Genomic DNA, 56752 nt, shown 5'->3' with positions numbered 1-56752 from the left:
CGCCGGCCGCATCCCTCCGGCCGGCTGGTTCAGGGGGACGGCATGTTGGGAGGGCGGGAGGGAACGCTCTGCGGGAGCGCGGCGTGCCGCCCACGTGTGGTTTTCTTCGCGTACCCCGGGCCGGGCATGCGGCGGCGCGGGGCGTTGCGCTAGAATGGGGGACGGTCAAAGAGCCCGCAACGCCCGGATAAGGAGTCCCTCATGTTCGAACCGGTGAAGATCGCACCGTCCATCCTGTCGGCCGACTTCATGAACCTCGGGCGCGACATCGCCCTCATCGAGGAGGCGGGTGCGGGATACGTGCACGTCGACGTCATGGACGGGCACTTCGTGCCGAACCTCACCATGGGCGTGCCGATAGTGAGGCAGTTGAAGAAGGCCACGGCGCTGCCGCTCGACGTGCACCTCATGATAGACAACCCGCTGGAGCAGCTGCCGTGGTTCCTCGACGCGGGCGCCGACCTCGTCACCGTGCATGCCGAGGTCCTGGACGCCGACGGGCTCGCCCGCGCCGTGGCCTCCATCCATGCGGCCGGGGCCAAGGCGGCCGTCAGCCTCAAGCCGCGCACGGCGCCCGGCGTGCTGGCGCCCGTCGTCGCCGACTTGGACATGGTGCTGGTCATGAGCGTGGAGCCCGGTTTCTCCGGGCAGAGCTATATCGAGGGCAGCGAGGAGAAGGTGGCCCGCGTGGCCGCGCTCGCGCGCTCCGTGGGCGCCTCGCCGCTCATCCAGGTCGACGGCGGCATCGGCATGGCCACGGCGCCGCTCGTTGCCGCCTCCGGGGCCGACGTGCTCGTGTGCGGCAACGCCGTGTTCGCCGCCGAGGACCCGGCGCGCGCCCTCGCCGGCATCGCCGCGACGGCCGAGCAGGCACGCCTGTCCTCACTCGCTGCGCGGAAGGAGGCGTAGGCGGCATGCCCTCCTTCGACGCAAACGACTACGTCTATCTGGACTGGGCCGCCACGGCGCCGCTGTGCGAGGAGGCCGCCCAGGCCATGGCGCCCTACCAGGTGCCGGGCCGCGCCAACCTGGCCGTGGGGGGCAACGCGAACTCGCTGCACGCTCCCGGCCGCGCCGCGTTCGCCGCGCTCGAGGACGCGCGCCGCTCGCTCGCCCGCGACCTGGGCGCCTCGCGCCCCGACGAGGTCGTGTTCACCTCGGGTGCCACCGAGGCCGACGACGCGGCCGTGCTCGGCATCGCGCGCGCTGCCGCCGCCGAGCGCCGCCGCGGCGGCGCGGGCGCCTTCGTCCCGCACATCGTGACCACGGCCGTGGAGCACGACGCCGTGCTCGCGCCCGCCAAGCGCCTCGAGGCCGAGGGCTTCCGCGTGACGCGCCTGGCGCCGAACCGCCAGGGCTTCGTGGAGCCGGCCGCGCTCGAGGCCGTGCTGGACGAGGATACCGTGCTCGTGAGCGTGCAGGCCGCGAACAGCGAGGTGGGGAGCATCCAGCCCATCGCGGCGCTGGCCCGCGCCGCCCACGGGGCGGGCGCGCTCTTCCATACCGACGCCGTGCAGGCGCTCGGGAAGGCGCCCGTGGACGTGGGGGCGTGGGGCGTGGACGCCGCGTCGTTCTCGGCCCACAAGGTGGGCGGCCCCAAGGGCGTGGGCGCGCTGTACCTGAGGGCGCGTACCCCCTTCGAGGCGCAGGCGATCGGCGGCGGCCAAGAGTCGGGGCGCCGCAGCGGCACGCAGAACGTGGCCGGCGCCGCAGGCTTCGCCGCCGCGGCGCACGCGGCGTGCAGCCTGCAGGAGCGGGAGGCGGCGCGCCTGCGCGGCCTGCGCGACCGGCTCTACGCGGGCCTGTCCGCCCACGGCGCCGTGGAGGCCACGGTGGACGTGGCGCCGGGCAGCATGGAGTTCCTGCCGAACATCGTGCACGTGCTGGTGCGCGGGCTGGAGAGCGAGACGCTCATCCTGCGCTTCGACCTGCGCGGGTTCGGCGTGTCGGGCGGCTCGGCCTGCTCGTCGCACTCGCTCGCGCCCAGCCACGTGCTGCATGCGCTCGGCATCGACGACGACCGTGCGCACGGGGCGCTGCGCATCTCGATGGGACGCGGCACGACCGAGGAGGACGTCGACGCCTTCCTCGGCGCCGTCGCCGGCGTGCTGGATTGGAGCTGACATGGAGCTGGTGACCACGCACGCGCACACCTCGTTCTGCGGGCACGGCGAGGGCACGGTGGAGGAGCTCGCCGCCGCGGCCGAGGCGGCCGGCGTGACGACCCTCGCCGTGACGGAGCACTACCCGCTCTCGAAGGCGTTCGATCCGCGGGACTACCTGTCCATGCCGGCCGCGCGCGTGGGAGAGTACCTGGCAGCCATCGACGAGGCGCGCGAGCGGCACCCGGGACTCGAGATCATCGCGGGCTGCGAGCTCGACTGGCTCGGGGCCGACGACGACCGCACGATCGGGGAGGACGACCTCGCCCCGTTCCAGCTCGTGCTGGGCTCGGTTCACTTCGTGGACGCCTGGCCCTTCGACGACCCTTCGCAGCGCGGCCGCTGGGACGAGCCGGGCGCGCCGGACGCCATCTGGCGCCGCTACTTCGAGCTGTGGTGCGATGCCGTGTCCTCGGACGCCCCGTTCCACGTGATGTCGCACCCCGACCTGGCCAAGAAGTTCGCCTACTACCCGACCTACGACGTGGCCCCGCTCTACGAGCAGGCCGCCGAGGCGTGCGCGGCCGCGGGGCGCATGGTGGAGGTGAACACGTCGGGGTCGTACTACGCCTGCAAGGAGATGTTCCCCGCGCCGGCGCTCCTGCGCCGGTTCTGCCGCGCGGGCGTGCCGTGCACCGTGGGCACCGACGCGCACCATCCCGAGCACGTGGCGCGCGACGTGGAGGCGGCCTACCGCCTCATGTACGAATGCGGTTATCGAACGGTAACGGTTCCCACCGCCACGGGCGACCGGCGCGAGATCGACCTCATACTGTGAAGCAAACGGTCGGCGACGTGCGGGAAGGAAGATGATCGACATGGCTGGATCGAAGAAGGACAAGGTGCAGAGGGGCCTCGCCCAGCGGGCCTCGGGGCCGCTCTCGAAGCAGCTGCCCACCATGACCGTGGGTGCGCTCGAGCGCGCGCTGCTCAAGGAGTTCCCGGCGGCCGACGCCGAGGCGTGGGACCGCACCGGCATGACGGTGGGAGACCCGGCGCGCCTCGTGGAGGGCGTGGCCGTGGCGCTCGACCCCACGGTGGATGCCGTGGAGGAGGCCGCGTCGATGGGGGCGAACGTACTCGTGACGCACCATCCCGCCTTCCTGCAGCCGCCCGACTCGTTCTCGCCGGCCTCCTCGGTGGCGGCGAACCCCGGCGCGCTCGTGTGGGCCGCCGTGGCGCGGGGCGTGGCGCTGCTGTCGTACCACACGGCGCTCGACGTGAGCGCGCAGGCACAGCGCGTGCTGCCCGGCATGCTGAACCTGCAGTTCCGCAGCGTGGAGGTGCCGCTCGCCTCCTCGAAGCGCAAGGGCTACGGCCAGCGCTGCACCGTGAAGGCGGGCGACGGGCCGCTCACGCTCGGGCAGCTGGCCGCGCGCTGCACCTCGGTGTTCGGGCGCCAGCCGCGCGTGTGGGGCGACTTCTCCCGCGAGCTCGAGCGCGTGGTGACCACCACGGGGTCGGCGGGCGACGTGGCCGCCACGGCGCTACGCGACCAGGTGGACTGCCTGGTGTGCGGCGAGATCAAGTACCATGAGGCCCTGGCGCTCTCGCAGGCGGGGCTGACCATCGTGGAGCTGGGGCACGATACGAGCGAGCTGCCGCTGGCGGCCGTGCTGGCCGCGGCCGTGGAGGGCGCGGGGGTGCCCGGCGAGCTCATCACCATCATCGACCAGGGAGACAACTGGTCGTATCCGGAGACGACGCGCGTCTAGGCGCGTCGGGGGATTAGGCGCGCGAGCGCCGAACGATGAGAAGGAAGCACATGCAAGCAACGACCGACGACCTGACCAACTTGCTGCGGATGCAGCAGATCGACCTCGACCTGATGAAGGCGAAGAAGAAGCTCGAGGAGCTGCCCCAGCGCGCGACCATCCTCGCGGCGCGCCAGAAGAAGCGCACCATCGAGCAGAAGCGCGACCAGCTGGCCGAGATGCGCGCGCAGGCCGAGGCCAAGGCGTCCAAGCTCGAGGCCGAGGACGCCGAGCTTGCGGAGAAGCAGCGCCGCGTGCAGGAGGCCATCGACGGATCGCGCGGCGACTACCGCAACGTGGAGGCGCATTCCAAGGAGCTGGGCGGCTTCGCGAAGCGCCGCAACACGCTGGAGGGGGAGTTGACGAAGCTCGGCGAGGAGCTGGCGAAGATCGAGGGCGTGCAGGGCCAGGTGTCCCGCGCGCTCGCCGAGCTGGAAAAGCAGGAGGCGTCGGCTATCGCATCGTTCCAGCGGGAGGGCAGCGCGCTGCAGTCCGATATCGCGCGCATGAGCGCCGACCGCGAGGGCATGTCCGCCGATCTGTCCGCCGATCTGCGCGAGGCCTACCACCGCACGGCCGCCCGCACGGGAGGGGTGGCCGTGGGCCTTCTGACTGAGGGGCGCTGCGGCGTGTGCCGCACCGTCATCGACGGCGGCCGCCTCATCGACCTGAAGGCGGAGGCGCCGCTCGGCACGTGCCCGCACTGCAAGCGCCTGCTGGTGGTCATGTGATGGAGGGGTCGACGGTGGAAGGCGGAGCCAGGGAGCCCGGTCGGGATGCGGCGCAGGAAACCTGCGCCATGCAGAGGAACGCCCCTTACGACGGTCCTGGCAAGCTGTCGGGCAGCATGCATTTGCACGTGGGCGGGGGTCACTACGAGCTCACGGTGAGGGATTGTTTCGACGCGGCCCACGCGCTGCCCGGCTACGACGGCCCCTGCCAGTACCTCCATGGCCACACGTGGGAGGTGGAGGTGACCATCGCAGGGCAGCACCTCGACGATGTGGGCATGCTCTACGACTTCAAGGATGCCAAGCGCGACCTGCACGGCGTGCTGGAGAACTTCGACCACCGCTGCCTGAACGACGTGCCGCCCTTCGACGAGATCAACCCCACGGCCGAGCACCTGGCCCGCGTGGTGTTCTACGAGCTGGAGAAGACGTTCCCCGCGCACATCTCGCTTATGGAGGTGGCCGTCTGGGAAAGCCCGGCGGCGAAGGTGGTCTACCGCCCGTAAGGAGCCTTCGCAACACTTCTTCGAACTTTCCATTGCTCCAACGCAAAAAAGCCCGCGGTTGCGGGCTTTCGCTTGCAGGGCGGGAGACGAACCGGTTAGGCGCGCTCGACCTTGCCGGCCTTCATGCAGCTCGTGCACACGTTGGCCTTGCGGACGCGGCCTTCCTTGTCCTTGATGGTGATCTTCTGAATGTTCGGACGGAACACGCGGTTCGTCACGCGGTGCGAGTGGCTGACGTTGCGTCCCGCAACCGGATGCTTACCGCAAACTTCGCAAACTTTAGACATCGTTATCACTCCAGGTTCGTCTTGTTTCCGCACGGCTAAAATACCGTTGATGACAAAAAAGCCTTCATACTATAGCACATAAAACGAATGCCTTACAAGAATTTTTCGTGTAGTATGGACGGCGCCCAGAACAGGCCCGACGCACAGCGTTTCGCCCATGCGGTATACTTCGTCCATAGCCTGCGTACGTCCGCGCGGATTCGCGCCCGCGCTTCGAAAGGAAGAGCCATGAGCACTGTGATACCCGGCAACCTGCACGTTGCCAACGACGTCCTGGCCGACATGGTCGGCAATGCTGCGCTCGAATGCTACGGCGTCGTCGGCATGGCCGCCCCGTCCGCGGCCGACGGCATCGCGAAGATCCTGCCCACGTCCCGCCTGCGCCGCGGCGTCGTGGTGACCACGACCGATGCCGGCGTTCACGTGGAGCTCTACGTGGTCATCGAGTACGGCACGAACATCAACACCGTGTCGCAGAACCTCGTGGACCAGGTGACGTTCGCCCTGAAGGAGTACGCCCGCGTGCCTATCGACGGCGTCGAGGTGCACGTCCAGGGCGTCAAGGTGCGCAAGTAGCCGCGCGAAGATAAGCGTATAGAGACGAGCCCCGTGCCCAGCGGGCGGCCCGCCCCGAGGCGGCCGAGAGGGTGCGGGGCTTACCGCCGAGAGAGAGACAGACCTACCATGCCAGAATCCTATACCGCGAACGACCTGCTCAATGCCATAGCCGCTGCGAGCAAGACGCTGAGCGAGCGCAAGGACGAGATCAACCGCCTGAACGTCTTCCCCGTGCCCGACGGCGACACGGGCACGAACATGTCGCTGACGCTGGAAACCGTCGTCGAGAACCTGGCGAACCTGCCCATCGGCGCCGGCGGCGCCGAGATCCGCAAGGCCATCACCACGGGCGCCCTCATGGGCGCGCGCGGCAACTCCGGCGTCATCACGTCGCAGATCCTGCGCGGCTTGTGCGAGGGCAGCGTCGGGCATGAGGCCGTGAACGCCGAGAGCATCGACTCCGCGTTCTCCCACGCCGTCGATGTGGCGTTCCAGGCCGTGCGCAAGCCGGTGGAGGGCACCATCCTCACCGTGCTGCGCGACAGCGCGGCGGCCGCCAAGCGCGCCCGCAAGAAGAAGCTCTCCACCGACGAGGCGCTCGAGGCCGTGGTGGCCGAGGCCTACGCATCGGTGCAGCGCACGCCCGACCTGCTGCCCGTGCTCAAGGACAACGGCGTGGTCGACGCGGGCGGCTACGGACTGGCCATCTTCTTCGACGCGTTCGCCGCGGCGCTCACCGGCAAGGAGGGCCCGCTGGGCGACGAGCTGGCCTTCGCGCGCGGCGCGGCCCCGAAGGTGGAGATCGAGCAGATCAACGACTGGGAGGGCTCGGCCTACCGCTACTGCACCGAGTTCCTGGTGAGCTCCGACACGCTGGACGCGGAGGAGGGCCTGGGCTTCCTGGGCACCATGGGCGACTGCGAGCTGCTGGTGGGCCAGAACCCCAACTTCAAGGTGCACGTGCACACGAACACGCCCGACAAGGTGCTCGCCTACATGCTGGAGCGCGGCCAGATAGCCGAGGTGCACATCCATAACATGCAGCTGCAGAGCGCCGCGCGCACCGACGCGCTGGCGGCCGAGGGGGAGGCCGCGCGCAAGCCGATCGGCTTCGTGGCCGTGGCTGCGGGCGAGGGCAACGCGAAGATCCTCAAGAGCCTGGGCGTGGACGTGGTCGTCTCGGGCGGGCAGACCATGAACCCCTCCACGAAGGACCTGCTGGACGCTGCGAACGAGGTGAACGCGGACGCCGTGATCATCCTCCCGAACAACAAGAACATCATCATGGCCGCGCAGAGCGCATGCGGCCTGTCCGAGAAGCCGTGCGCCGTCGTGCCCACCACGAGCGTGCCGCAGGCGTTCTCCGCGCTGTTCGGCCTGGACGAGGACGCGAGCCTCGAGGAGAACGTGGAGGCCATGACGGAGGCGTACGCCGACGTGCGCACCGGCGAGGTGACGCGCGCCATCAAGGACGCGAAGGACGCCCACGACAACCCCATCCATGAAGGGGACGTCATCGGCATCGCCGATGGCTCCATCGAGTCCGTGGGCGCGGCCGTGGAGGACGTGGTCATGGACCTTCTGGCCCGCATGGACGCCGCCGATGCCGACACGCTCACGTTGCTGGCCGGCGAGGACCTGGATGACGCGGCCTTGGATGCCCTCGTGGCGCGCATCGAGGAGGCGTACGACGAGCTGGAGATCGACGCGCACCGCGGCGAGCAGCCGCTGTACCCGGTGGTCATGTCGGTTGAGTAGCGACGCGCCGGACAGACTCGCAGCCACCCTCGCGCTCGACGAATCCGTCGGGCGCGTCCGTTTGGTGAGCCCGGCGCGCGCCCGCGCGCTCGAGGCGCTGGGCGTGCGCACGGTGCGCGACCTGGTGACGCACTTCCCCCGGCGCTACATCGACCTCTCGCGGCGCGAGACAGTGGCGTCGGCTGCCATCGGGGAGCAGTGCACGGTGGAAGGCATAGTGCACGAGATAAAGCTCAAGCGCCCCAAGCCGAAGCTGCCGCTCGTGGAGATAACGCTCGTGGACGGCACGGGCACGCTCATGGTGACGGCGTTTCGCCAGCCGTGGCTCATGGACCAGGTGCGCGCCGGCATGCGCATCGCCGTGGCGGGCAAGCTGGAGTTCAACTACGGCTTCAAGCGCATGACGAACCCCTACCTCGAGGCGCTGGACGGCGCCGAGGGCGCGGCGGCCGGCATGGTCATACCCGTGCACCCCGCCACCGAGAAGCTGTCGGCCGCCTGGGTGCGCCGGCTCGTGGGCAACGCGCTTGCGCATGTGGCGGGGCTGCACGACCCGCTGCCGCTGGAGCTGCGGGCGAAGTACCGCCTCATGAGCCGCGGCGCGGCGCTCGCGTCCATCCACTTCCCGCGCAGCATGGACGAGGCGGCCGAGGCGCGCCGGCGCCTCGTGTACGAGGAGCTGCTGTTCCTGGAGCTCATGCTCATGGAGGAGGGCCGGGAGCGCGCCGCGGGGCGCGAGCCCGTGCGCCACGTGACGGACGGCCCGCGCCTGGCCGCGCTCGCCGCGGCGCTGCCTTGGGAGCTCACCGACGAGCAGGAGGCCGCGCGCGACGACATCCTGGCCGCGCTCGCGGCGCCCGCCACGGCGAACCACCTGCTTCTGGGCGATGTGGGAACGGGCAAGACCGTCGTGGCCGCCCATGCGCTGGCCGCCGCAGCCGACACGGGCGGCCAGGCGCTGCTCATGGCCCCCACCGAGGTGCTCGCGCGCCAGCACGGCAAGAGCCTGGGGCCCCTGTTCGGCCAGGCGGGCATCTCGTGGGGGGTGCTCACCGGCTCCACGCCCCCCGCCGAGCGCGAGGCGCTGCTCGCGCGCGTGGCGGCGGGGGAGGTGGACGTGCTCGTGGGCACGCACGCGCTTCTGGAGGACGACGTGCGCCCCAAGCGCTGCACGCTCGCGGTCATCGACGAGCAGCAGCGCTTCGGCGTGGACCAACGGGCGAAGCTGCTGGCGAAGGGCGAGGCGCCCGACGCGCTCTACCTCACGGCCACGCCCATTCCGCGCTCGCTGGCGCTGGCGCTCTTCGGCAACCTCACGCTCTCCTATATCAGGCACCGCCCGCACGACACGTCGGCGCGCACGACGAAGGTGGTTTCGAAGCAGGAGCGCGGGCGCGCCTACGACGCCGCGCTCGCCGCGCTCGCGCGCGGTGAGCAGGTGTACGTGGTGTGCCCGCTCGTGGGGGCGAGCACCGAGGAGCGCGATGCGTTGGCCGGCAAGCGCGCGGCGCGCGAGGGCGACGATGACGAGTACGCCTACGCCGCCATCAGCATCGAGGACGACGCGGACCTGGACGGCGGCAACGTGGCGGCCGCCGAGCGCGAGGCCGCCTTCCTGCAGCAGAAGACGTTCGTGGACTGGAAGGTGGAGCTTCTGCACGGACGGCTGCCCGCCGCCGAGAAGCAGGACGTCATGGCCCGCTTCCGCGCGGGCGAGACGCAGGTGCTCGTGGCCACCACCGTCATCGAGGTGGGCGTCGACGTGCCGAACGCCACGGTCATGATCGTGGAGGACGCCGACCGCTTCGGCCTGTCGCAGCTGCACCAGCTGCGCGGCCGCGTGGGGCGCGGGAGCAAGCCCGGCGAGGTGTACCTGGTGAGCGCGTCGCGCACGGACGCGGCGCTGCGCCGCCTGGCGGCGATGGAGACCACCGACGACGGCTACGAGCTGGCGGCCTACGACCTGTCGCTGCGCCGCGAGGGCGACATCCTGGGCAACCGCCAGCACGGCGCCTCCGCGCTCAAGCTGGTGAACGTGGTGCGGGACGGCAAGGTGATCGAGGCGGCGCACGCCGACGCACGGGCCCTGCTGGAGGAGGACCCGCGGCTCGAGGCGCCCGCGCACCGCGCGCTCGGCCGCGAGGCGCGGCTCGCATTCAAGCGTGCCGGAGAGGTTCAGGGGGGTTGACATGCGCATCATCGCAGGAGAGTTCAGGGGACGCACGATCAAGGCGCCGAAGGGGGACGGCACGCGCCCCACGACCGACCGCGTGCGCGAGTCGCTCATGAGCGCGGTGAACAGCGCCTGCGGGGGCTTCGAGGACGCCGTGGTGCTCGACGCGTTCGCCGGATCGGGCGCGCTCGGGCTGGAGGCGCTCTCGCGCGGCGCCTCGTGCGCGCGCTTCTTCGAGCGGGACGGCGCGGCCGAGCGCGTGCTCGAGGGCAACGTGCGCGCGCTCGGCCTGGACGCGCGCCGCGCGCGCGTGAGCCGCGGCGACGTGCTGAAGGACCCGCCCGTCCATTCCCGGCCCCCGTTCGACCTCGTGTTCCTGGACCCGCCCTACGCGCTCGCCGCGCGGGACGCGCTCGGCTTGGCGGCGGCCCTCGGACGCGGCGGCGCCCTTGCGCCGGACGTGCTCGTGGCGTACGAGCACGGGGCGGCCACCAGCGACGAGGCCGACGCGGCTGCCGCCGCCTGCGGGCTGGCGCTTGCATCGCGCAAGAAGTACGGCGATACTGTCGTGGACCTTTTCAGACCTAAGGAGCTTGACCTGCTATGAGACGAGCACTCACGCCCGGAACGTTCGATCCCATCACGAGCGGCCACCTCGACGTCATCACGCGCGCGGCCCAGCTGGTGGACGAGGTGGTGGTGGCCGTGGCCGCCTCGCCGAAGAAGCAGCCGCTGTTCTCGCTCGAGGAGCGTGCCGAGCTGGTGCGCCAGGCCACGAGCCACCTGCCCAACGTCCGCGTGGAGCCCTTCGACGAGCTGCTCGTGGACTTCGCCGCCCGCATGGAGGCCACCGTGGTGGTGAAGGGCCTGCGCGCCATCACCGACTTCGAGTACGAGTTCCAGATGACGGCGCTCAACTACCAGTTGAACCAGGAGCTGGAAACGCTGTTCATCATGTCGCCCCCGCAGTACATGTACCTGTCGTCGTCCATCGTGCGCGAGATAGCCAGTCTGCACGGCGACGTGAACGGCTTCGTGCCCCCGTGCGTGAAAGGCGCCCTTGAGGCCAAGTTCGCGGAGTAGCGGGCGGCGGCCCCGCTTTGCGCCGTGGGTTCCGGTATGGCAACGAGAATGCGACAGGGGCCCTCCGACCGGGTAAAATGTGCACGGTTTGTGCAGTGACGTTGGGTTATCCGGTCAAACCTGCTAGAATACTTTGACGCATGCGCGCAGGAAGACTCAAACCCCGTGCGCCGACGCACTTGAAACGCAGCACGCTTGGGTGGAAGGACAATCATGGACGAAACAGGAGTCTTGGGGCTGCTCGAAGAGCTCTCGATTCTTCTCGAGGACTCGAAGCCGGTCTTCGGCAAAAGCAACTTGCGCCAAGTCGACATAGCCGCGGCGTTCGAGATCATGGACGAGATCCGCGACACGTTCCCGAGCGAGTTCGCGCAGGCGCGCCAGATCGTTCGCGAGCGCCAGAGCCTGCTCGACGACGCCGAGGCCGAGGCCAACCGCATGATCGAGGACGCGCGCAGCCAGGCCATGACCATCGCCAGCGAGCAGGAGATCGTGCGCATCTCCCAGCAGCAGGCCGACCAGATCCTCGCGGACGCCCGCGAGCTGGAGCGCCAGACGCGCGCCGGCGCGGAGGACTACGCCGACGAGGTGTTCGGCCACGTGGAGCAGAGCCTCGACACGCTGCTGAACAACGTGCGCCGCTGCCGTGACCGCCTCAACGCCAACTCGCTCGCCGCGGGCCGCTGATGGAAGCGACGCGCATCCCTATACCCTCGGAGCTCTTCGCACCTGCGGAGAGCTCGCATTTTGAGGGAACGTACGCCGTGCCCGTCGTGAAGGCCGGTCCCGACCTGTACGACTTCGCCGAGCCGCTGGCCTGGCAGGTGGACGTGACGAACACGGGCGACGCGCTGCTCGTCACCGGCACCGTGGAGGGGGAGGCGAAGACGTCGTGCGCGCGCTGCGTGGACGAGTTCTCGTTCCCCGTGACGGGCGAGGTCGAGGGGTACTTCCTGATCGGCGCCGACAGGGAGGCGCCCGAGGACATGGACGACGACGAGTTCGACGTGCTGCCCGACGACAACGTCATCGACCTGGAGCCGCTGCTGCGCGCGGCGCTGCTCCTGGAGTTCCCGCTCGTGCCGCTGTGCGACGAGGAATGCAAGGGGCTCTGCCCCACGTGCGGTGCGAACCTCAACGATGGCCCGTGCGGCTGCGCGCCGGCCGAGGACGCGGGCGACGACGCGCCGCCCAACCCGTTCGCCGTGCTGAAGGACTTCCCGTTCGAGCAGAACTGACCTCCTTCCCGCCATCGCGGAGGGCCCGTCCCCGCCCTTTTCGATGCATTTGCCGCACTGTTTCGAAACGCCCGCCCTCGGCGGGCGTTTCCTTTTCCCGACAGAGCAAGAAAAGTAGAGACGCGTGCCGTGGCGTTCTGGTTCAATGGAGCATCCGGGCCGAAAGGGAGGAAGGAGGCTGGCATGGAGCTGGAGCACCTGCGCGCGGTGGAGCGGGCGGTGGCGTGCATCGAGGCGCACCGGGGCGGGCGGCTCGATCTGGACGCCATCGCGCGCGCTGCCGGCTACTCGAAGTTCCATCTGCACCGCCTGTTCGGCGAGGCGACGGGCATGACCGTGCACGCCTACGCGTCGCGCCGCCGGCTCACCGAGGCCGCCCGCGCGCTCGTGGAGACGCAGCGGCCCGTAGCCGACATCGCCCGCGAGGCCGGCTACGACAGCCAGCAAACGTTCTCGGCGGCGTTCGCCGCGCTGTACAAGGCGCCGCCGGCGCGCTTCAGGGCGGGCGGCGCGTTCTACCCGCTGCAGCTGCCGCTGGAGCTGGGCGGGCCCGCGGCCGGGCGGGACGGCTCGCCGGCGGGTGCGGCAGACGGCCGGGCCGGCTGGGAGGCCGGGACCGGTCCCTGGGAGGCCAGGGCCGCGACGCCCGCCGACGTGCCGGCGTGGATGGATCTCATGCGGCTCGCCGTGGACGGCTTCCCCTGGCTTGACGAGCGTCGGCACGGGGCCTGGCTGCGCGACGCCGTGGCCCGCGGCCGGGCGCTCGTCGCCTGCGGGGCGGGGTCGGCGGCCCTCGCGGGCGCGGCGGCCTTCGACCCTGCGCGGGCCCGCATCGACGTGCTGGCGGTGCATCCGCGGCAACGGCGGGGCGGAGGCCCGGCGCGGGCGCTCGTCGCGGCCGTGCAGGCCGCGCTGCCGGGACGCGACCTGGCTATCGCCACGTACCGCGCGGGCGACCGCGCCGACACGGGATACCGGCGAGACCTCGCGGCGCTCGGGTTCGAGGAGGCTGGGCTGGGCACGGAGCTCGGTTATCCCGTGCAATGGTTCCTGCTGCGCGCGGAGCCAAAGGATGGAAGCGGAAGCGGAAGGAGGAGCATCCTATGAGCGAAAGGGAAGGGCACGACGCCGTCAAGGCGGAGGAGGAGGCGCGGCTCGCCGAGACGCTCGGCCTCGTGCGCGCCGCCCTCGGCGAGGCCGAGGCCCTGCATGGGCGGATAGAGGACGGCTACCGCGAGGCCAAGCGCTACCAGGTGGCGTACCGCGGGGAGATCGACCCTGCGGAGGCCTTCCAGAACGAGCTGGCGCTGGCCGAGGTCGACCGGCGCGCGGCGCAGTCGCACGAGGCGGCCGCGCAGCTGCGCAAGATGCTCGACGCGCCCTACTTCGCGCGCGTGGACTTCGCGGCCGACGGGGAAGGGGGGCCGGAGGCGTTCTACCTGGGGCGCTTCTCGTTCGCGGCGGAGGGCCGCACCGTGGTGTCCGACTGGCGCTCGCCGGTGGCGGCGCTGTTCTACGAGCACGACGAGACGGGCCCGGCTGCCTACGAAGCGCCCTCGGGCCGTGTGGAAGGCTTTCTTTCGCGCAAGCGCCAGCTGGGGGTGGAGCGGGGCGAGCTCGTGTATGCGGCGGACAGCGCCTCGAGCGTGCGCGACGAGGTGCTGGCGCGCGAGCTGGGGCGCGATTCCGACCGGAAGATGCGCGTCATCGTCGCGTCCATCCAAGCCGAGCAGAACCGCATCATCCGCGACGAGGAGCCGGGCACGCTCGTCATCCAGGGTGTGGCGGGCTCGGGCAAGACCTCAATCGCGCTGCACCGCGTGGCGTACCTGCTGTACCGGCGGCGCGGCGAGCTGTCGTCGCGCCACGTGGCCCTCCTCTCGCCGAACCGCGTGTTCGCCGACTACATCGCCGGCGTGCTGCCGGAGCTCGGCGAGGAGCCCATCGAGGCGTTCGACCTGCGCGGCGTCGTGGAGCGGGCGCTCGGCGGCTCCGTGCGCGTCGCACCCGCGCGCTCGAGCGTGGACGCGGTGGACGAGGCGTGGCGCGAGCGCGCCCGCTTGAAGGGGACGGCCGCGTTCGCCGACGCGGTGCTCGCGTTCCTCGAGCAGGTTCCCGAGACCGCGTTCGCGGCGGAGGATCTGACGTTCGGACGGCGCACGCTGGATGCGGCCTGGATCGACGTGCGGTTCCGCGCGCACGGGGGCCTCGCCTTGGAGGAGCGGCTCGACCTCGTGGCCGCGAGCGTGGTCTACGAGCTGGAGTCGACGAGCGTCGGGCGCGACCGCCACGCCGTGCCGACGAAGCGGGAGGCGCGCCGGCGCCTGGCCGGCATGCTGCGCGCTAAGGACGCGCTTTCGCTCTACCGCTTCTTCATGGCCGAGCACGGATGGGACGGCGCGCTCGCAATCGGGTCCAAGCGCACGGTGGAGTGGGAGGACGCCGCGCCGCTCGCGCTCCTCCAGGGCGCGTTCTCGGGCTTCGAGCGCTACGACGGCGTCAAGCACCTCGTGGTGGACGAGATGCAGGACCTGACGCCGGTGCAGCATGTGCTCGTGGCGCGCCTGTTCCGCTGCGGCAGGACCGTGCTGGGCGACTGCTGCCAGGTGGTGGACGACGGCAACTCCGCCACGCTCGAGGACGTGGCTCGGGCCTACGGCGCGGCGCGCGTCGTGCGGCTCACGCGCAGCTACCGTTCCACGAGCGAGATCGTGGCGCTCGCGAACCGCGTGAAGCCCGCCGCCGGGCTTGAGGCCGTGGAGCGGCACGGCGAGGAGCCGCGCATCGTCGGCTGCGCGGATACGGCCGAGGTGCTCGCGCGGACGCTCGAAGCCGTCCGCGCCTTTCGCGCGAGCGGCCGCAAGACGCTCGGGATCCTGCACGCTTCCGACGAGCTGGCCGCGCGCTACGCCGAGCTGCTCTCCCGCGACGTGGACGTCCACCTGCTGACCGAGCGCACGGAGACCTTCGAGGAGGGCGTGTCGGTGGCGTCCGTCAAGATGGCGAAGGGCCTCGAGTTCGACGAGGTGGTCGTGCTCGACGCCGACGAGCGCTTCTTCTCCACCGAGCTCGAACGCACCCTCCTCTACGTCGCGGTCACCCGCGCCCTGCACCGACTGACCGTCCTGCACCGGGGAAGGCCGAGCAGGTTCCTCGCGGGGTAGGGCGCCGCGCGCTGCGGACGCTTACGCGGGCTGCCGGCTTTCTCTGCGAAGGCCGTTTTTGCTTCGCTCCATGGCCGCTGCGGTGTTTCACGTGAAACATCCGTGCTAAGACCCCAGATGTTCCACGTGAAACGTCCGTGCACTCCGTTGATGTTCGCTGCCCGGCCCCTTTCTCGCGCATGACACGCGATCTCATATTCCTCGCATTCTCGTCTCGCGTGCTCCTTCCTCGTGCTACTATGTTGAATAATGATTCAATGAAGGATGTTCAACCAATGGTGACGAGGCAGGAGCAGCGGGAGCAGCGGCGCGAGGAGATACTCCGGGCGGCGCTGCGCCTGTTCGTGCGCAAGGGATACGCGGGCACGAAGGTGGGCGACATCGCCGAGGCGGTGGGCATGAGCGCGGGGCTCATGTTCCACTACTTCGATTCGAAGGAAGCGCTGTACGAGGAGCTGATAGGCCTGGGCGTGAGCGGCCCGATGGCGATGATGGGCGAGGGGGCCGAGGGCGGCGCGATCGCGTTTTTCGAGGGGGCCGCCGCGGGGGTCCTGGGCTATCTGCGCGAGGAGCCGTTCATGGCGGACATGTTCGTGCTCATGGGCAACGCGCTCATGGACGAGGCCATACCGCCGCGCGCGAAGGAGCTGCTCGCGGGCTTCGATGTGAACACGCCCACTGCCGAGGTGGTGCGCCGCGGCCAGCGCGAGGGAAGCATCCGCGAGGGCGACCCCGTTGCGCTGTCCGTCGCGTTTTGGGCCGCTATCCAGGGCATCGCCGAAGAGCTGGCCGTGTATCCCGATATGCCGTGCCCGGAGCCGGAATGGATCGTCGACATCGTGAGGAAGAGGTAGGGAATGAACATGCAGCGAACGGATGTTTCATGTGAAACATCGGTGGACGGGTTGCCGAGCATGGCGGGCTCGGCAGGGGCGGCGGGAGCGGGAGCCTCGCCGAAGCGCATCGCCGTCGTGGGGGCCGGCATCGCGGGACTCGCGGCGGGGGTGTACGCGCGCCAGAGCGGCTTCGACGTCACCGTCTTCGAGTCGCACACGATCCCTGGCGGCGCGTCGACCAGCTGGAGCCGCAAGGGCTACCTCTTCGAAGGAGGTATGCACTGGCTCACGGGATCGTCGCCGAAGACCGCGCTCAACGCGGTGTGGACGGAGATCGGCGCGCTGAACCCGGAGGTGCCCGTCTACGTGCGCGACCCTTTCCTCGTCTACGAGTTCGAAGGGCGGACCGTCTGCCTCTATCGCGACCTCGACCGGCTCGAGAAGCACCTGCTGGACGTCGCGCCCGAGGACGCGCGCGAGATACGCCGTCTGGTCAAGGACGTGCGGAAGTTCATGAAGATGGACATGCCCGTCACCGACCTCAAGGGCGTGCAGGCGGCCGAACCCCGCAAGATGGGACTCGGGGCGATGCTGCCGATGCTGCCGGCGATGCCGCGCATGCCCTTCTATGCGAACCAGACCGCCCGCGCCTTCGCCGAGCGATTCTCGAGCCCTCTTCTGCGCACCCTGTTCTCGAGCATGGTCGGCGAGGACATGAGCGCGATGGGCCTCGCCTTCACGCTCTCGACGCTGGCCGCAGGCGACGGCGGCTACCCGCTGGGAGGCTCGCTCGCCATGGCGCGGCGCATCGCGGAGACGCTGGAGCGGCTGGGAGGCCGCATCGAGTACCGCACGCCGGTGGAGCGCGTGGCGGTGGTGGGCAGCCGCGCGACGGGCGTGGTCGTGGACGGCGAGGAGCGCGCCTTCGACGCCGTGATCGTGACGCAGGACCTGCGCATGGCCGTCGACGAGCTGTTCGACCCGCCGATTGCCGAAGGGTGGGCCGACGACCTGCGGGCGAACGTCTCGCCGATCCTCGACACGTTCGTGAGCCTCGGCGTCCGCGCCGACCTCTCGGACGTGCCCGAATCGGTCGGCTTCCCCGTCGACGAGCCTGTCTTCTGCGGCGGGCAGCGCCACGACGCGCTCGCCATCAACAACTACGCCGCCTACGAGGGCTACGCGCCCGCGGGCTGCACGGCCATGACGCTGTTCATGAACGGCGACACCTACGACTGGTGGGCGGCGCGCAAGGCCGACGGCACCTACGCCGAGGAGAAGCGGAAGCTCGCCGAGGCAGTGATCGCCGCGGTGTCGAGGAAGTACCCGCAGATCGAGGGCAAGGTGGAGGTGTGGGACGTGGCCACGCCGCTCACCTACGAGCGCTACCTGCACTCGTACAAGGGCTCGTGGATGTCCAACATGGCCCCGGGCGAGAAGACGCGCAGCTACCCGGCGAAGCCCGAGGGCATCGCAGGCGCGTACTTCGCCGGCCAGCGTCTCGTCGCCCCCGGCGGCCTGCCCACTGCGGTGGAGACCGCCCGCACCGCCGTCCAGCACCTCTGCCGCGACACGGACACGGTGTTCCAAGGGGTGCTCTGAGGTGCGCGGATAGGATGTTTCACGTGAAACATCCGTGCTAAATCGCCAGATGTATTGCGCGAATTAGTAGAGTTGCGAACGCGAGGGAGGCGCGTTGGGTCGAACGATCCGGCGCGCCTCCCTTTTTCTGCTTGACATCCCATCGCACTGCCCGTACACTGCTGGTTAGTTACTTGAGTAACTAACCAGCAAGGAAAGGACGGAGGAATCGTGAACATCGATCCGGGGCGCGACGTGCCGCTGTTCGTGCAGATCGCCGAGCAGATCGAGGACGACGTCTTCACGGGCGCGTACGCCGAAGGGGACCGCGTCCCCTCGACCAACGAGCTCGCGGCGCTGCTCGGCATCAACCCGCACACCGTCCTCAAGGGCATGAACATCCTCGTGGACGAGGGCATCATCTACAAGAGGAGGGGGATGGGCATGTACGTGCAGGACGGCGCGCGCGAGAAAGTGCGCGCGAAGCGCGAGAGCGCCTTCGACGAGCGCTACGTGAGTGCGCTCGTGGCCGAGGCGAAGAAGCTGGGCCTGACGAAAGAGCAGGTCATCGACCTCATCGAGAAGGGATACGATCATGCGTGAGCTGCGCGCCGAGCATTTGACGAAGCGGTTCGGGAAGACGACGGCGCTCGACGACGTGTCGCTGTCCTTCGAATACGGGAAGATCCACGCGCTCCTCGGCCGCAACGGCGCGGGCAAGACGACGCTGCTGGGCATCGCGTCCAACCGCCTCGTGCCCACGGAGGGCCGCATCCTGGTGGACGGCGAGCTATGCACGTGGATGACCTCATCGAGCAGATGGGTCGCTTCCACGAGGGGTTCGACGCCAAGCGCGCCAAGCGCTTGGCTAAGGCGTTCGACCTCGATGTGAAGGCGAAGACGGGCGCGCTCTCCACCGGCTACCGCACCATCTGCCAGCTCGTGCTGGCGCTCTCGCTCGACGCGGACTACCTGCTGCTCGACGAGCCGGTACTGGGCCTGGACGCCGCCCATCGCGAGCTGTTCTACCAGCTGCTGATGGAGGACTACCTGGAGCGCCCGCGCACGGTGGTCATCGCCACGCACCTCATCGAGGAGGTGGCGAACCTCGTGGAGCGCGTCACCATCATCGACGAGGGTCGCGTGCTCATGCAGGCCTCGGCCGACGAGCTGCGCTCGAGCGGCTACAGCGTGTCGGGGCGCGCAGCCGACGTGCGCGCGTACTGCGAAGGGCTCGACGTGCTCGACGTCGACGAGCTGGGCGGCGTTGCGGTGGCGTACCTCTTGGGCACTCCGGACGCCGAGCGGTTGAACGACCGTCTGGACACGGCGCCCGTCAACCTGCAGAAACTGTTCGTCAAACTGACCGAGAAGGGGGAGTGACCTCATGAAACTCAAAGCGGCCATCCGCTACCAAGCTGTGGAGCTCGTGCAGAGCGCGGCGGTGTTCTGCCTGATCATCGGGGCTATCATCGCCGCTGTGGCCCTGATCGGCCTCACGAAGGGCGCTTATCTGTCGGTGCCTAACATGGGGTTCCTGCCCTACTTCCTCATGCCCCTGCTCGCCCTTTCCACGTTCCAAGGCGACATTCGCTTCCTTATGCAGATGGGGCTCACGCGCCCTCAGGTCATCGCGAGCACGGTTGCGTCGTTGGGGGCGGCCTGCCTGTTCCTCGGTCTCGTCGAAGCCGCGTGCGTGATCCTCGTGTCGTTCTGGCCGCAGATGCAGTCGTTGTACTTGATGTCGTACGGGCTCAGCAACGGTCCTGCGCTCGACTTCCTGTTCATGGCTCTGGGGTGCGCCGCGACTTCGGGCGCGGGACTCGCGTTTGCCGCGCTGCAGATGCGTTTCGGCACGCGGCGCGTCGTGCTCGCCTGCGCGGCGTTGGTCTTGGTAGGGCTCACGATTTTGACGAACGTCGAGGGAGCGGCCTGGGCATTTGCCGGAACCATGTCTTGGCTGCTCGGCTTCGGCGAAGGGGCGAGCTTGGCGAACCCGTTTCTCCTGTTCGCTGTCGTGACGGCCCTCGGCGTGCTCGTTGCCTGGGCTGCTGTCCGCCGCATCGAGGTTCGCTGAACCTGAGGGGCGTGTCGAGGGAACCGTTCCCTCGACACGCCCCCGCGTCGTCAACCGGGGGGTGGCGGGTCGTTGACGGGCGCCGTCTGCGGCTCCGTCGCTCGCTGCGCGTCGCCTACCATGAGCGGGATAGGCATCCATTCGGGCGACGAGGCGGTGAGGCGGGCATGGCGAATCGCAGGGCGCGGGGCGGCGTCGATCCCTCCCAGGTCGCACGTCACTTCCTGTTTGCTCTCGCGGCGGGCGTCGCGGGGGCCGCGGCCTCCATCGCGCTCTCGCTCGCCGTCGACCTCGCCGCCGGGCTCTCGGGGCGCTTCCCGTGGCTGCTCCTCGCGCTGCCAGTGCTCGGCGCGGCCTCCGTCCTGCTCTACCGTGCGCTCAGGCTGCCCGCCCACCTGGCCACCGACACGCTGGTCTACCGCCTGCGCCGCAACGACCGCGTGCCGCCCGCGCTCGCGCCGGGCATCCTTGCGGGGACGTTCCTCACGGTGCTCGGCGGCGGGTCGGTGGGCAAGGAGGCGGCGGCGCTGCAGATGGGCGCGTCGCTGGGCGCGCTCGTGGGCCGCCCCTTCAAGCTGGCGCCCGTGCGCCGGGGCTCGCCGGCCATTCCCCAGGGCTACGCGGCGGCCACCGGCATGGCGGCGTGCTTCGGGGCGCTCTTCTTCGCGCCGCTCGGCTCGACGATGTTCGTGCTGGAGCTTGCGCGCTTCGACCGGACGGTGGCGCGCCACGTGCCCACGCTGCTGCTGGCGTCGTTCGCGGCGTTCGGCATCGCGCGGCTGACGGGCATCGGCGACGTGATCCCGCGCGTCGCCGTGCCCGCCTTCTCCTGGCCGCTCGTGGCGCAGTGCGTGCTCGTGGGCCTGGCGTGCGGCGCGGCCGGCACCGTGTTCGGCACGGGGCTGCGCCTCGCGCGGCGCGTTGTGCGCCGGCGGGTGGGCAGGCCGCTCCTCGCCGCCGTGGCGGGCGGCCTGCTGTTCGCAGGCATCGTGCTGGCGTTCGGGTGGCAGGGCTTCGAGGGCACGGGCATGCCGCTTCTGCGCGGCGCGCTCGCGGGGCACGCGGGCGGCGCGGACTTCGCCGTGAAGGCGGGCCTCACCGTGCTCGCGCTCGGGTTCGGGCTCAAGGGCGGCGAGATCATGCCCATGTTCACGATCGGAGCGCTTCTGGGCTGCGCGCTCGGGGAACTCACGGCGGCGGCCGCGCCGTTCTCGGCCGCGCTCGGGCTGGCGGCGTTCTTCGGGGCTGCGAGCCGCTGCCCGCTCGCGGCGCTCCTCATGGGCGCGGAGATATTCGGCCTGGCCGCCGCGCCGTACCTGGCGCTCGCCGTGGCCGTGGCCTACGCGGGCAGCCGCGACGTGGGCGTGTTCGGGCACGGCACGGTAAGCGAGCTCGCGCGCCTGCGCGCACGGGCCCGCGAAGAACGCATGCGAAAGCACCGGAGGTAGCGCTACAATGGCAACCATGGACACTAAGAAGAATACCCCGGCCCCTGCGGCCGATCCCACGGCCCCTTCGGGCGCCGACGAGCCGCGCGTTTCCGCGCGCCAGGTGCTCGCGCGCTTCGTCGCCTATTACAAGCCCTACAAGTTCCTGTTCTTCTTCGACCTCGTGTGCGCCTCGGTGCTCGCCGCGGTCGATCTGGCCTTCCCCCAGTTCCTGGGCTTCTTCACGAGGGAGTTCTTCCTGGAGCCGCCCGAGGCCATCCTCTCGGCGCTCGGCTGGATCGCGCTCGGGTTCGCCGCGCTCTACGCCCTGCGCACGGCCTGCCAGTACTTCATCACGGCGTGGGGCCATATCATGGGCGCGCGCATGGAGGCCGACATGCGCATGGACCTGTTCAGGCAGTACCAGCGCCTGTCGTTCAGCTACTACGACCGCAACAACACCGGCGAGATGATGAGCAAGCTGCTCACCGACCTGTTCGACATATCGGAGCTGGCGCACCACGGGCCGGAGAACCTGTTCATCTGCATCCTGAAGATCGCGGGCTCGTTCGTGCTGCTGTTCATGATCAACGTGCCGCTCACGGCCATCATGCTGGCGGCCACGGCGGTCATGGCGGCCTACGCGTTCTGGCGCAACTACCGCAAGCGCGTCATCTTCACGGAGAACCGCAGGAAGATGGCCGACATCAACGCGCGGCTGCAGGACTCGCTCGGCGGCATCCGCGTGGTGAAGTCGTTCGGCAACGAGGGCGTGGAGATAGCGAAGTTCGGCGGCACGAACGAGCGTTTCGTGGACACGAAGGAGAGCTCGTACAGGTTCATGGGCGCGTTCCACGCGGTGAACTCGGTGTTCACCGGCGTGCTGTACACCGTGACCATCGTGGGCGGCGGCTACTTCGTGGCAACCGGCGGCCTGGCGCCCGCCGAGCTCGCCATCTACGCCCTGTACATCGGCATCTTCCTGTCGCCCATCGAGCAGCTCATCAACTTCACCGAGCAGTTCCAGAAGGGCTACGCGGGCTTCCGCCGCTTCATGGAGGTGCTGGCCGTGCGGCCCGACGTGCGCAACCGGCCCGGCGCCCTGCCGCTTGCGGCCGCCGAGGCAGAGCGCGGGCGGGCGGACGGGTTCGTGGCCGGAGAAGTGCGCTACCGCGGCGTGCGCTTCGGCTACGACGGCGAGCACGAGGTGCTGCGCGGCCTGGACCTGGCCATACCGGCCGGGACGACCGTGGCGCTCGTGGGGCCGTCGGGCGGCGGCAAGACCACCACGTGCTCACTTCTGCCCCGTTTCTACGACCCGGGCGCGGGCTCGGTGGAGATCGACGGCATCGACGTGCGCGACGTGACGGTGGAGACGCTGCGCGAGGCCATCGGCATCGTGCAGCAGGACGTGTACCTGTTCGGCGGCACCGTGCGCGAGAACATCGCCTACGGGCGACCCGATGCCACGGACGCCCAGATCGTGGAGGCGGCGCGGCGCGCGAACATCCACGAGTTCGTCATGGGCCTGCCGGAGGGCTACGACACGTTCGTGGGCGAGCGCGGGGCGCGGCTGTCGGGCGGGCAGAAGCAGCGCATCGCCATCGCGCGCGTGTTCCTGCGCAACCCGCGCATCCTCATCTTGGACGAGGCCACGAGCGCGCTCGACAACGAGAGCGAGCGGGCCATCCAGGCATCGCTCGAGGAGCTGTCCGAGGGCCGCACCACGCTCGTCATCGCGCACCGGCTGTCCACCATACGCGGCGCCGACCTCATCGCGGTGGTGGAGGACGGCCGCATGGTGGAGCAGGGCACCCACGACGAGCTGCTGGAGCTGGGCGGCACGTACGCGCGCTACTACGAGATGCAGTTCGGCCGCCCGTCGGAGGGGCTCTGATCCACGCGGCGCGCCCCCGGGGCGGCCGCCGTGTGGAGCACGTGTGGCATGTCGAAGAAAAGCGCAGATGGGGCCTTGCGCGGCGCACGAACCTTTGGTACTATACCGTTTCGCATGTTTACTAAGCGAGGACGGGCGGCACGGGTTCGCCCGGCTTACAGAAGGAGCATAGATCATGGCAGTACCTAAGCGCAAGATGGGCCGTATCCGCACCCATAACCGTCGCAGCAGCAACGATAAGATCGGTGCGCCCGCCCGTTCCGTGTGCCCGCAGTGCGGCGAAGTGAAGCTTCCGCACCGCGTGTGCCCGAACTGCGGCTTCTACAAGAACCGCGAGGTTATCGAGACGGAATAGCGCATCCGCGCTTTGGCGCGCGCTCTTCGGCCGCGTTGAAAAGCCTCCCCGCACGTCAGCGCCCGCTGATGCATGGGGAGGCTTTTTCAGGTTGGTCGAGCAAGGCGCGCGGCTGGGACCCGGCAGGGCCGGGGCTCGCTCAGGAGGCCGGCCTCGCGGGAGGCCGTCGGCAGAAGGAGGCAATCATGTCCGAGGAAGTCACGATAGCGGTCGACGCCATGGGGGGCGACGACGCCCCGGGCGTCGTGCTCGACGGCGTGGCCCAGGCGCTCGAGGCCGACGGGGCCCTGCACGTGGTGCTGTGCGGCCCGGCCGAGGTGGTAGAGCCGTTCGCGGCGGCGCACGAGCGCTGCGAGGCGCGCGTGACGACCGAGGTCATCGGCATGGGCGAGCACCCGGCCGAGGCCGTGCGCAAGAAGAAGGACTCGTCTGTGGTGGTGGGCTGCCGCCTGGTGAGGGAGGGCGCCGCGCAGGGCTTCTTCTCCGCCGGCTCCACGGGCGCCTGCCTGGCGGCAGGGACGCTCGTCATGGGCCGCATCAAGGGCGTGGCGCGCCCGGCGCTGGCCACGGTCATCCCGTCGCCCGTGCGCCCGGTGGTCATGTGCGACGTGGGCGCGAACGCGGACTGCAAGCCTGCGTACCTCGTGCAGTTCGCCCAGATGGCCACCGTCTACGCCGAGCGCATCGTCGGCATCGAGAACCCGTGCGCGGCGTTGCTGAACATCGGCGAGGAGGAGGCGAAGGGCTCGCAGTTCGCCCAGGAGGCCCACGCGCTGCTGAAGGAGCAGCTGCCCAACTTCGCCGGCAACGCCGAGGGCGGCGACATCCTCCCCGCGAAGTTCGACGTCATCGTCGCGGACGGCTTCACGGGCAACGTGTGCCTGAAGACCATCGAGGGCACGTCCAAGACCCTGTTCAAGACGCTCAAGGGCATCATGATGCGAACCCCCGTCACGAAGCTGGGGGCGCTCGCCATCAAGGGCGGCCTGAAGGAGCTCATGGCGCAGGTGAGCCCCGACACGTACGGCGGCGCGCCGCTTCTGGGCGTGAAGGGGGCGCTGCTGGTGGGGCACGGCTCCTCGAGCGCCTTCGCGGTGAAGAACGGCGTGCTCACCACGGCCGGCGTGGTGCGCGCGGGGGTTTCTGAAATAATCGCGCAGACCGTGGCGAAGGGCGCGTAGTCGGCTACAATGAACCGAACGGCAAGGTGGCCCCGGCGCGTCCGCGTCCGGGGCCTTCCTTGCGCCTGGCCTCCCCGTCCTGGCGGGGGCGCGGGGCGGCGCCGACGGACCGGAACACACGAGAGAAGCGACCAGCAGAGGGCCGAACCTTCATGATATTGACCGAAGAGCAAGAACAGAAGCTCGCCAGAGCGCAAGAGATACTCGACTACCGCTTCGATAGCGAGCACCTCCTGCTCTCTGCCATCACCCACCCCTCGGCAACCGAGGGCAAATCCGTCAAGTACTCCTACGAGCGCCTTGAGTTTTTGGGCGACAGCATCCTGGGAGCCATCGTGGCGGCCATCGCGTTCCACCGTTTCCACGACCTGGACGAGGGCGGGCTCACGCGCATCAAGGTGGCGCTCGTGTCGGGCGCGAGCCTGTCGGACGTGGCCGACCGTCTGGGCTTCGCGGACGTCATCGTGTTCGGCTCGTCGGAGACGGGCACGGGCAAGCGCGGCCTGCACTCCGCGCTGGAGAACGTGTACGAGGCCGTGGTGGCGGCGCTCTACCTGGACGGCGGCATCGGGGCCGCGCAGGAGTTCGTGGAGCGCACGCTCATCCCGCGCATGTCGCTGGACATGGCGCGCGAGCCGGAGAACCCCAAGAGCGCCCTGCAGGAGAAGCTGCAGGAGGACGGCATCACGCCCACGTACAAGCTCGTGGAGACGCAGGGGCCGCCGCACGACCGCACGTTCGTGGCGCAGGTGTTCGCCGGCACGCAGGGCCTGGCCCGCGGCACCGGCCGCACGAAGAAGGAGGCCGAGAGCCAGGCGGCCAAGAGCACGCTCGCGCGCCTCGGCGAGTTCTTCGGGCTGGGCGTGGACGAGGAGACGCGCGCCGAGAAGGCCGAGGCGGCCAAGCTGGCCAAGGCCGAGAAGGCGGCGGCGCGCGCCGAGGAGAAGGCGCGCAAGAAGAGCGAGCGCGCCCAGGCCAAGCAGCGCAAGCAGGGGTAGGCCGTGTACCTGAAGTCGCTCGTCCTCAAGGGTTTCAAGTCGTTCGCCGACCGCAGCGCGCTCGCGCTCGAGCCGGGCATCACGGCCGTGGTGGGCCCGAACGGCTCGGGCAAGTCGAACATCTCGGACGCGGTGCTGTGGGTGCTGGGCGAGCGCAACGCGAAGAACCTGCGCGGCCAGGCCATGGAGGACGTCATCTTCGCGGGGTCGTCCGCACGCAAGCCGGTGGGCATCGCCGAGGTGGACCTTGTGCTGGACAACTCGGACGGCACGCTTCCCGTGGACTTCGCCGAGGTGGCCATCACGCGCCGCATGTACCGCTCCGGCGAGAGCGAGTACCTGATCAACGGGGTGGTGGCGCGCCGCATGGACGTGCTGGACATCCTGCACGACACGGGTCTCGGCACCGGCACGCACTCCATCATCAGCCAAGGCTCGCTCGACTCCATCCTGCAGTCCAAGCCGGAGGACCGCCGCGCGCTCATCGAGGAGGCGGCCGGCGTGCTGAAGCACAAGCAGCGCAAGGCCAAGAGCGAGCGGAAGCTGGAGCACATGGACCAGCACCTCGCGCGCGTGAAGGACGTGGCGGCCGAGGTGGAGCGCCAGCTGGGGCCGCTCGAGCGCAAGGCGAAGCGCGCGCGGGCCTACCAGGGGCTGTCCGCCGAGCTCTCCGAGCTCACCTTGGCGCTGGCCGTGGACGACCTGCGCGTGCTGCAGCGCGCCTGGGACGAGGCCGTGGGGCGCGAGCGGGCCCTCGACGAGGAGCTGGCGCAGAAGAAGGCCGCCATCGCCGAGGCCGAGGCGCGCGTCGAGGAGCTGCAGGAGCGGATACGCCGCGAGAGCGCCGACGCGGGCGAGCTGGCGAAGACCCATCGCCGCGCGTCGTCGGCCGTGGAGCGCTTCGACGGCGCCACGCTGCTTTTGCACGAGAAGCGCCGCGCCGCCCAGGCCCGCGAGGCCGAGCTGCGCGTGGCGCTGGAGGCGGGCAAGGCGCGGCGCGCGGCGGCCGAGGCCGAGCGCGCGCAGGCGGCGGCGCAGGTGGGCGAGGTGCGCGCCGAGCGCGAGCGCGCCGACGCCGACGTGGCGCGCCTCGCCGAGGAGCACGCGTCGCTCACCGAGCGCCACCGTGCGCTCGACCGCGAGGCGGCCGCGCTCACCGAGGCGCGCCGGAGCGCCGAGCGGGCGCAGGAGCAGGCGCGCCGCGAGCTCGCGACCACGCAGGAGTCGCTGGCCAGCGGCCTGGCGCACGTGAAGCTCATCGAGGGCCACGGCAAGGAGCTGGAGCTGCAGCTCGAGCGCTCGCAGGCCGACGCCGCAGCGCTCGCCGAAGCGGCCGCGGCCGCCGGCGCGGCACTGGAGGCGCTCGCCGAGCGCGAGGCGGCGGCGCGCGGGGCGGTGAGCGCCGCGTTCACGGCCCGCGAGGCCGCCCGCACCGCGCTCGAGGAGGCCCGCGACGAGGCGTCGCTCCTGGCCTCGGAGATCAAGGGGCTCGAGGAGGTGGAGCGCGCGAGCGCCGCCGCCGGGCCCGCCCGCGCCTGGCTGCTCGACCACGCCGACGAGCTGTCCTGCGCCTTGGCGCCGCTCTCGCACGTGCTGCGGGCCGAGGCGGGGTCGGAGGCGCTCGTGGAGCGCCTGCTGGGCGGCGACGTGGCGGCGCTGCTGGTGGACGAGGCCGCCGGAGCGGCCGCCGTGGCCGCCGCGCTCGCGTCCTGCGACGAGCAGGGCGAGGTCGTGCTCGTGGCGCGCGCCGACGCCGCCGGGCCCGCCCGCGCCGCCGGCGAGCTGCCAGCCCGCGCCGCGGCGGCGGCCGGGCTCGGGCGCGCGCTCGTGGACGGTCTGTCGTACCCGCCCGAGGCCGCCCGCGCCGTGGAGGCGCTGCTGGGCGACGTGGTGGTGTGCGACGGCCTGGATGCCGCGCTCGCCGCCCATGCGCGCGATGCCTCCGGCGCCCGCTTCGTCACGGAGGACGGCTGCGTGGTGTGGCCCGGGGGCAAGGTGACGCTCGGCGCCGCCGCGGCCGACGACGCCGAGGGCGTGCTCGCCCGCGCCCGGCGCCTGGACGGCCTGCGGGCGCGTTTCGCCGAGGCCGAAGCCTCCCGTGACGCCGCGCAGCAGGCGTCCGCCGCGGCCGAGGAGGCGCTGCGGCAGGCCCAGGGCGAGAGCCTGCGCCTGTCCCAGGAGCTGGCCGAGCTGCGCGGCAAGACGGACGCCGCCCGCGCCGACGCGCGGCGCGCCGAGGAGAAGCTGGCGGCCGTGCGCCGCGAGTTCGAGGACATCGAGCGCCAGCGCGCCGAGGCCGAGCGTACCGTGGCCGAGGCGCGGCCGTCGGTGGAGGCCCTGGAGCAGCGCCTGGCCGGCCTGGCCCGGCAGCTGGAGGAAGACACGGCGCGCCTCGCCGAGGCGCAGGACGCCGTGGTGCCGCTGCGGAAACAGGCGGCCCAGGTGCGCGACGCGCTGGCCGAGGCGAAGCTCAAGGCGGCCACGCTCGCCGAGCGCGAGACGTACACGTCCCGCGTGGCTGATGCGCGCGCCCGCGAGATCGAGCAGGCGGCCGCGGCCGACGCGGAGGCCCGCGAGGGCCTGCTGCGCAAGGTGGTGGCGCAGCGGCGCATCGAGCCTTTGCTCGCGCTCATGGAGGAGCTCTCCGACAGCGCCCGGCGCCGCACGCGCGCGCTCGAGGACGCCGCGAACGCCGCCCAGGACGCCGCCGGGGGCATGCACCAGGCGGCCAACGAGGCCCGCACCGCCGCGCGCGCCGCGCACGACGCGTTCGACGAGGCCAACGCCCGCATGGGACAGGCCCGGGTCGACAAGGGCCGCCTGGAGGTGCAGGTGGAGGGGGCGGTGAACGCCATCGTGCACGACTGCAAGGTGCCGCTCGACCATGCGCTCGCGCTGCCCGAGCTGGAGGACCGGGGCGCGGTGGAGGACCAGGCGTTCAAGCTGCGCCGCCGCATCGCCAACATGGGCACCATCAACCCCGATGCCGCCGACGAATACGAGCGCCTCAAGGAGCGCTACGACTACCTGGCCGCGCAGCTCGCCGACCTCGACGGCGCGCGCCGTGCGCTCGGCAAGATCGTGCGCGTCATCGACGCCCGCATGAAGGACGACTTCGTCCGCACGTTCGACGCGGTCAGCAAGAACTTCAGCGAGATATTCGCCGTGCTGTTCCCGGGTGGGTCGGCCGAGCTCTCGCTCGTGGACCCCGACGACTTGGAGAACACGGGCGTGGAGGTGACGGCGCAGCCGCGCGGCAAGCGCATCACGAAGATGATGCTCATGTCCGGCGGCGAGAAGTCGCTCACGGCGCTCGCGCTCCTGTTCGCGGTGTACCGTATCCGCACGACGCCGTTCTACATCCTGGACGAGGTGGAGGCCGCGCTCGACGACTCGAACCTGCGGCGCCTCACGTCGTACCTGGAATCGCTGCGCGACTCCACGCAGCTCATCATGATCACGCACCAGCGCCGCACCATGGAGATGGCCGACGTGCTGTTCGGCGTGTCCATGCAGGCCGACGGCGTGACGAAGGTGGTCAGCCAGAAGCTGGAGCACGCGCTGCGCCACGCGGAGTAGCTTCAACGTGCGTGCGGGAGGGGGAGCGGGCGATGGCCGCACCCCCGCCGCGGCCGCCTCGCCTACTTCACCAGCAGGTAGACGATGTTGGCGAGGGCCCAGGCGAAGAACAGCACGCAGTTGGCCTTCGCCAGCACGTCGAGCACCTTGTTCGACAGCTTCTCGCCCTTGACCAGCACGTCTGCGTTCAGCAACGAGAAGAAGAGGATCATGAGCGAGTAGCCGTTCATGTTGCTCTCGTTGCCCGTGACCAGCGAGTAGACGAAACCCGCCCAGATGAAGGGCAGCATGACCAGGGTTATCGTCTGGAACAGGCTCGCATCTTGCCGCTTGCGAAACCCGGGGTCCTTCCTCTGCTCGAACCAGCCTTCCGCCTGCCCGCTTGCCGCAGCTTCCAAATGCTCTTCAGCCATGATGAGACGCTCCATTTCCAGATAGAGTATAGTGGGAACCGAAAGTATTCGCTTGCAAGCAGGCTGATTGTAGCATAGTATCCATCATTGATATAGTAGAGGGAGCGAAATGGCGAAGAGGAGCCCGTACGAGACGGGGGAGCTGTCCGACAGCATCTTCCTGATCCTCTTGGCCACGCTCGAGCCGGCGCACGGCTACCGGATCATGCAGGGCATCAGGGAGTCCACGCAGGGCACGGTGGAGATAGGGCCGGCCACCATGTACACGACGCTCAAGAAGCTCAAAGGCGCGGGCTGGATCGCGGAGTTCGCCGACGCGGCCGAGGGGCCCGAGGGGGAGGGCCGCATCCGCTACGCGGCAACCGACGAGGGCCGCGCGGTGCTGCGGCGCGACTTCGAGCGGCGCCGGCGGCTGCTGGCGCTCGCCGAGGGGCTGCTGGGCAGGGAGGACGATGGCGCCGGTGCCGGGGCAGGCGAGGAGGGGCATGGCGAAGACGACCTATAGGATGTGCGGGGGCTTGGCGATCATGCCCGGGCACGACATGGCCATGCTCAAGCGCATGAGCGCGAAGGGCTGGCATGTGCGCGGCATCAACCGGGCGCTCCTGTACCGCTTCGAGCAGGGCGAGCCGCACGACTACGACTACGCGGTGGACTTCCAGCGCGACTTCTCCGAGGAGGCGCGGGAGCTCTACGGCCTCGGCGGCTGGGAACCCGTCGTGCTGGGGTCCGGCTGGCAGATCGTGCGCGCCGAGGCCGGCACGACCCCCTTGTACACCGATGACGACGCGGAGGCGGAGACGCTTCGGGAGAGCCGGAAGGGCCTGGGCGTGCGCGCGCTCCTCTGCGCGGTTGCCGCGGCGTTGCTCTTCGTGCTCCAGGCGCGGCTTTCTGCCCAGGGCAACGAGCCGGCGTCGTGGGCCTGCCTCGCAGCGTGCGTGGCCCTCGCGTCCGGGTTCGTTCTCTCGCTCTTCCCCTTCGTCGGGTATACGCGCTCCTTGCGCAAGATCCACGCCGAGCAGGAAGCGGACCCGCGCCGCTGACGTGCGGCCCTATTTGGGATACACTGTTCAGGTTGTTGAGAAAGGAGCCCGCACATGGGATTTTTCGATAGGATAAGCGAGGGGCTCTCCCGCTCGCGCGACAAGTTCAAAGAGCAGATGAACGTCCTTCTGGACCGCGGCCCGGATCTGGACGACGAGTTCTGGGACGGCCTGGAGGAGACGCTCATCCTGGCCGACATCGGGGGCGCGGCAGCCAGCGAGATCGTGGAGAACCTTCGCGACCAGGCCACAAGACGGGCGCTTCCCGATGCATACGCGGTGCTCGACCTGCTGAACGACCAGATAGCCTCCACGTTCACGCCCGGCGGCGAGGACGTGCTCGGCGGCGGGCCGGCCGTGGTGCTGTTCGTGGGCATCAACGGCACGGGCAAGACCACCACGGTGGGCAAGCTCGCCAAGGAGGCGACCGACGCGGGCCGCACGGTGCTCCTGGGCAGCGCCGATACGTTCCGCGCAGCGGCCATCGAGCAGCTGGAGGTGTGGGCGCGGCGCGCGAACGTGCCCGTGTGCACGCGCGAGCGCGGCAGCGACCCGGCGAGCGTGTGCTACGACACCCTCGAGCGCGCCGAGCAGGAGGGCGCCGACCTCGTGCTGGTGGACACGGCCGGGCGCCTGCACACGTCGGCCGACCTCATGCGCGAGCTGGAGAAGGTGGTGGCCGTGGTGCGCAAGCGCTCGCAGCTGCCCGTGTACACCGTGCTCGTCATCGACGCCACCACCGGCCAGAACGGCCTGCAGCAGGCCCGCGAGTTCGACCGCGCGCTCGATCTGGACGGCGTGATCGTCACGAAGCTCGACGGCACCGCGAAGGGCGGCATCGCGCTCGCGGTGTCCCACGAGCTGGAGCTGCCGGTGCTCAAGATCGGCGTGGGAGAGGGCCTCGACGACCTCAAGGACTTCGACGCGCACGACTTCGCCCGCGCCCTCGTGGGCGACTTCGACGAGCGGGAGTAAGGGCGCATGCCCTTCGCCCAGGTGCACTCCGGCCCCGACGTGTTCGAGGTCAAGGTGCCGTTCGCCAACGTGAGCACGAGCGCTACGAACTGCTTCGTCGTGATGGACGGCGGCGAGGCCCTCGTGGTGGACACGGGCGCTCCCACCGACGAGGGCGCGGCCGTGCTCGACGCGTCCCTCGACGAGCTGGGGATCGACCGCGCGCGGGCGACGTTCTTCCTCACGCACCTGCACCTGGACCATGCGGGGCTGGTCGACCGCATCGTGCCTGACGGCGCGCCGGTGCTCATGAGCGCCGTGGACTTCGAGGCCGCCCGCGCCTCGCGCGCCTCGACGGCCTTCGACGCCTCGCGCCGCCGGCTCCTGGCGGAGGGCGTGGGCGCGGGCGACGCCTCGGGCTACGCGCGGTACGCCGTGGAGCCGCCGTTGTTCGATCCCGGCCGCGTGCGCGCGACGTTCGTCTCGGAGGGCGACGAGGTGGCCGTCGGACGCTTCCGCTTCCGGGTGATCGAGGTGCCGGGCCACACGCCGGGTCATCTCGCATTGTTCGAGCCCGACTCGGGCGTGCTGTTCGGCGGCGACCACGTGCTGTTCGTCATCTCGCCGGGCATCGCGCTCTTCCCCGACGGCGCCGACGCCCTGCAGGCCTACCTCGACAGCCTGGCGAAGGTGCGTGCGCTCGGCTGCTCGCGCCTGTTCGTGTCGCACGGCGAGCCGCGCGACGACTTCGCCGAGCGCATCGACTGGCTGGACGCCCATCACCGCGAGCGCCTGGAGGAGGCCGCGGGCATCGTGGCCGCCGGCCCGGGCCTGACCGGCGAGCAGGTGATCCGCCGCATAAAGTGGAACGTGCCTCACGGCCGTTGGGAGGACATCTCGTTCGTGCAGCGCTGGTGCATCCTCATGGAGGGCCTCGTGATCCTCGACCACCTGGTCGACCGCGGCCGCATCCGCCGCGAGGTGGGCGAGGACGGCCTACGGCGGTACTTCTGAGGAACCTGTTTCGCGCTTTTGTCGACTGTTTATGCGCTTCGCTTGCACCGCTGTCTGGCAATCCCTACCATTGCGCGAAAAGCGAATCTCCCGCCGGGGAGGCGAAAGGAGTAGCGGATGAACGCGAAGGCGAGGGCGGGCTTACTCGCGACGGTGCTGGCGGTTGTTGCTTTCGGTGGCGGCGTGCTGGCTGGATGCACCACGTCGGAGCCGTCAGGCGGGTCGGGTATCGGCCTTGTGAACAAGGTCACCACGCAGGAGGGCGTCGCGTTCACGCTGTACGTGGGGCTGGCCGATGCGGACACAGGCGCGCAGGAGCTTTCGTTCGACGAGGCGAAGGCCCTGGCCACGCCGCTCGTCTCCGCTACGGGCGAAGGCTACACCGTGATCGAGGCGCAAGGCGGCTACACCGATGATGCGGGCAATCTGGTGGAGAACGGCACGCTCGTGTACACCGGCATCCATGCGGGCGAGCAGGAGGTGCTCGGCCTCGTCGACGATTTGAAGGCGGCGCTCCACGTGGAGAGCGTCTACGTCACGAGCGCCCAGCAGGGCTACGCCATCTACGGCGGCACCATCGCGTTCGCGGCATAAGGAGCGGCAAGAAGAGGGGCATCACCGTTCGGGCGCGAAGGGATCCGCTGCTCGCGTATCCGGCACGCGCTGCAGCTTGCGGCGAAGGTCGGCTGCATTTACCGTCGGCAAGGCGAGCAGATGCTCCACCCGCAGCCGGATGTACTCGTTGAGGAGATCGACGTATCCGTCCGCAAGGGCATGGACGGGATGCGGTGCGAACTCGAATCCGCGCAGGAGCGCGAGGCGATCTTTCATGTCTGCGGTCATCAGATATTCTGCCTGGTAGTCCAGCGTCACGTCCATGTGGCCGCGGTACCACGCCGCCGTGGAAGCAAGGTCGGCGGCGGTCAAGCCCGAATCGATGTCGCGCATGAACAGCGCCAGGTTGTTGTCGAACACCGGTGCCGCGCCGGTCACGCGCCGCGAGGCGTTGTCGAAGAGGAAGCCGAAGTTGTTCAGGTGCCGGTCGTCGTTGGCGGTGAGCGCGTCAAGTACTGACATGCCTGTGAACAGGTTGAACGCCTCCTCGCCCAGCTCTAAGTACACGGCTGCGGCCTCCTCGAACGGCAGGACGCCGAACGTGGCCGCGAAGGGCGTGAAGCCTGTTTCGCGGCTGGTGAACAGCGGGCAGGCGCTGCATAACGATCCGTGCCATTCAGCAAGGTCGTAGGGGGTATGGTAGATTCCGAGCGCTTCGGCTAGCTGGGCTGCGAAATGTTCGGCGAACGGCTCCAGCCCATTCGTGTTGAGGGAACCCGCTTTGTAGAGGAACCGTTTCCCTTCGTGGATGCGCCATGCCTTAGGGAACTGGCCGCTGGTGGTGAGCTCGCCGGAGGGCCCGGCCGGCGTTCGGGACAAGTCGACGACGCCCGAGAAGGCTACGGTCGCGACCAGGTCGTCAAAATTGTTCTCGTAGAGGTTCTTCTCGGCGAATGTCGCGTTCGAGTCATCGGGAACGACCCAATAGGCGTCGTTCAGGGAAAGCGCGTTGCAGACGTCGAGGATCTGGATGGGGTCGTCGAGGTGGATGCCGTACTGCCGCACGATACGCGAGGCGTACGTCCGGTTCTTCGAGATGGTGCGCGCCCGGATCCAACGATCCACCGAGGCGGGCTCGCCTGCCATGCGAAAGGGGAGCAGATGACGTTTTTCTTTGTCAACCTCGATGTTCGTGCAACGCGCCCCCGTGCGCGCATCGCGCGCAAGCGTGAACCGCGCCACGTCGGCGTCGAAGAGCTTCAACCGGTATGTCCGAGCTTCGTCCATGCGGCCATTCTACCATGGAGGGCAAGGGGGCGAATTGGTATAGCGGGCCAAAGTATCGGTGCAAGTTGAACCGATTGTGTCCGTTTGGGCAGTCTGAAGTTCCGAACGCCCATCCTTGGGATAGAATGATTTATAAATATTAGCGTATTAGTTATGCAATGCTTGAACACCTAAGCTTATCTGCTCAATCGCAGTTTTCACAATGGACACTCGTTTTGCTCGTTGAAAAGGTGAAGTTCGCCTTGGGCGGCGGGGTTCAAGTATAATCTCCCTCTAGCGAACAACATGACCGACGACGGGAGCGCACTTCCATGCTCGAGAACCTCTCCGAACGCCTTCAGGGCATATTCAGCGGGCTGCGCGGCAAGGGCCGCCTGACCGAGGACGACATCAACGACGCCATGCGCGAGATCCGCATGGCGCTTCTGGAAGCCGACGTGAACTTCAAGGTGGTGAAGGGCTTCATCGCCCGCACGAAGGAGCGCTGCCTGGAGGCGGAGGTGCTCGACTCGCTCACGCCGGCGCAGAACGTCATCAAGATCGTGCTCGACGAGCTCACCGAGCTCTTGGGCCGCACGGACAGCAAGCTCGTCCTGGGCAGCCGTATCCCCAACGTCATCATGCTCGTGGGCCTGCAGGGCTCCGGCAAGACGACGGCCGCCGCGAAGCTGGCCTACCGCCTGAAGCAGGAGAACCACTCGCCCCTGCTCGTGGCCTGCGACGTGTACCGTCCCGCCGCGGCCGACCAGCTGCAGACCCTCGGCGGCGAGATCGGCGTGCGCGTGTACCGCGGCGACGGGCAGGACCCGGTGCGCATCGCCACCGAGGGCGTCCAGGACGCCATCGACAACCTGCGCGACGTGGTCATCGTGGACACGGCGGGCCGTTTGCACGTGGACGACGAGATGATGGACGAGGCCGAGGCCATCAAGCGGGCGGTCAAGCCCGACCAGATCCTCATGGTGGTGGACGCCATGACCGGCCAGGACGTGGTGAACGTGTCGGCCGCCTTCGCCGAGCGCGTGGACTTCGACGGCGTTATCATGTCCAAGATGGACGGCGACGCCCGCGGCGGCGGCGCGCTGTCCATCAAGCAGGTCACCGGCAAGCCCATCAAGTTCATCTCGTCCGGCGAGAAGCCGGATTCCCTCGAGGAGTTCCATCCCGACCGCATGGCGAAGCGGATACTTGGGATGGGCGACGTGGTCAGCCTCATCGAGAGCGCCGTCAAGGTGCAGCAGGAAGAGGTGGAGCAGGAGCAGGCCGAGCGCATGATGCGCGCGAACCTCACGCTCAACGACTTCATCGACATGAACCGTCAGATACGCAAGATGGGCGGCATATCGAAGCTGATCAGCGCGCTGCCCGGCGGCGACAAGGCCATGTCGCAGGGCCAGGTGGACGAGGGGGCGCTCGACCATATGGAGGTCATCATCAACTCCATGACCAAGGCCGAGCGCGAGAAGCCCGATCTGCTGAACGGCTCGCGGCGCGCCCGCATCGCCGCCGGCGCCGGCGTGACCGTCTCGGACGTGAACCAGCTGATCAAGAAGTTCAACGAGACGAAGAAGATGATGAAGAAGATGATGCCCGCCGTTGAGGACCTGCAAGGCGGCAAGAAGGGCAAGAAGGGCAAGAAGGGCCGCCGGCGTCGCATGGGCCTGCCCGGCATGGGGGGCATGAGCATGGCCGACATCAAGAAACTCCAGGACATGATGGGCGAATAGGCGTGACGCGGCGGCTTCGAGGCCGCCGCGTTTTCGGCCGACGTGGACGCGCTCGCGGAGTGGGTCGACGGGTTCTCCGACGACGAGCTGTTCGAGCCGGGCGGCCGGAAGTGGGCGCAGTCGACCCCGTCGATGTGGCCGGTGTGGAAGTGGGTCCACACGAACACCGTCGCGCCGTTCAAGTCGTTCCTCAGCAAGATCCGCAAGTGGAAGAAGCTGCGGAGCTAAGCTGCGGACAGATGGGGGCGGTTCTCTTCTGTCTTCCTGCTACCTGCGTACGCGTAGGCGGAAAAGGACGGGCTTCGCTCGGACGTGGCGGTTCGCTCGCGCGAAACCCCAGGTCGTGCTTTCAACGCGCGTGACGTACGCCCCGTGCGCCGTCGGACAACTTGGCTGCCACGTGCAACAGGGGATTGTCCGGGGGCAAACCGTTACATATTGTAACCGTTTGCGTGGTAGCAGTTGGTTACGGCCCGTAACCAACGAGGTCAGGTGCTTGCGCTCGCGGAAAGAGATTTCCAGCCAACTTGGGTACAATGGTCTCGTCCATCCGGCTGGCCGAAGGGGAGTGCGATGCCGAGCATACTCATAGTCGATGACGATGCGGACCTGTCCGCCATCGTGGCACGCTATCTGGAGAGCGAGGGGTTCGCGGTGGAGCGCGCGGCGAGCGCGGAGGAGGCTTACGACGTCCTTGCCACGCGTGCGTTCGACCTGGTGCTGCTCGACATCAACCTGCCGGGCGACGACGGGTTCGCGGCGTGCGCGGCTCTGCGGCGCGCAAGCGACGTGCCCATCGTGTTCGCCTCGGCGCGCACGAGCGAGACCGACCGCATCGTCGGGCTCGACACGGGCGGGGACGACTACCTGCCGAAGCCCTACTCGTTGCGCGAGCTCTTGGCCCACGTGAACGCGCTGCTCAGGCGGTCACGTGGGCGAGCGGGCGGGGAAGGGGCCGACGGCGCGCTCGCGGCGGGGCCGTACGTGCTCGACGAGGCGGCGGGCTCGATGTTGAAGGACGGCGCGGCCATCCCGCTCTCTCCCAAGGAGTTCGCGCTCGCACGCTACCTGATGGCGCGCGAGGGAGAGGTCGTGTCGAAGGATCGCCTGCTGGCCGAGGTGTGGGGCGCGTTCTCGGAGGTGGAGCCGCAGACGGTGTCGGTGCACATGAGCTGGCTGCGCGCGAAGGTCGAGGACGATCCGGCGCACCCTGCCCACTTCAAGACGGTGCGCGGGCGGGGCTACTGCTTCGACGCGGCGGGCGGGGCGTCGTGACGGCGGCCTCCCGCGAGGGCGCGCGCATCGGGCGGCGGCTCGTCGGCATCGCCGTCGCTGCGACAGTCGTGCTGGCGCTGGTGGCGCTCGCGGCCACGGTCGCGCTCATGGACGACGGGCCAGGGGCCGAGATGCGCACGCAGGTGGTGGAGCTGAACGCGGCCCGCGCGGAGCTTCGAGGAGGGGAGGGCGCGGCCGATGCAGCGCTGGTTCGAGCGCAGGAGGCGCTGCGCGCGGCCGCCGGCGTGAAGGGCGGCCTCCCCATCGCTCTGGTCTGGGCGCTCGCCGCGCTCGGGGCGGCGGTCGTGTGGGGCGTCGTCGCGTACCTCCATGTCAGCGTCGTGCGCCCGTTCATGCGTCTGGAGTCGTTCGCCCAGGACGTGGCGGCGGGCAACCTCGACACTCCGCTCGCCTACGAGCGTAGCAATCCGTTCGGACGCTTCACCTGGGCGTTCGACAACATGCGCGCCGAGATCAAGCGCGCCCGCGCCGCCGAGGCCGAGGCCGTGGAGCAGGGCAAGACGGCGGTGGCGGCGCTCTCGCACGATATCAAGACGCCCATCGCGTCCATCCGCGCCTACTCCGAGGCGCTGGAGCTGGGCCTCGCGCGCAACGACGCGGAGCGCGAAGGCTACGCGCGCACGATCGCGCGCAAGTGCGACGAGGTGACCTCGCTCACCGACGACCTGTTCCTCCATGCGCTCGCCGACCTCGACCGCATCCGCGTGAGCTGCGAAGACGCGCCCATAGCCCGCACGATCCGCCAGGCGGTCGCAGATTTCGGCGTGGCGGGCAACGTGGCGCTCGGGCGCCTCGACGAGGCGCGGGTGGCCCACGATCCGAAGCGCCTCGAGCAGGCGCTGGAGAACCTGCTGGCGAACGCCGCCAAGTACGCGCCCGGCGCGGCCGTGGAGGTGGAGGGCGTCCTCGACATCGCCGAGCGCGTCTACCGGGCGACCGTGCGCGACCATGGGCCCGGCATCCCGCCCGAGGACCTCCCGTTCGCCACCGAGCGTTTTTACCGCGGCTCGAACGCGCACGAAGCTCCCGGTGCCGGCCTCGGCCTGTTCATCGCGCGCTACCTGGTAGGGCAGATGGGCGGCGCCCTGCGGCTGGAGGATGCCGACCCCGGGCTCAGGGTCGCTCTGGAATTCCCCCTCGAACCTTAAGGACGCCTTAATGTTTGGACGGGTACGATGCCCTCAAGCGACCATGCGAGACGAGAGGGCATCATGAAAGAACCTATCATCCAAACCGAGCGGCTCTGCAAGAGCTATGCGGCCGACGGCGTGCAGGCGCACGTGCTGAGCAACGTCGACCTGGCGCTGTACGCAGGCGACTTCACCGCCATCATGGGGCCGTCGGGCTCAGGCAAGTCGACGCTGCTCTACTGCCTGTCCGGCATGGACGCACCCACGGCGGGCGACGTGCTCTACCGGGGCAAGAGCATCACGAGCCTGCGCGAGCGCGACATGGCCGAGCTGCGCGCGCAGCATTTCGGCTTCGTGTTCCAGCAGGCGCACCTCGTGTCGAACCTCACGCTGTTCGAGAACGTGGCCGTGCCCGGCTACCTGAAAGCCGGCCGCTCGGCCGCCGACACGCGCGCAGCCGCACGGGCCCTCGTCGAGCGCATGGGACTCGGCGCGCACGCGCACCACCTGCCCAGCCAGGCGTCCGGCGGCCAGCAGCAGCGCTGCGCCGTGGCGCGCAGCGTGGTGAACGACCCCGACATCGTGTTCGCCGACGAGCCCACGGGCGCCCTCAACCGCGCGAACACGCTCGAGGTGCTCGCGCTCCTCGGCGAGCTGAACGCAAGCGGCCAGTCCATCTGCATGGTCACGCACGACGTGTTCTGCGCCCTGCGCGCGAGCCGCGTGCTGTACCTGGAGGACGGCTCGATCAAGGGCGAGCTCGAGCTGCCCGCCTTCCGCGCCGACGGAGACGCCGCCTACCTCAAGGCCCGCGACGCCCAGGTGAACGCCTGGCTGTCGTCGCTGGCCTGGTAGGGGGGGTGGACGCTATGGCGCTCATGCGCACGCTGATCGCGGCCGGCCTCAAGCGCGGCCGTCGGTCGTTCTTCGGCATCTTCCTGCTCATGGCCCTCACGGGCGCCGTGCTCACGTTCACGGCGAGCATGTACGTGGACCTGAACGCCCGCGAGGAGGCGGCCCTTGCCGAGATAGAGGCGGGCGACGTGTACGCCGTCGACGCGGCGGCGAACCTCAACCGCGAGGTGGCCGCCGAGATCGAGGCGCTGCCCGAGGTTTCCGAGGCGCGCCTGAACGACGCTCTGGGCGTTCCCGTAAAGTACTACCGGGGGGACGGCACGGCCGTCGACAAGAACCCCACGTCGGGAACAGCGCTTGTGGCCTGGGGCGATGCGCTTGATTTCCGCCTGTTCTCCGAAGACGGCATGAGCCTCGTCGACGAGATGCCCGAGCCCGGGCCCGACGAGGTGTACGTGCCCGTGTCGATGCAGGCGTCTCCCGGTGTCCGCGAAGGCGACGAGCTCGAGGTGATCGTGGGGGACTCGACGCGGCGCCTCGCCATCGCGGGTTTCTACGAGGATCCCCAAATGGGCACCCCGTTCATGGAGATCAAGCGCTACGTGGTGGCGGCGCGAACCTTCGACGAGGTGGCCGCCGAGGTGGACGCCGCGGCGGCTTTCGACGGCGAGACGCAGAAGCTGTTCACGTCCCAGGCGAAGCTCGCCGCGTACCGCATGGCCGAGATCAACGTGCGCTTGACGGACGAGGCGCGCGCGGCCGGCACGACCTCGTCCGACCTTGCCCGGATCATCGCGGAGGAGATCGCCTGGGCGAACACCGCTTCGGGGATGTTCGCCTCCGACACGCTCGTCGGCTATGCGATGATGGTGGTGGTCATCGGGGGCGCCGTCATGGGCGTGTTCGCGCTGCTTCTGTTCGCGATAGCGCTCATCATCTGCACGCACACGGTGTCGACCTCCATCGAGGAGGGCTACGCCGACTACGGCACGCTCAAGGCCCTCGGCCTGCCGAACCGCGCGCTGCGCGGCATGCTGGTCGTCGAGTACGCGGGCGTGAGCCTGGCGGGACTCGCCGTGGGACTCGCGCTGGGATCCGCCCTCGTGCCCCTCGCGCTCCCGTTCTTCGCCCAGCTCACCGGCGTGTTGGCGAGCAACGTCACCCCGCCTGCGCTGGCGATCGGCCTTCTGGCCGTGCTGCTCGCGCTCGTGGCGGCGGTCGTCGCGCTCAAGACGGGCAAGCTCGCGCGCATCTCGTCGCTCGTGGCGTTTCGCGGCGGCGCTGCCGACGTGCGCTTCCGCAGCCGCGGCGAGCGTCCCTTGGGCGGCAGCCATCTGAGCTTGCAGCTGGCGGTGCGCGCCATCATGTCGGCGAAGCGGCGCTATGTGGGGCTCGCAGGGTGCGCGTGCGTCCTGTGCGCGTTCATCGTGCTCGTGTTCGGCATCGGCGGCACGCTGCGCGGCGAGAACGCGGCACAGGACGCGTTCGGCATGTGGGAGAGCAACCTGTCGATCACCCTCGCGTCGCCCGACGTGGACATAGCCGAAGTCGAGCGCGTCATCGAGGAGTCGAGCCCCATCGAGAAGTCGTGGCAGGAGGCGTTCGCCATGGTGAGCTTCGGCGGGGAGAGCCACTCGTTCGCAGGCCTGAGCGACCTAACCCTCGTGCAGGGCGTGACGGAGGGCCGTCTGCCCGAGCACGACAACGAGGCGCTCGTCGGCACCAACCTGGCGAAGACGATGGGCTTGCGGGTGGGCGACGAGCTGACGGTGGACGGCGCGGACGGGAAGGAGCGCCGGTTCGTGGTGAGCGGGCTGCTCTCCGCCATGTTCAATGCGGGCTACGGCACCATTCTCACCTACGACGGAGTGCGCGACCTGGCCGGAACCGCCGAGGAAGCCGCCGAGCCGTCGCGCCAGTACCAGCTGGCCGATCCCGGTGCCGCCGATGAGGCGCGCGCCGCCGTCGAGTCGCGGTTCGGCGACGCGGTGGACACGCGCTCGACCGGCATGTTCGCCGACACCACCAGCATGATCGATCTCATCCAGCAGCTGTTCACCGTCATGGGCTATGCGATGGCGGGCGTCGCGGCGGTGCTCGCGTTTTTAGCCGTGTCGCTCATCATCGGGCGCATGTTCACGGCCGAGCGCCATGACCTGGGCGTGTACCTCGCGCTCGGCTTCACCTCGCGGGCCCTGCGCCTGCAGCTCGCGCTGCGCTTCTTCCTCGTGGCGCTCGTCGGCTGCGCGCTGGGCGCGACGGCGGCGGCGCTCGGCGGCAGCTGGCTCATGGGGCAGCTGTTCGGCCTGTTCGGCGTGTCACGGTTCGCCATCGACGCGAATCCGCTCATGGTGGGCGGCCTGACGCTCGGCCTCGCGCTCGTGTTCCTGGTGGCCGCCTACGCGAGCGCCCGAAAAGTGAGGCGCGTGGACGTGCGCGAGCTGGTGGCCGAGTAGGGTTCCTCCGCCAACCTCCCCGGGTCCTCCTCCCTCCCGCATCCGACGGTTGCCGCCGCGCCGCATGGACGGCGCGGCGCCCTCTGCTATACTGGCGCCGCATGGTGAAGCCCGCGAGAAAGGATGCGCCCATGGCCCTGGAGATTCGGCCGTACCGCGAGGAGGACCTCGCGGGAATGCTAAAGGTGTGGAACGAGGTCGTGGAGGGTGGCGAGGCCTTCCCCCAGATCGAGCCGCTCACGTTGGAGAAGGCGGCGGAGTTCTTCGCGGCCCAGACGCTTTCCGTGGTGGCCGACCTCGATGGAAAGGTCATGGGCCTGTACGTGCTCCATCCGAACAACGTGGGACGCTGCGCGCACGTGGGCAATGCGAGCTACGCCGTGGCGTCGAGCGTGCGCGGACTCGGTCTGGGCCGTGCCCTCGTGGAGGACTCGCTGGCGCAGGCGGCGCGCAAGGGCTTCCGGGGCCTGCAGTTCAATGCCGTGGTGGCCGGCAACGCCGGGGCCATCCACCTGTACGAGGACCTGGGCTTCGTGCGCGTGGGCACCGTGCCCGGCGGCTTCGTGAACTTCATGGGCGGCTACGAGGACATCCATATCTACTACCGCGACTGCGTCGACACGCGCCGTCCCTGCTGAGGCTAGGAGGGCCCCGGTCGGGGCTTGCGGCGGGAGGGCGCGGCGCCGGCTTCCCCGAATGACTTTTCAGAGTGCGGCTCCTAGGTGGACGAGATCGGAGCCAACTTTTTTTCGTCCATGATGTTATTGATCATATTAACTCGTACTTCCCGCACCTTCGAGAGCACCTGCGAGAAGGCCGCGGCGCGGGTGCAGCCTTCTCGCAGGTTCGTCAGACTCTCCCACGCGCCGAGCGGGGGGCGAAACGTGGGCTTTTCGAGGACGTGGGGGGTCGGGGATGCCGGCTTTGCGAGGGTTCGCGTACAATAGCGGGCACTACGAGACGACAATCGCTTGTCAAACGGGGGATTACGCCGTATCATAAGCAATTGCTGTTTTGCGGGAATCGTGCGTGCGCCCAGAAGGCCCCGCCCAACCCGCCCGACCTGACGTAAGAAGCAAAAGGAGTTCACCTTCATGGCAGTCAAAATTCGCCTGGCCCGCCACGGCGCAAAGAAGCGCCCGTACTACCGCATCGTCGTTGCCGACGCGCGCTGCCCGCGCGACGGTAAGTTCATCGAGGAGGTCGGCCGCTACAACCCCTGCGCCAACCCCGCGATGGTGAAGTTCGACCTGGAGAAGGTCGACCAGTGGATCAAGAACGGCGCCCAGCCCACCGACACGGTGGCGCGCCTGCTCAAGAACGCCCGCGAGAACGCGTAAGCGCCATGGCCGAGCAGACGGAAGACATCGTCGGCCTCGTCGAGTCCGTCGTGCGCCCGCTCATCGAGTTTCCCGATGAGCTGCAGATCGAGGCGAGCGATGCCGAGGACGGCTCCATCCTCGTGGAGCTCCACGTGAACGAGGAGGATGCCGGCAAGGTCATCGGCCGCCAAGGGCGGGTCATCAAGGCCATCCGCACGCTCGCCCGTGCCGCCGCGTCGCGCACGAACACCCATGTCGAAGTGGAGCTCATCGACTAGATGCGCGCTTGGACGGACGTCGCCGTACTGGCGAGAACGAAGAACCTGCAGGGAGGGTTCGTCGCGCAGAGCGCGGCGGGCCTTCCCTTTTTGCTGTCCGAGGGCTTAGAGGCTGCCTTCGTGCCGCCCGTGCTGGACGCCCCGCGCCGTGCGCGGGTGACGGCCGTCGCGCCGGTCGACGACCGTACGGCCATCGTGACGTTCGACGCCGTGGAGGGCATCGACATGGCCGAGGCCCTCGTGGGCTGCCACTGCCTCGTGCGACGCGCCGACCTGCCCGAGGGTGTGCTCGAGGCGCATGCCGGCGCCTGGGACGGCTGGGAGGTGCACGACGCGCGCACCGGCCTCGTGGGCACGGTGGCGGGCATCCAGGAGCTGCCGGGCCAGGACCTGCTGGAGGTCGTGCCCGCAGCCGGGGGCCGCACGGTGCTCGTGCCGCTCGTCGACGCGTTCGTGTCCGGCATCGACGAGGATGCGCGCCGCATCGACGTCGATCTGCCAGACGGCCTGCTGGACCTCTAGCGGCAGCGTTTCGTCGCCGTCCCTGCGCAGCCCGCACCGCGCCCTTGCCTCCGAAAGGACTTCCCGTGATCATCGAGACGCTCTCCACGTTTCCCTCCATGTACGATTCCGTGATGGGCACGTCCATGATGCGCATCGCCCAGGAGAAGGGCATCCTCCGTTTCCTGGCGCACGACCTGCGCGACTGGACGCACGACCGCCACCGCACGACCGACGACGACCCCTACGGCGGCGGCGATGGCCTGGTCATGAAATGCGAGCCCCTGTTCGAGGCTTACGATGATTTGACCTGCGAAGTCGGCGCCGGCGGCGAGGCTTTGCCGCGCCCCTGCACCATCTTCCTCGCCCCGCACGGAGAGCCCTTCGACGACGCGCTGGCCTGCGAGCTCGCGCGCGAGGAGCGCCTTCTGTTCGTGTGCGGCCACTACGAGGGCATCGACGAGCGCGCCTATGCGCTGGCCGACCGCACGATCTCGCTCGGCGACTACGTGCTCACGAGCGGGGAGCTGGCCTCCATGGTGGTCATCGACGCCGTGGCGCGCAAGCTGCCCGGCGTGCTGGGAGCGCCCACCGGCGCCCTAGGCGAGAGCTTCGCCGACGGCCTGCTCGAATATCCCCAGTACACGCGCCCGGCCACGTTTCGTGGCATGGACGTGCCCGCCGTGCTGCTCTCGGGCGACCACGGCGCCGTGGCCCGCTGGAGGCGCGAGCAGAGCCTCGAGCGCACGGCGCGCCTGCGCCCCGACCTGCTGGACGCCGCCGACCTCACGGATGCCGACCGCGCGTTTCTGCTACACTTGGCGGACGGGTGCGGGCGCTAGGCCCGCACAACGCAAGGGAAGGCGGGGCTATGGACCACGGCCGGCATGCGCGCACAGGCGCGCCGAGCGTACCGCGCAGGGTCGTCGGCGCCCTCTGGTGGGCGGCCTTCGTGCTCGTTTTGGCATGGCTCCAGGTCACGTTCGTGCACCAGGCCTTCGCCGTGCCCTCCGGCTCCATGGAGGGCACCATCATGACGGGCGACCGCGTGTACGCGGAGAAGGTGAGCTACCTGTTCCGCGACCCCGAGCCCGGCGACATCGTGACGTTTCAGGACCCGGAGATCCCCGGCCGCGTGCTCATCAAGCGCTGCATCGCGGTGGGCGGCCAGACGGTCGACCTCGTGGACGGGCGCGTGGTGGTGGACGGCGTGGCGCTCGACGAGCCCTACACCCGGGGCCTCCCCTCCGAGCCGCTCAAGACGGCGCTCGGCGTGGAGGTGTCCTACCCCTACACCGTGCCCGCGGGGCACCTGTGGGTCATGGGGGACAACCGCACGAACTCCAACGACTCGCGCTACTTCGGCGCCGTCGCGCGCTCGTCCGTGACCGCGCGCGGCGTGGCCGTCATCTGGCCGCTGGAGGACGCCGCCCTCATCGGGTAGGCGCGCGCCGGCGGGCGGAGCATTGCGGGCGCGGGGGCCATCCGCCGGTATTTCGCCCGCTGATCGGGAATTTCTGAAGAGTTTATCGAACGCGCCGGGCGTGCTCGCGCGAAGCGCTATCATATACGCTCGTGACTTCACCCGGGCGCCCTCCGCGTCCGTTCGGAAAGGATAGACAACCTTCATGGACTCCGGTCAACACGCCGAGCCGCGCCGATCGGGCGCGTTCAGGACCATCCTCAGCCTGCTGGTCATGGTGGCCTTCGTCTTCGGGCTGTCATGGGCGCTGCGCACATTCGTCTTCCAGCCCTACGAGATACCCTCCGGCTCCATGGAGAACACCATCATGACCGGCGACATGGTGTTCTCGGAGAAGATCAGCTACTACCTGCGCGACCCCGAGCCCGGCGACATCGTGACGTTCCAGGACCCGGAGATCCCCGGCCGCGTGCTCATCAAGCGCTGCATCGCGGTGGGCGGCCAGACGGTCGACCTCGTGGACGGGCGCGTGGTGGTGGACGGCGTGGCGCTCGACGAGCCCTACACCCGGGGCCTCCCCTCCGAGCCGCTCAAGACGGCGCTCGGCGTGGAGGTGTCCTACCCCTACACCGTGCCCGCGGGGCACCTGTGGGTCATGGGGGACAACCGCACGAACTCCAACGACTCGCGCTACTTCGGCGCTATCGACGAGGACACGCTCACCGGACGCGCCGCGCTCGTGTACTGGCCGTTCAGCAACTTCGGCCTGCTGGACTAGCAGGCCCGCACCAGGGATCGAAGCCGCCTCGCGCGACTGCATAGGATAGGGAAGACAAGGAGAGCCATGCCAACCGAAACCGAGCCTGCCGCCCGCGCGGCGGGGCAGGCGGCCGCCGAGGCGCTGCCGCCCACGTTCCAAGACGTCATCATGAGCCTGCAGCGCTACTGGGCGGGCGCGGGCTGCGTCATCCTGCAGCCCTACGACAACGAGGTGGGCGCCGGCACGAACGCCCCGGCCACCACGCTGCGCTCGCTGGGCCCCGACACGTGGCGCACCGCCTACGTGCAGGGCTGCCGCCGCCCCACGGACGGCCGCTACGGCGAGAACCCGAACCGCACGCAGCACTACTTCCAGTTCCAGGTGCTCATGAAGCCCTCGCCCGACGACATCCAGGAGCTGTACCTGGGGTCGCTGCGCGCCATCGGCATCGACGTGGACGCGCACGACGTGCGCTTCGTGGAGGACGACTGGGAGAGCCCGACGCTCGGCGCGTGGGGGCTGGGCTGGGAAGTGTGGATCGACGGCATGGAGGTGACGCAGTTCACCTACTTCCAGCAGGTGGGCGGCTTCGAGTGCAACCCCGTGCCCGTGGAGATCGCCTACGGCCTGGAGCGCCTGACCATGTTCGTGCAGGGCGTGGACTCCATGTTCGACATCGTGTGGAGCCGCGGCGCCGACGGCGTCACGTTCACCTACGGCGACGTGTACCTGGAGAACGAGCGCCAGTACTCCACGTTCAACTTCGAGGTGGCCGACACCGACTTCCTGTTCCAGGAGTTCAACGACCGCGAGGAGGAGTGCAAGCGCACGCTCGCGGCGAACCTGCCGCTGCCGGCCTACGACAGCGTGCTCAAGTGCTGCCACACGTTCAACCTGCTGGACGCCCGCGGCGTCATATCGGCCACGGAGCGCATGGCCTACATCCTGCGCGTGCGCACGCTGGCGAAGGCCGTGTGCGCGAGCTACATGGAGCACGTGGTGGGCATGAAGCCCGCTGAGGAAGGGGAGGAGGCAAACCGTGGCTAGCCTGCATACGCTCGCCTTCGAGATAGGCACCGAGGAGATTCCCGCGTTCGACCTGCACAAGGCCACGGCACAGCTGGAGAAGCTCGTGCCCGAGGCGCTCGACGCCGTGCGCATCCCGCACGGGGCCGTGTCCGTGCACACCACGCCCCGCCGCCTCATCGTGCTGGCGGAGGACGTGGCCGACGAGACCGAGGCGCTCCAGGAGGTGTTCCGCGGCCCGTCCGCCAAGATCGCGTTCGACGCCGAGGGCAAGCCGACGAAGGCCGCCATCGGCTTCGCGCGCGGCAAGGGCCTGGACGTGGACGCGCTCGAGCGCCGCGAGGAGAACGGCGTCGAGTACGTGTTCGCCGAGCGCAGCGTGCCCGCCCGCGACGTGGCGGAGCTCCTGCCCGGCGTGCTGGAGGGCGTGATCACCGGCATCTCCTGGCCGAAATCGTGCCGTTGGGGCACCCGCGGCGAGTACTTTTCGCGCCCGGTGCGCTGGCTCGTGGCCCTGCTCGACGAGCGCGTGGTGCCCGTGGAGTTCGCGGGCCTCACGGCCGGCAGGCTCACGCGCGGCCACCGCTTCCTGGCCCCCGGCCCGCACGAGGTGGCCGCGGCCGCCGACCTGCTTCCCGTGGTGGAGGGCGCCTTCGTGGTGACGAGCGAGCAGGCGCGCGAGCAGCGCATCCGCGCGGGCGTGGCGGAGGCGGAGGCCCGGACGGGCTACCGCGCCGAGCTGCCCGAGAAGACGCTCCTGGAGGTGGTGAACCTCTCCGAGTATCCTACGGTGCTCGTGGGCACGTTCGACGAGGAGTTCCTGCGCGTTCCCGAGGAGATCATCGTGGACGCCATGCTCATGCACCAGCGCTATTTCCCGCTGTACGACGGGGAGGGCAGGCTCACGAACAAGTTCATCGTCGTGACGAACGGCGATCCGGCGCATGCCGCCACCATCACGGGCGGCAACGAGCGCGTGGTGCGCGCGCGCCTGTCCGATGCGAAGTTCTTCTACGAGGAGGATCTGAAGCACCCGCTGGAGACGTACGTCGACCGCCTGGACGAGGTGGTGTTCCAGGAAGTGCTCGGCACCATGAAGGACAAGACCGACCGCATCGCGGCGCTCGCGCGTCACCTGGCCGCCGACGCGCAGCTGGGCGCGGCTGACGCGGCCGACGCCGAGCGCGCCGCGTACCTGGCGAAGGCCGACCTCGTGACGAACGCCGTGGTGGAGTTCACGAGCGTGCAGGGCGTCATGGGCTCGTACTACGCCGAGGCGTCGGGCGAGAACGAGCAGGTGGCCCGCGCCATCGCCGACCACTACCGCCCGCGCTTCTCCGGCGACGAGCCGCCCGCGTCCGACGTGGGGCGCGTCGTGGCCATGGCCGACAAGCTGGACACGGTCTGCGGCCTGTTCGCCGTGGGCCAGGGCCCCACGGGCTCGTCGGACCCGTTCGCGCTGCGCCGCAGCGCCATCGGCATCACGGCCATGCTGGAGGCGGGCCTGCCCGTGTCGCTCATGGGGGCCGTGGACGCCTCGCTCGCCACATACGCGGACGCCGGCATCGACTTCGACCGCGACGACGTGCGCGCCCAGGTGGCCGACTTCTTCGTCACGCGCACGAAGGTCATGCTGCGCGACTCCGGCGCGTCCCCCGACGCCATCGACGCCGTGCTGGCGGCGGGCGTGGAGGAGCCGGCTCAGGTCATCGCGCGCGTGCGCGCCCTCGAGGCCGCCCGCACCGGCGAGCGCGAGGCGTTCGACGACTTGGCCACGGCCTACGCGCGCGCCAACAACCTGCGCGACGCGGAGCTGGGCGAGGAAGTGGACGAGAAGCTCATGGGCGACGCGGAGCGCGCCCTGGCCTCTGCTGCGCGGGACGTGGAGTCGCAGGTGAGCGCCGCCCTCGCCGCCGACGACTACGCGGCCGCCCTTGCGGCGCTCGCCGATTTGCGCGCGCCCATCGACGCCTTCTTCGCCGACGTCCTCGTCATGGACGAGGACGAGGCCGTGCGCGCGAACCGCCTGCGCCTGCTGAACCGCTTCGTGGGCGTGTTCACGGACGTGGCCGACTTCGGCAAGATGGCGAAGGGCGGCAAGTAGCGCCATGGACGACCTCGTGACGTACGGCACGCCGAGCACCGGCCCCGGGGGCCTCCCCACCATACACGTGGTCAGCGACTCGGTGGGCCTCACGGCCCAGGCGGTGGCCCGCGCGGCCGCCGCCCAGTTCGGGGTCACGAACCCCGCCATCGAAGTGCTGCCGAAGGTGCGCACGTTCGAGGAGATCAAGACCTTCATCGACGAGCACGGCGCCGTCCACCGGCAGAACTCGGGCGACGGGCGCATGCTCGTGTTCTACACGCTGGTGAACGGCCATCTGGCGGGCCAGCTGGCCGCCTATGCGGCTGCGCGCGACGACATCGTGGCGGTGGACCTCATGACCGACGCCATCGGCGCCATCGCGCGCATGACGGGCCGCGACCCCTCCACGAAGCCCGGCGGCCTGCACGTGGCCGACCAGTACTACTTCAAGCGCATCGAGGCCATCGAGTTCACCATCGCGCACGACGACGGGCGCAACCCGCAGGAGCTCTCCCAGGCCGACATCGTGCTTCTGGGCGTGTCGCGCTCGTCCAAGACGCCCACGTCCATCTACCTGGCGCAGCAGGGCTACAAGGTGTCGAACATCCCGCTCGACCCCACCACCGAGCCGCCGCGCGAGCTGCTCGACGTGGAGCGCACGCGGCTGTTCGGGCTTATGACCACGGCCGAGGTGCTCATCGGCATCCGCCAGCGCCGCCTGGGCAACGCGAGCGTGGTGGCGTCGAGCTACGCGGACCCGGAGTACGTGTACCAGGATCTGGAGAAGGCCCGCGCGCTCATGCGCAAACTCGGCTGTATTGTCATCCACACCGAAAATCGCGCCGTTGAGGAAACGGCTCAAGAAATTTTGCGCTACTATGAGCGCGCCCACCCGCCATCCGCTGATATGATGGGCTAGGCCTGCGAACCTGCAAGGGGTTCGGTACTCTGTACGATTGAAACGTCGCGTTTAAGGAGAAAAAGGTGACCGAAGAAGTCAAACGAGTCTATGCATTCGGCAAAGACGCTCAGGGCAACAACGTAACCGAGGGCAACACGCATATGAAGGCGCAGCTGGGCGGCAAGGGCGCCAACCTCGCCGAGATGGCCAACATCGGGCTGCCCGTGCCTCCCGGCTTCACCATCACGTGCCAGACCTGCATGGAGTACGCCAACGCCGACAACACGTGGCCCGAGGGCGCGCTCGACACCATCCAGTCCTACCGCGAGGACCTCGAGGCCCGCATGGGCAAGAAGATCGGCGATGCGGCCGACCCGCTGCTCGTGTCCGTGCGCTCCGGCGCGCCGATGTCCATGCCCGGCATGATGGACACGGTGCTGAACCTCGGCCTGAACGACGAGTCCATCAACGGCCTCATCGCCCAGACCGAGAACCCGCGCTTCGCCTGGGACTCCTACCGCCGCTTCATCCAGATGTTCTCCAACGTGGTCATGGGCCTGGACGGCGACCTGTTCGAGAACGCCATCACGTCCATGAAGAACGTGCGCGGCGCCGCCTCCGACACCGACCTCTCGGCCGACGACCTCAAGGAGCTCGTGGCCGAGTTCAAGCAGATCTTCTCCGAGAACGTGTCCGCCGAGGAGTACCCGAGCCTCGTGGTGGACGGTTCCGTGCAGTTCCCGCAGGACCCGAGCGCGCAGCTGCAGCTGGCCATCGAGGCCGTGTTCGGCAGCTGGAACAACCCGCGCGCGGTCCTCTACCGCAAGCAGAACAAGATCGCCGACGACCTGGGCACCGCCGTGAACGTGCAGTCCATGGTGTTCGGCAACAAGGGCAACACGTCGGCCACGGGCGTGGCGTTCACGCGCAACCCCGCCAACGGCGAGAAGGAGTTCTACGGCGACTACCTGGTGAACGCCCAGGGCGAGGACGTCGTGGCCGGCATCCGCAACACGAGCCCCATCGCCGACCTCAAGCATGTGGAGGGCCTGGAAGAGGCCGGCCGCGAGCTCGAGGAGGTGTTCGTGACGCTGGAGAACCACTTCCGCGACATGTGCGACATCGAGTTCACCATCGAGCAGGGCAAGCTCTGGATGCTCCAGACCCGCGTGGGCAAGCGCACCGCCGCCGCCGCGCTGCACATCGCCATCGAGATGGAGAAGGAGGGCCTCATCTCCAAGGAGGAGGCCGTCATGCGCGTCGACCCCGAGCAGCTCGACCAGCTGCTGCACCCGCAGTTCGACAAGAACGCCTCCTACGACGTGGTGGCCAAGGGCCTGAACGCGTCCCCCGGCGCCGCCGTGGGCGAGGCCGTGTTCTCGGCTGCCGACGCCGTGGCCGTGACCGAGGCCGGCCGCAAGTGCGTGCTCGTGCGCTGGGAGACGAACCCCGACGACCTGGCCGGCATGATCGCCGCCGAGGGCATCCTCACGTCGCACGGCGGCAAGACGAGCCACGCGGCCGTCATCGCCCGCGGCATGGGCGCGCCGTGCGTCTGCGGCGTGGAGGCCCTGAAGATCGACGCCGAGAAGAAGGAAGCGGCCGTGGCCGGCACGGACATCGTCATCCGCGAGGGCGACATGATCTCCATCGACGGCACGACGGGCTCCGTGGTGCTGGGTGCCGTGGACCTCGTGCTGCCCGAGCTCACCGGCGACTTGGACACCATCCTTGAGTGGGCCGACGAGTTCCGCACCATGGGCGTGCGTGCCAACGCCGACAACCCCGAGGACGCGGAGCTCTCCCGCAACTTCGGCGCCGAGGGCATCGGGCTCTGCCGTACCGAGCACATGTTCCTGGGCGACCGCAAGCAGATCATCCAGTCCTTCATCCTCAATGACGAGCCGGCCATCCGCGAGAAGGCGCTCGCCGACCTGCTGGAGGCCCAGACGGGCGACTTCTACGGCATGTTCAAGGCTATGGACGGCCTGCCGGTCATCGTGCGCCTGCTCGACCCGCCGCTGCACGAGTTCCTGGAGAGCCCGCGCGACCTGGAGGTGGAGATCGCCCGCCTGGAGGCGTCCGGCACGCCGGCCGCCGAGCTCGCCGACAAGCGCCAGCTGCTGAGCCTGGTGGACGCCATGGCCGAGGCGAACCCGATGCTCGGCTTGCGCGGCTGCCGCCTGGCCATCCTCTACCCCGAGCTGCCGGCCATGCAGACGCGCGCCATCGCCACCGCCGCCGCCCGCCTGAAGAAGGAGGGCCTAGATCCCGAGCCCGAGATCATGATCCCGCTCGTGAGCGTGCTGCCCGAGCTGGAGACGCTGCGCGCCGAGGTGGAGGCCGTCATCGCCGAGGTGTGCGAGGCCGAGGGCGTGGAGCTGGACATTCCCATCGGCACGATGATCGAGCTCCCGCGCGCGGCCGTGACCGCCGACGAGATCGCCACGCAGGCCGACTTCTTCAGCTTCGGCACGAACGACCTGACCCAGACGACGTTCGGCTTCAGCCGCGACGACGTGGAGGCCAAGTTCATCCCGCGCTACCTGGAGCGCCGCATCCTGCCGTGCAACCCGTTCGAGACGGTCGACGCCGGCGTGGCCGCGCTCGTGGACATGGGCTGCACGAAGGGCCGCGCCACGAACCCGGACATCCAGCTGGGCGTGTGCGGCGAGCACGGTGGCGACCCCGACTCCGTGAAGACGTTCCACAAGATCGGCCTCACCTACGTGAGCTGCTCGCCCTACCGCGTGCCGCTCGCGCGCCTCGCCGCCGGCCAGGCGGCGCTGGCCGAGAAGATGGGCGACCACCGCGACAAGTAAGCCGCCTGTTCGCATCTTGCGCCTCCCGGAGGGCCCGCAGCAGCGGGCCCTCCGCGTTTTCCGGGGCGGGGTTGGCGAGAAGGGGAATGCCGGTTTCGAAGGCAACAGGGCTGCTTTCGCGCAGGAGGGGAAGCATCTCTGTCGCCTTGTCTATACTCCCTGATGAACCGCCCGGCACAGGGGCGGGTACGTCCGGCAACGGGAGGAGCAGCCATGAAGGAGTTTTTCGCGAACCGCTTTGAGGGCAAGGCCATGATCGTCACGGGGGCGGCGCGGGGCATCGGCGAGGCCGTGGCGCTGCGTGCGGCCCAGGAGGGAGCGCGGCTCATGCTGGCGGACCGCCGCGAGGCGGAGGGCCTGCAGGTGCTCGAGGCGGTGCGCGCGCTCGGCGCCGAGGCGGAGTTCCTGGCGCTCGACCTGTCGGTGGAGGAAAGCGCGCAGACCCTGGTGGAGCGCACGGTGGAGCGCTTCGGGCGGCTGGACGTGGCTGTCAACAACGCCGGCGTCATGGGCGAGCCCGACAACGTGCACAACCTTTCGAAGGGGCAAATGGACTACACCATGGCCAACAACTTCTACAGCGTGTTCTTCTGCTGCAAGCACGAGCTGCGGCAGTTCCTGGCGCAGGGCGAGGGCGGCGCCATCGTGAACAACGCCTCCATCGCGGGCGTGACGGGATTGCCGGGCAATCCCGCCTACGTGGCCTCGAAGCATGCGGTGAACGGCCTGACGAAGAACCTCGCCCTGGACTATGCGGCGCACGGCGTGCGCGTGAACTCGGTCAACCCTGCGGGCACGACCACGCCCATGGTGCAGGAAGCCTACGAGTACGTGATGGCAAGGCAGAAGGAGGCCATCGCGGCGGGGGCCGACCCGGCCGCCGCGCAGTCCATGGCCGGCGAGAAGCAGAACTCCATGCTGCGCCGCGAGGCGCTGCCCGAGGAGCAGGCGGCCTCCATCCTGTTCTTGGCCTCGGACGACGCCTCCCACATGACCGGCGCCATCGTGGCCACCGACGGCGGCTGGACGTCGTTCTAGCATCCGGACGGCGAACGGCCCGCCGGAGGGCGGGCCGTTCGCTGGGGGGCGTCCTTGGGACGGGCGCCCCCGGGGATGATGCTCTGCCTTTGGCTAGGCGGCCTGCGGGGCCTCGTCGCCCTTCGGGCTGCGGGGGAGCTCAGGCGCGTCCTCGCGACGGGCCATGGCCTCCTCGTAGTCGCGCGTTCCCACGAACACCTCGTTCAGGTACGGGTTCACCTTGAGCTTCCTGGCGCGGTACATGATGTAGGCGAAGGCGGCCACGTTGGCGACGAGCGCGATCACCGATACTGCGAGGTTCACGTTCGGGTTGTTCACCGACTGCACGCTGAACACGCTGTAGTCCTGGAACGCGGGGAACACCTGCGCGAACATGCACCAGATGGCCAGCGTGAACGCGCGGTTCTGGATCCAGCCGCCCTTGTTCCAGAACATGGCCGCCACGGTGGGGGCCAAAAGCAGCGCGAGGCCGCAGTAGAACGAGTGCGTGGGCAGGCAGTTGTAGGTGTAGCAGAAGTTCCACAGGTCGTAGGCCAGGATGAACACCCACGTCATGTCGGGCCACAGCATGTCCTGCTTCTTCTTGGAAACGTAGATGCCGAACCAGCCGGTCATGCAGGCGATGTTGATGAGGCCCGCCACGCCGTTGAACACGTTGTGCCAGCCGCCGTAGAGCGTGACGCCCTCGGAGGACACCCAGGTGGTGCCCCAGGCGCGGATGGCGCTCTCGAAGTCGCTCACCACGGCGATGAGGATGTTGATGGCCACGATGACGAACGGGAAGCACTTGAACCAGTGCGACTTGCCGATCTTGCCCCACCGGTACTTGAGCGCCATGAAGCCGATGCAGCCGATGGTGGCGGCGTAGAGCTTTGCGTAGTGGAACCAGCTGTTCATGTGCAGGTACGTGGGGTTCTCGAGCGCCCAGTCCGCGCCCATGCCGGCGCCGACGTAGATGGCGACGAAGTATGCCGTGAGCGCCAACGGCACGCCGATGAAGCAGACGGTGCCGCCGATCTTCGAGCGGCGCGCGACCTCGTTGATGAGGATGAGGCCGATGAACACCATGGCCCAGCCGAGCCACTGGTACAGGGCGTTCTCCCCGTAAACTTGGAACAACATGGAAACCCTCCTTTTTTCGGGTATGCTTCGCACAGGCCGCCTTCCGGCCTGCTGATTCCTTGGATGAGATGTCTGCGTGCCTCGATGCGCCCGAGGCGCCGCGTGCGGCTAGCCCCCGCCGGGCGGGCTCGCGTCGCCGCGGTCCATGTGCAGGGTCTGGGCGATGAGGTCCTTCAGCACCTCGTCGCTGGCGTCGGGATGCGTGCGCAGGTAGCCCACGATCCCCAGGATGAGCACGTAGAACGTCTCGTAGACATGCTCGATGCGTATCTCGTGCAGCGCACCGTAGTCGCGCACCGTCGTCTCCACGATGTAGGAGGCCACGCGGTCGGCCACACGGTTCACGAAGTCGATGTAGAGCGCCGCGTTCTCGCGCGAGGCGAGCGAGCGGCGGAACGCGTCATGCTCGAACACGCCGAGCCGCATGAGCTTCACGACGCTGGCGAGCGCGCTCTCGATGTCGCCGGGATGGCGCTGCGCGTTCCAGTAGTGCGTCGCCTCGATGAAGTCCGCCACGTAGTCGTCGAGCACGGCCGAGGTCACGGCCTCCTTGTCGGGGAAGTAGTGGTAGAACAGCGAGCGCGTCACGCCCACGCGGTTCGTGATGTCCTGGACGGAGGTCTTCGAGAGGCCCTGCTCCTCGTACAGCTCGCGGGCGGCGGCCACGATGTCGGCGCGCCGTTCGGCCGATGCCGCGTTGCGTGCCCTGTCGCCTGCGGTTTCCATGCTGCCCTCCTTGCGCTGTGCGGCCCGGCTGCCCGGTGCGCCGAGCGCTCCGTGCCGGATCTGGCCGACCCCTGATGAGCGCAGCATACGCCCCTCGTTGACGGAGCGTCAATAGACAGTTTCGACGATTCGTCAACCCGTTGGCAGGGCGGCGGGAACGGTGCGGCACGGCTGGCGCGGGACGGTTGCTGACGGATGGCGCGCTGCCGTCAACGACGTCTTCCGCGGGCCCTCGAAAGGTGCTAGCATGCGCTCAAGAAGTTCAATAATGAAATAAAAAAGAAACACAAATGAAGCAAAACAAGGAACGGAGGAGGGAGACCATGGAAGAGAAGCAGGGGGCGGAGGCCCGCAAGGACGCAGCGGCAACGCCCGAGGTCCAAGCAGGCGCATCGCGCGAGGCCGGAGAACCGGCAGGCAGGCGGCGCGGGAGGCGCTGGCCGATCGTCGTCGGCGTGGTCGCGGTCGTGCTGGTTGCCGCCGGGGCCGGGTTCTGGGTCTGGCACGAGCAGCCGGGCTTCTGCAACGCCATCTGCCACGACCCGATGGATGCCTACGTGGAGGGCTACTACGAAGACGCCACGCTCATGGCGAACGCCCACGCGCGCGCCGACGTCACGTGCCTTCAATGCCACGAGGCGAAGATCGAGGAGCAGGTGACGGAAGGCTTGG

55 protein-coding genes and 1 pseudogene (1 of these 56 running past the window's edge) are annotated in these 56752 nt (G+C 69.3%); 51 read left to right on the top strand and 5 right to left on the bottom strand.

Annotated elements, in window-relative coordinates:
- Positions 1-201 precede the first annotated feature (201 nt).
- The 6 genes from rpe (at position 202) to queD (ending at position 5153) form a co-directional block, all read left to right on the top strand.
- A complete protein-coding gene (gene rpe / locus C1877_RS12205; RefSeq protein ID WP_114569293.1) occupies positions 202-909 on the top strand; it encodes a ribulose-phosphate 3-epimerase in 708 nt (235 codons plus the stop codon).
- A gap of 5 nt (positions 910-914) precedes the next feature.
- Positions 915-2123 (top strand): cysteine desulfurase family protein, encoded by a 1209-nt coding sequence (locus C1877_RS12200; RefSeq protein WP_114569292.1) that lies wholly within the window; start codon positions 915-917, stop codon positions 2121-2123.
- Between the two features lies 1 nt (position 2124).
- A complete protein-coding gene (locus C1877_RS12195; RefSeq protein ID WP_015538886.1) occupies positions 2125-2940 on the top strand; it encodes a histidinol-phosphatase HisJ family protein in 816 nt (271 codons plus the stop codon).
- A 31-nt stretch (positions 2941-2971) separates the two neighbouring features.
- Positions 2972-3877, top strand: coding sequence for a Nif3-like dinuclear metal center hexameric protein (locus tag C1877_RS12190; protein ID WP_015538885.1), 906 nt, complete (start codon positions 2972-2974; stop codon positions 3875-3877).
- Between the two features lie 50 nt (positions 3878-3927).
- Positions 3928-4647, top strand: coding sequence for a zinc ribbon domain-containing protein (locus C1877_RS12185; RefSeq protein ID WP_015538884.1), 720 nt, complete (start codon positions 3928-3930; stop codon positions 4645-4647).
- A 68-nt stretch (positions 4648-4715) separates the two neighbouring features.
- Positions 4716-5153 (top strand): 6-carboxytetrahydropterin synthase QueD, encoded by a 438-nt coding sequence (queD, locus tag C1877_RS12180; RefSeq protein WP_197533060.1) that lies wholly within the window; start codon positions 4716-4718, stop codon positions 5151-5153.
- 95 nt (positions 5154-5248) lie between these two features.
- Here the strand turns inward: queD and rpmB are convergent, their stop codons facing one another.
- Complete coding sequence (gene rpmB / locus C1877_RS12175; RefSeq protein ID WP_041240000.1) at positions 5249-5440, bottom strand: 50S ribosomal protein L28; 192 nt, start codon at positions 5438-5440, stop codon at positions 5249-5251.
- A 228-nt stretch (positions 5441-5668) separates the two neighbouring features.
- On the opposite strand from rpmB, the gene C1877_RS12170 reads away from it, so the two are divergent.
- The 21 genes from C1877_RS12170 (at position 5669) to smc (ending at position 29345) form a co-directional block, all read left to right on the top strand.
- Positions 5669-6016, top strand: coding sequence for an Asp23/Gls24 family envelope stress response protein (locus tag C1877_RS12170; protein WP_015538882.1), 348 nt, complete (start codon positions 5669-5671; stop codon positions 6014-6016).
- A 108-nt stretch (positions 6017-6124) separates the two neighbouring features.
- Positions 6125-7756, top strand: coding sequence for a DAK2 domain-containing protein (locus tag C1877_RS12165; protein ID WP_114569291.1), 1632 nt, complete (start codon positions 6125-6127; stop codon positions 7754-7756).
- A complete protein-coding gene (locus tag C1877_RS12160) occupies positions 7749-9944 on the top strand; it encodes an ATP-dependent DNA helicase RecG (protein WP_114569290.1) in 2196 nt (731 codons plus the stop codon). The genes C1877_RS12165 and C1877_RS12160 overlap by 8 nt, the downstream gene beginning before the upstream one ends.
- A gap of 1 nt (position 9945) precedes the next feature.
- Positions 9946-10536, top strand: coding sequence for a 16S rRNA (guanine(966)-N(2))-methyltransferase RsmD (gene rsmD / locus C1877_RS12155; protein ID WP_114569289.1), 591 nt, complete (start codon positions 9946-9948; stop codon positions 10534-10536).
- Positions 10533-11012, top strand: a complete 480-nt coding sequence (coaD, locus tag C1877_RS12150) for a pantetheine-phosphate adenylyltransferase (RefSeq protein WP_015538880.1) — start codon at positions 10533-10535, stop codon at positions 11010-11012. Before rsmD ends, coaD begins: the two co-directional genes overlap by 4 nt.
- Before the next feature lie 213 nt (positions 11013-11225).
- Positions 11226-11699, top strand: a complete 474-nt coding sequence (locus tag C1877_RS12145; protein ID WP_015538879.1) for an ATP synthase subunit B family protein — start codon at positions 11226-11228, stop codon at positions 11697-11699.
- A gap of 77 nt (positions 11700-11776) precedes the next feature.
- A complete protein-coding gene (locus C1877_RS12140) occupies positions 11777-12250 on the top strand; it encodes a YceD family protein (RefSeq protein ID WP_156790915.1) in 474 nt (157 codons plus the stop codon).
- 183 nt (positions 12251-12433) lie between these two features.
- Positions 12434-13357 carry a helix-turn-helix transcriptional regulator gene (locus C1877_RS12135; RefSeq protein WP_114569287.1) on the top strand — a complete coding sequence of 308 codons (924 nt, stop codon included), beginning with the start codon at positions 12434-12436 and terminating at the stop codon, positions 13355-13357.
- On the top strand, positions 13354-15414 hold the full coding sequence (locus tag C1877_RS12130; RefSeq protein WP_181813847.1) for a HelD family protein: 2061 nt from the start codon (positions 13354-13356) through the stop codon (positions 15412-15414). Before C1877_RS12135 ends, C1877_RS12130 begins: the two co-directional genes overlap by 4 nt.
- 275 nt (positions 15415-15689) lie before the next feature.
- Complete coding sequence (locus tag C1877_RS12125; RefSeq protein WP_015538878.1) at positions 15690-16268, top strand: TetR/AcrR family transcriptional regulator; 579 nt, start codon at positions 15690-15692, stop codon at positions 16266-16268.
- Positions 16269-16271: 3 nt separating this feature from the next.
- The gene (locus C1877_RS12120) at positions 16272-17852 is read left to right on the top strand and encodes a phytoene desaturase family protein (RefSeq protein ID WP_220149916.1); all 1581 of its coding nucleotides are present in this window, start codon (positions 16272-16274) and stop codon (positions 17850-17852) included.
- 210 nt (positions 17853-18062) lie between these two features.
- Entirely contained in the window at positions 18063-18434 is a 372-nt protein-coding gene (locus tag C1877_RS12115) for a GntR family transcriptional regulator (RefSeq protein WP_041238880.1), read from the top strand.
- Positions 18427-18723 (top strand): ATP-binding cassette domain-containing protein, encoded by a 297-nt coding sequence (locus tag C1877_RS15785; RefSeq protein WP_227155161.1) that lies wholly within the window; start codon positions 18427-18429, stop codon positions 18721-18723. The genes C1877_RS12115 and C1877_RS15785 overlap by 8 nt, the downstream gene beginning before the upstream one ends.
- A complete protein-coding gene (locus C1877_RS12110) occupies positions 18630-19214 on the top strand; it encodes an AAA family ATPase (RefSeq protein ID WP_227155160.1) in 585 nt (194 codons plus the stop codon). The genes C1877_RS15785 and C1877_RS12110 overlap by 94 nt, the downstream gene beginning before the upstream one ends.
- A gap of 4 nt (positions 19215-19218) precedes the next feature.
- A complete protein-coding gene (locus C1877_RS12105) occupies positions 19219-19908 on the top strand; it encodes a hypothetical protein (RefSeq protein ID WP_015538876.1) in 690 nt (229 codons plus the stop codon).
- A gap of 167 nt (positions 19909-20075) precedes the next feature.
- Complete coding sequence (locus C1877_RS12100; protein WP_114569284.1) at positions 20076-21356, top strand: chloride channel protein; 1281 nt, start codon at positions 20076-20078, stop codon at positions 21354-21356.
- A gap of 16 nt (positions 21357-21372) precedes the next feature.
- Positions 21373-23232, top strand: coding sequence for an ABC transporter ATP-binding protein (locus tag C1877_RS12095; RefSeq protein WP_181813846.1), 1860 nt, complete (start codon positions 21373-21375; stop codon positions 23230-23232).
- 175 nt (positions 23233-23407) lie between these two features.
- A complete protein-coding gene (gene rpmF / locus C1877_RS12090; protein ID WP_041238879.1) occupies positions 23408-23587 on the top strand; it encodes a 50S ribosomal protein L32 in 180 nt (59 codons plus the stop codon).
- Positions 23588-23772: 185 nt separating this feature from the next.
- Positions 23773-24768: a phosphate acyltransferase PlsX gene (plsX, locus tag C1877_RS12085; protein ID WP_390624774.1), complete on the top strand. Its 996-nt coding sequence runs from the start codon at positions 23773-23775 to the stop codon at positions 24766-24768.
- A gap of 152 nt (positions 24769-24920) precedes the next feature.
- On the top strand, positions 24921-25766 hold the full coding sequence (gene rnc / locus C1877_RS12080; RefSeq protein WP_015538874.1) for a ribonuclease III: 846 nt from the start codon (positions 24921-24923) through the stop codon (positions 25764-25766).
- Between the two features lie 3 nt (positions 25767-25769).
- Positions 25770-29345 carry a chromosome segregation protein SMC gene (gene smc, locus C1877_RS12075; protein WP_114569282.1) on the top strand — a complete coding sequence of 1192 codons (3576 nt, stop codon included), beginning with the start codon at positions 25770-25772 and terminating at the stop codon, positions 29343-29345.
- 62 nt (positions 29346-29407) lie between these two features.
- On the opposite strand, the gene C1877_RS12070 is transcribed toward smc, so the two are convergent.
- Positions 29408-29758 (bottom strand): hypothetical protein, encoded by a 351-nt coding sequence (locus tag C1877_RS12070; RefSeq protein ID WP_041238876.1) that lies wholly within the window; start codon positions 29756-29758, stop codon positions 29408-29410.
- Positions 29759-29867: 109 nt separating this feature from the next.
- On the opposite strand from C1877_RS12070, the gene C1877_RS12065 reads away from it, so the two are divergent.
- The 5 genes from C1877_RS12065 (at position 29868) to C1877_RS12045 (ending at position 33363) form a co-directional block, all read left to right on the top strand.
- On the top strand, positions 29868-30263 hold the full coding sequence (locus C1877_RS12065) for a PadR family transcriptional regulator (RefSeq protein ID WP_114569281.1): 396 nt from the start codon (positions 29868-29870) through the stop codon (positions 30261-30263).
- Complete coding sequence (locus tag C1877_RS12060; RefSeq protein ID WP_041238874.1) at positions 30244-30801, top strand: DUF2812 domain-containing protein; 558 nt, start codon at positions 30244-30246, stop codon at positions 30799-30801. Before C1877_RS12065 ends, C1877_RS12060 begins: the two co-directional genes overlap by 20 nt.
- A 54-nt stretch (positions 30802-30855) precedes the next feature.
- On the top strand, positions 30856-31776 hold the full coding sequence (gene ftsY / locus C1877_RS12055) for a signal recognition particle-docking protein FtsY (protein ID WP_114569280.1): 921 nt from the start codon (positions 30856-30858) through the stop codon (positions 31774-31776).
- Between the two features lie 6 nt (positions 31777-31782).
- On the top strand, positions 31783-32769 hold the full coding sequence (locus tag C1877_RS12050) for an MBL fold metallo-hydrolase (protein ID WP_114569279.1): 987 nt from the start codon (positions 31783-31785) through the stop codon (positions 32767-32769).
- A 117-nt stretch (positions 32770-32886) separates the two neighbouring features.
- Positions 32887-33363, top strand: coding sequence for a hypothetical protein (locus C1877_RS12045; RefSeq protein ID WP_015538871.1), 477 nt, complete (start codon positions 32887-32889; stop codon positions 33361-33363).
- A gap of 21 nt (positions 33364-33384) precedes the next feature.
- On the opposite strand, the gene C1877_RS12040 is transcribed toward C1877_RS12045, so the two are convergent.
- Positions 33385-34611, bottom strand: a complete 1227-nt coding sequence (locus tag C1877_RS12040) for a HipA domain-containing protein (protein ID WP_227155156.1) — start codon at positions 34609-34611, stop codon at positions 33385-33387.
- A 311-nt stretch (positions 34612-34922) separates the two neighbouring features.
- On the opposite strand from C1877_RS12040, the gene ffh reads away from it, so the two are divergent.
- The 18 genes and pseudogenes from ffh (at position 34923) to C1877_RS11950 (ending at position 54232) form a co-directional block, all read left to right on the top strand.
- Positions 34923-36338, top strand: coding sequence for a signal recognition particle protein (gene ffh / locus C1877_RS12035; protein WP_015538870.1), 1416 nt, complete (start codon positions 34923-34925; stop codon positions 36336-36338).
- A gap of 39 nt (positions 36339-36377) precedes the next feature.
- Positions 36378-36566 (top strand): annotated as a pseudogene (locus C1877_RS12030) (ClbS/DfsB family four-helix bundle protein); the annotation flags it as partial.
- 345 nt (positions 36567-36911) lie between these two features.
- Positions 36912-37613, top strand: coding sequence for a response regulator transcription factor (locus C1877_RS12025; RefSeq protein WP_015538869.1), 702 nt, complete (start codon positions 36912-36914; stop codon positions 37611-37613).
- Positions 37610-38782: a HAMP domain-containing sensor histidine kinase gene (locus tag C1877_RS12020; RefSeq protein WP_114569278.1), complete on the top strand. Its 1173-nt coding sequence runs from the start codon at positions 37610-37612 to the stop codon at positions 38780-38782. The genes C1877_RS12025 and C1877_RS12020 overlap by 4 nt, the downstream gene beginning before the upstream one ends.
- Before the next feature lie 63 nt (positions 38783-38845).
- Complete coding sequence (locus C1877_RS12015; RefSeq protein ID WP_114569277.1) at positions 38846-39619, top strand: ABC transporter ATP-binding protein; 774 nt, start codon at positions 38846-38848, stop codon at positions 39617-39619.
- Between the two features lie 14 nt (positions 39620-39633).
- Complete coding sequence (locus C1877_RS12010) at positions 39634-42075, top strand: ABC transporter permease (RefSeq protein WP_114569276.1); 2442 nt, start codon at positions 39634-39636, stop codon at positions 42073-42075.
- 131 nt (positions 42076-42206) lie between these two features.
- Positions 42207-42713, top strand: a complete 507-nt coding sequence (locus C1877_RS12005; RefSeq protein ID WP_041238870.1) for a GNAT family N-acetyltransferase — start codon at positions 42207-42209, stop codon at positions 42711-42713.
- 456 nt (positions 42714-43169) lie between these two features.
- Positions 43170-43415 carry a 30S ribosomal protein S16 gene (gene rpsP, locus C1877_RS12000; RefSeq protein ID WP_015538866.1) on the top strand — a complete coding sequence of 82 codons (246 nt, stop codon included), beginning with the start codon at positions 43170-43172 and terminating at the stop codon, positions 43413-43415.
- Positions 43416-43420: 5 nt separating this feature from the next.
- On the top strand, positions 43421-43675 hold the full coding sequence (locus tag C1877_RS11995) for a KH domain-containing protein (RefSeq protein WP_015538865.1): 255 nt from the start codon (positions 43421-43423) through the stop codon (positions 43673-43675).
- Entirely contained in the window at positions 43676-44197 is a 522-nt protein-coding gene (locus C1877_RS11990; RefSeq protein ID WP_114569275.1) for a ribosome maturation factor RimM, read from the top strand. It abuts the gene before it with no gap.
- A gap of 65 nt (positions 44198-44262) precedes the next feature.
- Complete coding sequence (gene trmD / locus C1877_RS11985; protein ID WP_114569274.1) at positions 44263-45018, top strand: tRNA (guanosine(37)-N1)-methyltransferase TrmD; 756 nt, start codon at positions 44263-44265, stop codon at positions 45016-45018.
- A gap of 29 nt (positions 45019-45047) precedes the next feature.
- On the top strand, positions 45048-45620 hold the full coding sequence (lepB, locus tag C1877_RS11980) for a signal peptidase I (protein ID WP_114569273.1): 573 nt from the start codon (positions 45048-45050) through the stop codon (positions 45618-45620).
- A 184-nt stretch (positions 45621-45804) separates the two neighbouring features.
- Positions 45805-46377 (top strand): signal peptidase I, encoded by a 573-nt coding sequence (gene lepB, locus C1877_RS11975; protein WP_114569272.1) that lies wholly within the window; start codon positions 45805-45807, stop codon positions 46375-46377.
- 66 nt (positions 46378-46443) lie between these two features.
- The gene (locus C1877_RS11970) at positions 46444-47406 is read left to right on the top strand and encodes a glycine--tRNA ligase subunit alpha (RefSeq protein WP_015538864.1); all 963 of its coding nucleotides are present in this window, start codon (positions 46444-46446) and stop codon (positions 47404-47406) included.
- Positions 47399-49489, top strand: a complete 2091-nt coding sequence (gene glyS / locus C1877_RS11965) for a glycine--tRNA ligase subunit beta (RefSeq protein WP_114569271.1) — start codon at positions 47399-47401, stop codon at positions 49487-49489. The genes C1877_RS11970 and glyS overlap by 8 nt, the downstream gene beginning before the upstream one ends.
- A gap of 4 nt (positions 49490-49493) precedes the next feature.
- The gene (locus C1877_RS11960; protein ID WP_015538863.1) at positions 49494-50390 is read left to right on the top strand and encodes a pyruvate, water dikinase regulatory protein; all 897 of its coding nucleotides are present in this window, start codon (positions 49494-49496) and stop codon (positions 50388-50390) included.
- Positions 50391-50455: 65 nt separating this feature from the next.
- Positions 50456-53194, top strand: coding sequence for a pyruvate, phosphate dikinase (ppdK, locus tag C1877_RS11955; protein ID WP_114569270.1), 2739 nt, complete (start codon positions 50456-50458; stop codon positions 53192-53194).
- A 213-nt stretch (positions 53195-53407) separates the two neighbouring features.
- The gene (locus C1877_RS11950) at positions 53408-54232 is read left to right on the top strand and encodes an SDR family NAD(P)-dependent oxidoreductase (RefSeq protein WP_114569269.1); all 825 of its coding nucleotides are present in this window, start codon (positions 53408-53410) and stop codon (positions 54230-54232) included.
- 93 nt (positions 54233-54325) lie between these two features.
- Here C1877_RS11950 and C1877_RS11945 read toward each other — a convergent pair whose 3' ends face one another.
- Together C1877_RS11945 and C1877_RS11940 are read right to left on the bottom strand one after the other, a co-directional pair.
- Positions 54326-55354: a DUF5692 family protein gene (locus C1877_RS11945; RefSeq protein ID WP_015538860.1), complete on the bottom strand. Its 1029-nt coding sequence runs from the start codon at positions 55352-55354 to the stop codon at positions 54326-54328.
- A 108-nt stretch (positions 55355-55462) separates the two neighbouring features.
- On the bottom strand, positions 55463-56080 hold the full coding sequence (locus C1877_RS11940; protein WP_015538859.1) for a TetR/AcrR family transcriptional regulator: 618 nt from the start codon (positions 56078-56080) through the stop codon (positions 55463-55465).
- Positions 56081-56403: 323 nt separating this feature from the next.
- Between C1877_RS11940 and C1877_RS11935 the strand changes: the two genes are divergently transcribed.
- Positions 56404-56752, top strand: the 5' portion of a protein-coding gene (locus C1877_RS11935) for a cytochrome c3 family protein (RefSeq protein ID WP_015538858.1). It continues 284 nt past the right edge of the window; 349 of the gene's 633 nt are visible here — the first part of the coding sequence; its start codon is at positions 56404-56406; its stop codon lies off the right edge, out of view.

The organism is Gordonibacter pamelaeae, from assembly GCF_003340385.1.
Lineage (GTDB): Bacteria > Actinomycetota > Coriobacteriia > Coriobacteriales > Eggerthellaceae > Gordonibacter > Gordonibacter pamelaeae.
The sequence above is the reverse complement of the archived record's forward strand: the minus strand, read 5'-3'. Positions and strand labels throughout refer to the sequence as shown.

Coding starts and splice junctions, on each gene's coding strand:
- C1877_RS12200 (WP_114569292.1), top strand. CDS start 915: ATGCCCTCCTTCGACGCAAACGACTACGTCTATCTGGACTGGGCCGCC.
- plsX (WP_390624774.1), top strand. CDS start 23,773: ATGTCCGAGGAAGTCACGATAGCGGTCGACGCCATGGGGGGCGACGAC.
- C1877_RS12070 (WP_041238876.1), bottom strand. CDS start 29,758: ATGGCTGAAGAGCATTTGGAAGCTGCGGCAAGCGGGCAGGCGGAAGGC.
- C1877_RS12145 (WP_015538879.1), top strand. CDS start 11,226: ATGGACGAAACAGGAGTCTTGGGGCTGCTCGAAGAGCTCTCGATTCTT.
- C1877_RS15785 (WP_227155161.1), top strand. CDS start 18,427: ATGCGTGAGCTGCGCGCCGAGCATTTGACGAAGCGGTTCGGGAAGACG.
- C1877_RS11960 (WP_015538863.1), top strand. CDS start 49,494: ATGGACGACCTCGTGACGTACGGCACGCCGAGCACCGGCCCCGGGGGC.
- C1877_RS12060 (WP_041238874.1), top strand. CDS start 30,244: ATGGCGAAGACGACCTATAGGATGTGCGGGGGCTTGGCGATCATGCCC.
- rpmB (WP_041240000.1), bottom strand. CDS start 5,440: ATGTCTAAAGTTTGCGAAGTTTGCGGTAAGCATCCGGTTGCGGGACGC.
- lepB (WP_114569272.1), top strand. CDS start 45,805: ATGGACTCCGGTCAACACGCCGAGCCGCGCCGATCGGGCGCGTTCAGG.
- C1877_RS12050 (WP_114569279.1), top strand. CDS start 31,783: ATGCCCTTCGCCCAGGTGCACTCCGGCCCCGACGTGTTCGAGGTCAAG.
- C1877_RS12010 (WP_114569276.1), top strand. CDS start 39,634: ATGGCGCTCATGCGCACGCTGATCGCGGCCGGCCTCAAGCGCGGCCGT.
- C1877_RS12195 (WP_015538886.1), top strand. CDS start 2,125: ATGGAGCTGGTGACCACGCACGCGCACACCTCGTTCTGCGGGCACGGC.
- rsmD (WP_114569289.1), top strand. CDS start 9,946: ATGCGCATCATCGCAGGAGAGTTCAGGGGACGCACGATCAAGGCGCCG.
- rpmF (WP_041238879.1), top strand. CDS start 23,408: ATGGCAGTACCTAAGCGCAAGATGGGCCGTATCCGCACCCATAACCGT.
- rnc (WP_015538874.1), top strand. CDS start 24,921: ATGATATTGACCGAAGAGCAAGAACAGAAGCTCGCCAGAGCGCAAGAG.
- C1877_RS11995 (WP_015538865.1), top strand. CDS start 43,421: ATGGCCGAGCAGACGGAAGACATCGTCGGCCTCGTCGAGTCCGTCGTG.
- C1877_RS11945 (WP_015538860.1), bottom strand. CDS start 55,354: ATGTTGTTCCAAGTTTACGGGGAGAACGCCCTGTACCAGTGGCTCGGC.
- C1877_RS11970 (WP_015538864.1), top strand. CDS start 46,444: ATGCCAACCGAAACCGAGCCTGCCGCCCGCGCGGCGGGGCAGGCGGCC.
- rpe (WP_114569293.1), top strand. CDS start 202: ATGTTCGAACCGGTGAAGATCGCACCGTCCATCCTGTCGGCCGACTTC.
- C1877_RS12135 (WP_114569287.1), top strand. CDS start 12,434: ATGGAGCTGGAGCACCTGCGCGCGGTGGAGCGGGCGGTGGCGTGCATC.
- C1877_RS12120 (WP_220149916.1), top strand. CDS start 16,272: ATGAACATGCAGCGAACGGATGTTTCATGTGAAACATCGGTGGACGGG.
- C1877_RS12125 (WP_015538878.1), top strand. CDS start 15,690: ATGGTGACGAGGCAGGAGCAGCGGGAGCAGCGGCGCGAGGAGATACTC.
- C1877_RS11940 (WP_015538859.1), bottom strand. CDS start 56,080: ATGGAAACCGCAGGCGACAGGGCACGCAACGCGGCATCGGCCGAACGG.
- C1877_RS12165 (WP_114569291.1), top strand. CDS start 6,125: ATGCCAGAATCCTATACCGCGAACGACCTGCTCAATGCCATAGCCGCT.
- C1877_RS12045 (WP_015538871.1), top strand. CDS start 32,887: ATGAACGCGAAGGCGAGGGCGGGCTTACTCGCGACGGTGCTGGCGGTT.
- coaD (WP_015538880.1), top strand. CDS start 10,533: ATGAGACGAGCACTCACGCCCGGAACGTTCGATCCCATCACGAGCGGC.
- ffh (WP_015538870.1), top strand. CDS start 34,923: ATGCTCGAGAACCTCTCCGAACGCCTTCAGGGCATATTCAGCGGGCTG.
- C1877_RS12025 (WP_015538869.1), top strand. CDS start 36,912: ATGCCGAGCATACTCATAGTCGATGACGATGCGGACCTGTCCGCCATC.
- C1877_RS12015 (WP_114569277.1), top strand. CDS start 38,846: ATGAAAGAACCTATCATCCAAACCGAGCGGCTCTGCAAGAGCTATGCG.
- C1877_RS12095 (WP_181813846.1), top strand. CDS start 21,373: ATGGACACTAAGAAGAATACCCCGGCCCCTGCGGCCGATCCCACGGCC.
- C1877_RS12105 (WP_015538876.1), top strand. CDS start 19,219: ATGAAACTCAAAGCGGCCATCCGCTACCAAGCTGTGGAGCTCGTGCAG.
- C1877_RS12040 (WP_227155156.1), bottom strand. CDS start 34,611: ATGGACGAAGCTCGGACATACCGGTTGAAGCTCTTCGACGCCGACGTG.
- C1877_RS11950 (WP_114569269.1), top strand. CDS start 53,408: ATGAAGGAGTTTTTCGCGAACCGCTTTGAGGGCAAGGCCATGATCGTC.
- queD (WP_197533060.1), top strand. CDS start 4,716: ATGCAGAGGAACGCCCCTTACGACGGTCCTGGCAAGCTGTCGGGCAGC.
- C1877_RS12185 (WP_015538884.1), top strand. CDS start 3,928: ATGCAAGCAACGACCGACGACCTGACCAACTTGCTGCGGATGCAGCAG.
- C1877_RS12100 (WP_114569284.1), top strand. CDS start 20,076: ATGGCGAATCGCAGGGCGCGGGGCGGCGTCGATCCCTCCCAGGTCGCA.
- ftsY (WP_114569280.1), top strand. CDS start 30,856: ATGGGATTTTTCGATAGGATAAGCGAGGGGCTCTCCCGCTCGCGCGAC.
- rpsP (WP_015538866.1), top strand. CDS start 43,170: ATGGCAGTCAAAATTCGCCTGGCCCGCCACGGCGCAAAGAAGCGCCCG.
- C1877_RS12005 (WP_041238870.1), top strand. CDS start 42,207: ATGGCCCTGGAGATTCGGCCGTACCGCGAGGAGGACCTCGCGGGAATG.
- C1877_RS11990 (WP_114569275.1), top strand. CDS start 43,676: ATGCGCGCTTGGACGGACGTCGCCGTACTGGCGAGAACGAAGAACCTG.
- lepB (WP_114569273.1), top strand. CDS start 45,048: ATGGACCACGGCCGGCATGCGCGCACAGGCGCGCCGAGCGTACCGCGC.
- C1877_RS12130 (WP_181813847.1), top strand. CDS start 13,354: ATGAGCGAAAGGGAAGGGCACGACGCCGTCAAGGCGGAGGAGGAGGCG.
- C1877_RS12170 (WP_015538882.1), top strand. CDS start 5,669: ATGAGCACTGTGATACCCGGCAACCTGCACGTTGCCAACGACGTCCTG.
- C1877_RS12065 (WP_114569281.1), top strand. CDS start 29,868: ATGGCGAAGAGGAGCCCGTACGAGACGGGGGAGCTGTCCGACAGCATC.
- C1877_RS12190 (WP_015538885.1), top strand. CDS start 2,972: ATGATCGACATGGCTGGATCGAAGAAGGACAAGGTGCAGAGGGGCCTC.